50 protein-coding genes and 1 tRNA gene (2 of these 51 running past the window's edge) are annotated in these 57,671 nt (G+C 54.5%); 19 read left to right on the top strand and 32 right to left on the bottom strand.

What is annotated here, in order from left to right; translation table 11 throughout:
- A protein-coding gene (locus QOY30_RS07240) for a DUF4124 domain-containing protein (RefSeq protein ID WP_283743957.1) crosses the window boundary here: on the top strand, window positions 1–72 show its 3' portion. 381 nt of this gene lie to the left of the window's left edge; 72 of the gene's 453 nt are visible here — the last part of the coding sequence; the start codon falls outside the window, past its left edge; its stop codon occupies window positions 70–72.
- Here QOY30_RS07240 and smc read toward each other — a convergent pair.
- Window positions 69–3,599: a chromosome segregation protein SMC gene (gene smc, locus QOY30_RS07235; protein ID WP_283743956.1), complete on the bottom strand. Its 3,531-nt coding sequence runs from the start codon at window positions 3,597–3,599 to the stop codon at window positions 69–71. The two genes, QOY30_RS07240 and smc, sit on opposite strands and share 4 nt — an antisense overlap.
- 62 nt (window positions 3,600–3,661) lie before the next feature.
- Between smc and queF the strand changes: the two genes are divergently transcribed.
- A complete protein-coding gene (gene queF / locus QOY30_RS07230; protein ID WP_283743955.1) occupies window positions 3,662–4,081 on the top strand; it encodes a preQ(1) synthase in 420 nt (139 codons plus the stop codon).
- A 35-nt stretch (window positions 4,082–4,116) separates the two neighbouring features.
- Here queF and QOY30_RS07225 read toward each other — a convergent pair whose 3' ends face one another.
- From QOY30_RS07225 to QOY30_RS07210, 4 genes are read right to left on the bottom strand one after another with little or no spacing between them, the layout of a single operon-like run.
- Window positions 4,117–5,817 (bottom strand): diguanylate cyclase, encoded by a 1,701-nt coding sequence (locus QOY30_RS07225; protein WP_283743954.1) that lies wholly within the window; start codon window positions 5,815–5,817, stop codon window positions 4,117–4,119.
- A gap of 20 nt (window positions 5,818–5,837) precedes the next feature.
- On the bottom strand, window positions 5,838–7,070 hold the full coding sequence (locus QOY30_RS07220) for an HD domain-containing phosphohydrolase (protein WP_283743953.1): 1,233 nt from the start codon (window positions 7,068–7,070) through the stop codon (window positions 5,838–5,840).
- Complete coding sequence (locus QOY30_RS07215) at window positions 7,057–9,252, bottom strand: putative bifunctional diguanylate cyclase/phosphodiesterase (protein WP_283743952.1); 2,196 nt, start codon at window positions 9,250–9,252, stop codon at window positions 7,057–7,059. The genes QOY30_RS07220 and QOY30_RS07215 overlap by 14 nt, the downstream gene beginning before the upstream one ends.
- 1 nt (window position 9,253) lies before the next feature.
- Window positions 9,254–10,408, bottom strand: coding sequence for an FIST signal transduction protein (locus QOY30_RS07210; protein ID WP_283743951.1), 1,155 nt, complete (start codon window positions 10,406–10,408; stop codon window positions 9,254–9,256).
- 176 nt (window positions 10,409–10,584) lie between these two features.
- On the opposite strand from QOY30_RS07210, the gene QOY30_RS07205 reads away from it, so the two are divergent.
- From QOY30_RS07205 to QOY30_RS07195, 3 genes are all read left to right on the top strand, one after another.
- Window positions 10,585–11,619, top strand: coding sequence for an aldo/keto reductase (locus QOY30_RS07205; RefSeq protein ID WP_283743950.1), 1,035 nt, complete (start codon window positions 10,585–10,587; stop codon window positions 11,617–11,619).
- Between the two features lie 161 nt (window positions 11,620–11,780).
- Entirely contained in the window at window positions 11,781–12,173 is a 393-nt protein-coding gene (locus QOY30_RS07200) for a hypothetical protein (RefSeq protein ID WP_283743949.1), read from the top strand.
- Window positions 12,174–12,219: 46 nt separating this feature from the next.
- Window positions 12,220–15,660 (top strand): EAL domain-containing protein, encoded by a 3,441-nt coding sequence (locus QOY30_RS07195; RefSeq protein WP_283743948.1) that lies wholly within the window; start codon window positions 12,220–12,222, stop codon window positions 15,658–15,660.
- 14 nt (window positions 15,661–15,674) lie between these two features.
- Here the strand turns inward: QOY30_RS07195 and zapE are convergent, their stop codons facing one another.
- From zapE to QOY30_RS07175, 4 genes are all read right to left on the bottom strand, one after another.
- Window positions 15,675–16,817, bottom strand: a complete 1,143-nt coding sequence (zapE, locus tag QOY30_RS07190; protein ID WP_283743947.1) for a cell division protein ZapE — start codon at window positions 16,815–16,817, stop codon at window positions 15,675–15,677.
- Window positions 16,817–17,191, bottom strand: coding sequence for a VOC family protein (locus QOY30_RS07185; protein ID WP_283743946.1), 375 nt, complete (start codon window positions 17,189–17,191; stop codon window positions 16,817–16,819). Before QOY30_RS07185 ends, zapE begins: the two co-directional genes overlap by 1 nt.
- Window positions 17,191–18,396, bottom strand: a complete 1,206-nt coding sequence (purT, locus tag QOY30_RS07180) for a formate-dependent phosphoribosylglycinamide formyltransferase (protein WP_283743945.1) — start codon at window positions 18,394–18,396, stop codon at window positions 17,191–17,193. The genes QOY30_RS07185 and purT overlap by 1 nt, the downstream gene beginning before the upstream one ends.
- 137 nt (window positions 18,397–18,533) lie before the next feature.
- Window positions 18,534–19,901: an Ig-like domain-containing protein gene (locus tag QOY30_RS07175; RefSeq protein ID WP_283743944.1), complete on the bottom strand. Its 1,368-nt coding sequence runs from the start codon at window positions 19,899–19,901 to the stop codon at window positions 18,534–18,536.
- Between the two features lie 585 nt (window positions 19,902–20,486).
- On the opposite strand from QOY30_RS07175, the gene QOY30_RS07170 reads away from it, so the two are divergent.
- The gene (locus QOY30_RS07170) at window positions 20,487–21,536 is read left to right on the top strand and encodes a class I fructose-bisphosphate aldolase (protein ID WP_283743943.1); all 1,050 of its coding nucleotides are present in this window, start codon (window positions 20,487–20,489) and stop codon (window positions 21,534–21,536) included.
- A gap of 38 nt (window positions 21,537–21,574) precedes the next feature.
- Here the strand turns inward: QOY30_RS07170 and QOY30_RS07165 are convergent, their stop codons facing one another.
- From QOY30_RS07165 to QOY30_RS07145, 5 genes are all read right to left on the bottom strand, one after another.
- A complete protein-coding gene (locus QOY30_RS07165) occupies window positions 21,575–24,073 on the bottom strand; it encodes a tetratricopeptide repeat protein (protein WP_283743942.1) in 2,499 nt (832 codons plus the stop codon).
- Window positions 24,074–24,168: 95 nt separating this feature from the next.
- Complete coding sequence (locus QOY30_RS18115; protein WP_502958708.1) at window positions 24,169–26,976, bottom strand: multiheme c-type cytochrome; 2,808 nt, start codon at window positions 26,974–26,976, stop codon at window positions 24,169–24,171.
- Between the two features lie 231 nt (window positions 26,977–27,207).
- Complete coding sequence (locus tag QOY30_RS07155; protein WP_283743940.1) at window positions 27,208–28,983, bottom strand: cytochrome c3 family protein; 1,776 nt, start codon at window positions 28,981–28,983, stop codon at window positions 27,208–27,210.
- Window positions 28,984–28,998: 15 nt separating this feature from the next.
- Window positions 28,999–29,814 (bottom strand): hypothetical protein, encoded by an 816-nt coding sequence (locus QOY30_RS07150; RefSeq protein ID WP_283743939.1) that lies wholly within the window; start codon window positions 29,812–29,814, stop codon window positions 28,999–29,001.
- Between the two features lie 424 nt (window positions 29,815–30,238).
- The gene (locus tag QOY30_RS07145) at window positions 30,239–31,126 is read right to left on the bottom strand and encodes a DMT family transporter (protein WP_349496682.1); all 888 of its coding nucleotides are present in this window, start codon (window positions 31,124–31,126) and stop codon (window positions 30,239–30,241) included.
- 145 nt (window positions 31,127–31,271) lie between these two features.
- Here QOY30_RS07145 and dapC point away from each other — a divergent pair, with 145 nt between their 5' ends.
- The 9 genes from dapC (at window position 31,272) to hpnE (ending at window position 40,109) form a co-directional block, all read left to right on the top strand.
- Window positions 31,272–32,465, top strand: a complete 1,194-nt coding sequence (gene dapC / locus QOY30_RS07140) for a succinyldiaminopimelate transaminase (protein ID WP_283743938.1) — start codon at window positions 31,272–31,274, stop codon at window positions 32,463–32,465.
- Between the two features lie 8 nt (window positions 32,466–32,473).
- Window positions 32,474–33,295, top strand: coding sequence for a 2,3,4,5-tetrahydropyridine-2,6-dicarboxylate N-succinyltransferase (gene dapD / locus QOY30_RS07135; RefSeq protein ID WP_283743937.1), 822 nt, complete (start codon window positions 32,474–32,476; stop codon window positions 33,293–33,295).
- 79 nt (window positions 33,296–33,374) lie between these two features.
- Window positions 33,375–34,547 (top strand): PilT/PilU family type 4a pilus ATPase, encoded by a 1,173-nt coding sequence (locus QOY30_RS07130; RefSeq protein WP_283743936.1) that lies wholly within the window; start codon window positions 33,375–33,377, stop codon window positions 34,545–34,547.
- Window positions 34,544–34,891: a Spx/MgsR family RNA polymerase-binding regulatory protein gene (locus QOY30_RS07125; RefSeq protein ID WP_283743935.1), complete on the top strand. Its 348-nt coding sequence runs from the start codon at window positions 34,544–34,546 to the stop codon at window positions 34,889–34,891. The genes QOY30_RS07130 and QOY30_RS07125 overlap by 4 nt, the downstream gene beginning before the upstream one ends.
- Window positions 34,892–34,901: 10 nt before the next feature.
- Entirely contained in the window at window positions 34,902–36,035 is a 1,134-nt protein-coding gene (gene dapE / locus QOY30_RS07120; protein WP_283743934.1) for a succinyl-diaminopimelate desuccinylase, read from the top strand.
- Window positions 36,036–36,066: 31 nt separating this feature from the next.
- Window positions 36,067–36,972: a 50S ribosomal protein L3 N(5)-glutamine methyltransferase gene (prmB, locus tag QOY30_RS07115; RefSeq protein ID WP_283743933.1), complete on the top strand. Its 906-nt coding sequence runs from the start codon at window positions 36,067–36,069 to the stop codon at window positions 36,970–36,972.
- A complete protein-coding gene (gene hpnC, locus QOY30_RS07110; RefSeq protein WP_283743932.1) occupies window positions 36,972–37,787 on the top strand; it encodes a squalene synthase HpnC in 816 nt (271 codons plus the stop codon). Before prmB ends, hpnC begins: the two co-directional genes overlap by 1 nt.
- Before the next feature lie 133 nt (window positions 37,788–37,920).
- Window positions 37,921–38,757, top strand: a complete 837-nt coding sequence (gene hpnD / locus QOY30_RS07105; protein ID WP_283743931.1) for a presqualene diphosphate synthase HpnD — start codon at window positions 37,921–37,923, stop codon at window positions 38,755–38,757.
- A gap of 56 nt (window positions 38,758–38,813) precedes the next feature.
- Window positions 38,814–40,109, top strand: a complete 1,296-nt coding sequence (gene hpnE / locus QOY30_RS07100; protein WP_283743930.1) for a hydroxysqualene dehydroxylase HpnE — start codon at window positions 38,814–38,816, stop codon at window positions 40,107–40,109.
- 18 nt (window positions 40,110–40,127) lie between these two features.
- Here the strand turns inward: hpnE and QOY30_RS07095 are convergent, their stop codons facing one another.
- Window positions 40,128–40,895, bottom strand: coding sequence for a MipA/OmpV family protein (locus QOY30_RS07095; RefSeq protein WP_283743929.1), 768 nt, complete (start codon window positions 40,893–40,895; stop codon window positions 40,128–40,130).
- Window positions 40,873–41,718 carry a DUF3025 domain-containing protein gene (locus QOY30_RS07090; RefSeq protein ID WP_283743928.1) on the bottom strand — a complete coding sequence of 282 codons (846 nt, stop codon included), beginning with the start codon at window positions 41,716–41,718 and terminating at the stop codon, window positions 40,873–40,875. Before QOY30_RS07090 ends, QOY30_RS07095 begins: the two co-directional genes overlap by 23 nt.
- Window positions 41,719–41,830: 112 nt before the next feature.
- Between QOY30_RS07090 and QOY30_RS07085 the strand changes: the two genes are divergently transcribed.
- The 3 genes from QOY30_RS07085 to QOY30_RS07075 all read left to right on the top strand — a co-directional run bounded on the left by QOY30_RS07085 (window position 41,831) and on the right by QOY30_RS07075 (window position 43,532).
- Window positions 41,831–42,328, top strand: coding sequence for a cyclic nucleotide-binding domain-containing protein (locus QOY30_RS07085; protein WP_283743927.1), 498 nt, complete (start codon window positions 41,831–41,833; stop codon window positions 42,326–42,328).
- A gap of 71 nt (window positions 42,329–42,399) precedes the next feature.
- On the top strand, window positions 42,400–42,666 hold the full coding sequence (locus tag QOY30_RS07080; protein WP_283743926.1) for a DUF1161 domain-containing protein: 267 nt from the start codon (window positions 42,400–42,402) through the stop codon (window positions 42,664–42,666).
- A 98-nt stretch (window positions 42,667–42,764) separates the two neighbouring features.
- The gene (locus tag QOY30_RS07075; RefSeq protein WP_283743925.1) at window positions 42,765–43,532 is read left to right on the top strand and encodes a ParA family protein; all 768 of its coding nucleotides are present in this window, start codon (window positions 42,765–42,767) and stop codon (window positions 43,530–43,532) included.
- A gap of 14 nt (window positions 43,533–43,546) precedes the next feature.
- On the opposite strand, the gene QOY30_RS07070 is transcribed toward QOY30_RS07075, so the two are convergent.
- From QOY30_RS07070 to rnr, 3 genes are read right to left on the bottom strand one after another with little or no spacing between them, the layout of a single operon-like run.
- The gene (locus QOY30_RS07070) at window positions 43,547–43,759 is read right to left on the bottom strand and encodes a hypothetical protein (protein ID WP_283743924.1); all 213 of its coding nucleotides are present in this window, start codon (window positions 43,757–43,759) and stop codon (window positions 43,547–43,549) included.
- 18 nt (window positions 43,760–43,777) lie between these two features.
- On the bottom strand, window positions 43,778–44,521 hold the full coding sequence (rlmB, locus tag QOY30_RS07065; RefSeq protein ID WP_283743923.1) for a 23S rRNA (guanosine(2251)-2'-O)-methyltransferase RlmB: 744 nt from the start codon (window positions 44,519–44,521) through the stop codon (window positions 43,778–43,780).
- Window positions 44,514–46,814, bottom strand: coding sequence for a ribonuclease R (gene rnr / locus QOY30_RS07060; protein WP_283743922.1), 2,301 nt, complete (start codon window positions 46,812–46,814; stop codon window positions 44,514–44,516). The genes rlmB and rnr overlap by 8 nt, the downstream gene beginning before the upstream one ends.
- A gap of 45 nt (window positions 46,815–46,859) precedes the next feature.
- Here rnr and QOY30_RS07055 point away from each other — a divergent pair.
- Window positions 46,860–46,946 (top strand) — tRNA-Leu (locus QOY30_RS07055).
- 293 nt (window positions 46,947–47,239) lie between these two features.
- On the opposite strand, the gene QOY30_RS07050 is transcribed toward QOY30_RS07055, so the two are convergent.
- From QOY30_RS07050 to QOY30_RS06990, 13 genes are all read right to left on the bottom strand, one after another.
- Entirely contained in the window at window positions 47,240–47,536 is a 297-nt protein-coding gene (locus QOY30_RS07050) for a type II toxin-antitoxin system RelE/ParE family toxin (protein ID WP_283743921.1), read from the bottom strand.
- Between the two features lie 2 nt (window positions 47,537–47,538).
- A complete protein-coding gene (locus QOY30_RS07045; RefSeq protein ID WP_283743920.1) occupies window positions 47,539–47,823 on the bottom strand; it encodes a YlcI/YnfO family protein in 285 nt (94 codons plus the stop codon).
- A 145-nt stretch (window positions 47,824–47,968) separates the two neighbouring features.
- Window positions 47,969–48,205 carry a hypothetical protein gene (locus QOY30_RS07040; protein WP_283743919.1) on the bottom strand — a complete coding sequence of 79 codons (237 nt, stop codon included), beginning with the start codon at window positions 48,203–48,205 and terminating at the stop codon, window positions 47,969–47,971.
- Window positions 48,206–48,281: 76 nt separating this feature from the next.
- Window positions 48,282–48,815: a hypothetical protein gene (locus tag QOY30_RS07035; protein WP_283743918.1), complete on the bottom strand. Its 534-nt coding sequence runs from the start codon at window positions 48,813–48,815 to the stop codon at window positions 48,282–48,284.
- A 121-nt stretch (window positions 48,816–48,936) separates the two neighbouring features.
- The gene (locus QOY30_RS07030; RefSeq protein WP_283743917.1) at window positions 48,937–49,926 is read right to left on the bottom strand and encodes a glycosyltransferase family 2 protein; all 990 of its coding nucleotides are present in this window, start codon (window positions 49,924–49,926) and stop codon (window positions 48,937–48,939) included.
- Window positions 49,927–49,954: 28 nt separating this feature from the next.
- Window positions 49,955–50,767 (bottom strand): glycosyltransferase family 2 protein, encoded by an 813-nt coding sequence (locus QOY30_RS07025; RefSeq protein WP_283743916.1) that lies wholly within the window; start codon window positions 50,765–50,767, stop codon window positions 49,955–49,957.
- Between the two features lie 14 nt (window positions 50,768–50,781).
- Window positions 50,782–51,138 carry an SMR family transporter gene (locus QOY30_RS07020; protein ID WP_283743915.1) on the bottom strand — a complete coding sequence of 119 codons (357 nt, stop codon included), beginning with the start codon at window positions 51,136–51,138 and terminating at the stop codon, window positions 50,782–50,784.
- Window positions 51,135–51,971, bottom strand: coding sequence for a sugar phosphate isomerase/epimerase family protein (locus QOY30_RS07015; RefSeq protein ID WP_283743914.1), 837 nt, complete (start codon window positions 51,969–51,971; stop codon window positions 51,135–51,137). Before QOY30_RS07015 ends, QOY30_RS07020 begins: the two co-directional genes overlap by 4 nt.
- Window positions 51,968–52,762: an NAD-dependent epimerase/dehydratase family protein gene (locus QOY30_RS07010; RefSeq protein WP_283743913.1), complete on the bottom strand. Its 795-nt coding sequence runs from the start codon at window positions 52,760–52,762 to the stop codon at window positions 51,968–51,970. Before QOY30_RS07010 ends, QOY30_RS07015 begins: the two co-directional genes overlap by 4 nt.
- Window positions 52,759–54,429: a glycosyltransferase family protein gene (locus tag QOY30_RS07005; RefSeq protein ID WP_283743912.1), complete on the bottom strand. Its 1,671-nt coding sequence runs from the start codon at window positions 54,427–54,429 to the stop codon at window positions 52,759–52,761. Before QOY30_RS07005 ends, QOY30_RS07010 begins: the two co-directional genes overlap by 4 nt.
- Complete coding sequence (locus tag QOY30_RS07000) at window positions 54,419–55,549, bottom strand: FAD-dependent oxidoreductase (RefSeq protein WP_283743911.1); 1,131 nt, start codon at window positions 55,547–55,549, stop codon at window positions 54,419–54,421. The genes QOY30_RS07005 and QOY30_RS07000 overlap by 11 nt, the downstream gene beginning before the upstream one ends.
- Window positions 55,549–56,574 carry a glycosyltransferase gene (locus tag QOY30_RS06995; protein ID WP_283743910.1) on the bottom strand — a complete coding sequence of 342 codons (1,026 nt, stop codon included), beginning with the start codon at window positions 56,572–56,574 and terminating at the stop codon, window positions 55,549–55,551. Before QOY30_RS06995 ends, QOY30_RS07000 begins: the two co-directional genes overlap by 1 nt.
- Window positions 56,571–57,671, bottom strand: the 3' portion of a protein-coding gene (locus QOY30_RS06990; RefSeq protein WP_283743909.1) for a hypothetical protein. 879 nt of this gene lie beyond the right edge of the window; 1,101 of the gene's 1,980 nt are visible here — the last part of the coding sequence; the start codon falls outside the window, past its right edge; the stop codon is at window positions 56,571–56,573. The genes QOY30_RS06995 and QOY30_RS06990 overlap by 4 nt, the downstream gene beginning before the upstream one ends.

The raw sequence follows: 57,671 nt of genomic DNA, 5'->3' as shown, positions 1-57,671 counted from the left end.
TTTATGGATGACGCTGCACGAGCACAGCGCCTGGAAGAAGCGCGCAAGACAATCAGCTCCAGCTGCGACTAAGCTGCAACAGCGGCCTTGCCGCCGCTGTCTTCGCGCAACTTCAACGCTTCCTCAATATCCACCGACACCACCTTGGAAACACCGCGCTCCTGCATGGTCACCCCGATCAGCTGTTGCGCCATCTCCATGGTGATCTTGTTGTGGCTGATGTAAACGAACTGCGTCTTGTCCGACATCTTCTGGATCAGCTTGCACAGGCGTTCGGTGTTCGTGTCGTCCAGCGGAGCATCCACCTCGTCCAGCACACAGAACGGCGCAGGGTTAAGCTGAAACAGTGAAAACACCAGCGCGATCGCGGTCAGCGCCTTCTCGCCGCCGGACAGCAGATGGATGGAAGCATTCTTCTTGCCGGGCGGATGCGCCATCACCTGCACGCCACTGTCGAGGATCTCCTCTCCGGTCAGCACCAGTTTCGCATCGCCGCCGCCGAACAGGATAGGGAACAGCTCGGACAGATGCCGATTCACTTCTTCATACGTCGCCATCAGCAAATCGCGTGACTCTTTGTCGATGCGGCGGATCGCGTCTTCCAGCGTCTCGATTGCCTCGTTCAGATCTTTCGCCTGCGCATCCAGGTAAGTCTTGCGCTCCTGTGCCGACTGCAACTCTTCCAGCGCCGCCAGATTCACTGCGCCCAGCGCGGTGATCTCGTTGGCCACACGTGTCAATTCGTTCTGTAGCCCGCCCGCCTTGGCGCCCTCGATCAGCGGCAGCAACGGTTCTTCGTCTACACCCTGCAGTTGTTCCGCCCACTGTTCGAACTGGATACGCGCTTCCTGTTCCTTCAGCGTGATCTCGCCGACCTTCTCGCGTAGCGGATGCAGCTTCTGTTCGCAGGCCATGCGCTCCTGTTCCAAGCGGTTCAGGTTCAGCGTGGCATGTTCCAGCGTGTTGCGCGCTTCGGCCAGTGCCTGCTCATGCACCTGGCGTTGTTGCAAAGCACCCTGCAGCTGAACATCCGCTTCGCCTTCACTCAGATTGGCCTGCTCGTTGCGGCTGTGCGCCAACGCCTCTTCCAGTTGTGTCAGGGTTTCGCCGTGCTGTTTCAGATTCTGTTCCAGGTCGGTCAACTTTTCCGCGCAGGTCTTGGCAAAGAAACGCGCTTCCTGCAATTCATGCTGCGCCTTCTGCGCGCGGTCGCGCTGTTCGCGCAACAGATTGTCGTGGGTTCCGGCCTGCTGCCGCGCCTGATCGCTTTCCATCTGCTGCGACGACAGCTTCTCGCGCTGGATCGCCATCTGTTCGGCGATTTCCTCCATCTGGCGCTGCTCGTTGGCGATGCGATCCGCCAGCTCTTCCTGCTCCTGCGCAATCTGCATGTTGCGTTCCTGCGTGCGCTCGTTGGCCTGGGTCAGTTTCAGTATCTGCATCTGCACGTTGTGCTGGCGCTGCTGCAGGTCGTTGCTGGAATTGCGCAAGGGCGCGATGCGTCCCTCGACGGAGCGATAGGCCTCTTCTGCCAGCGCGGACTGTTGTTTTCCGTTCTCCAGCGCTTCGCTGCGCAGCTGCGCTTCCTGCTGCAGCTGTTCGATTTCGCGCTGGCGCGCCAGCACCCCATGCAATTGGCTATCCGGCGCATGGAACAGAACGCTGTGCGCGCCAACCAGATGGCCCTGCGACGTCACCAGCCAGGCACCGGCTGGCAGGTTGTTGCGCTGGCTCAGCGCCTCGTTCAGGTTCGACACGGCATATACGCCTGCCAGCCAATCCGCGACTACCGGCGCAGCTTGCGTATCCTGGCAGCGCACATAGTTTGCCAGCGGCGTCAGGTCCGCTTGCGCGGCATCATTGTTCGGGTGCAAGCCATCCGCCGCATACACGGCGAGCTTGGCCGGCGGCGCATCACCCCAGTTTGCCGCATCTTCCAGACGTGGCAGCGCCAGCGCATTGATGCGTTCGCGCAACACCGCCTCCAGCGCATCTTCCCAGCCTTGTTCGATACGGATGGATTGCCACAGGCGAGGTGAATTATCCAGTTGATGCCGCGTGAGCCATGCCTTCAGATTTTTGTCGTTGTCGAGCTGCGCTTGCAATTGCTGCAGCGCATTCAGACGCGCCTCGGCCTGTGCCAGCTGTCGCTCCAGTTCCTGTACCGCATCGCGCTGTTTGCGGCGCTCCCCATCGGCCAGCGGCAAACGCTCCTGCAATTCCGCCAGTTGTTGTTGCTGCATCTCGAATTCCGCCCGCATCTCGGCGAGTTGCTGCTGCGACTGCTCCAGCGCTTCGGTATCCACTTGCGGCAGATTGTCGCGCTCCAGCATCAAGCGCGAACGACGGCTATCCAGTTGCTGCACATTGCCCTGCACATGTCCGCGCTGGGTCTCGAATATCTGCAGCTGTTGCTGGATCAGCATTTGCTCGCGCTGCATCGAATTGAAGCGTTCCTGTGCCACGCGCGCCGCTTCTTCGACCTGCGGCAGGCTCTGCGCTTCGCTCTCGCTGCGGTTCTCGCACACTGCCACGCGCACCGCGGCGTCTTCCTGTTGTTGCTGCCAGTGTGTGCGCAGGGTGCGCAGCCCTTGCAACTGAGTCTGCTGCTGCGCAATCTGGCGCTCGCCGTTCTGTATCTGTTGCGAAAGCCGGTTGCGCTGCTCGACCAGGAAGGCGATCTGCTGCTCCAGTCGCGCCACTTCGGCATTGGTCGCATACAGCTCGCCCTGCTTGGCATGCAATGCATCGGACAGGCCGAAATGCTCGCTGCGCGAGCTTTCCAGCTTGCTCTCCACTTCGCGCAGCCTGGCGATTTCGGCTTCCAGATCGTTCCTGGTTTTTTCGACCTGTTGCGCGAAACGCACACGTCGCGCTTCGGCTTCCTGCTTGTTCACCAGCCACAGTAAGCGTTGCGTGGTTTCGCGCCGCGATTCCAACTCGCGGTAAGTCTTGGCCACCTCGGCCTGTTCGCCCAGATGCACCAGTTGCTTGTCGAGTTCCTGCAGAATGTCTGAAACGCGCAGCAGGTTGTCGCGCGTATCGCCCAGGCGCAATTCAGTCTCGCGGCGACGGTCGCGGTATTTGGAAACGCCGGCCGCTTCCTCAAGGAAAACACGCAACTCTTCCGGCTTGGCCTCGATGATGCGCGAGATCATGCCCTGCTCGATGATGGCATAGGCGCGTGCACCGACCCCGGTGCCAAGGAAGATGTCGGTGATGTCCTTGCGGCGCACAGACTGGTTGTTGATGTAGTAGCTGGAATCGCCGTCGCGCTGCAACACGCGTTTGATGGAGATCTCGGCGTAAGTCGCCCATTGTCCGCCGACTTTGCCCAGCGAGTTGTCGAATACCAGTTCGACGCTGGCGCGCGCCACGGGTTTGCGGTTGCCGGAACCATTGAAGATCACGTCCTGCATGGATTCGCCGCGCAAGGCCGAAGCGCGGGACTCGCCCAGCACCCAGCGCAACGCGTCGATCACGTTGGATTTGCCGCAGCCGTTGGGGCCGACGATGCCCACCAGCTGCCCCGGCAGCGAGATGTGGGTGGGATCAACGAAGGACTTGAAACCGGCTAACTTGATATGAGCAAGACGCAATTTGATTCAGGCATTGACGATATAATGCGCCGCATTCTAACTGAACCCAAGCACCTCACCAAATGACCACCCAACCCACTAAGGCATTAGAGACTTTTCCCAACCCGCAACCCGGGCGTGATTACCATATCCACATGGAGATCCCGGAATTCACCTGCCTGTGCCCCAAGACCGGCCAGCCTGATTTCGCCACCCTGATCCTGGATTACATTGCCGACGAAAAATGCGTGGAATTGAAGAGCCTGAAGCTCTATATCTGGTCGTTCCGCGACGAAGGGCATTTCCACGAGGATGTGACCAACCGCGTACTGGACGATCTGGTCGCCGCCACCCAGCCCCGCTTCATGCGCCTGACCGCCAAGTTCTATGTGCGCGGCGGAATCTTCACCAATGTCGTGGCCGAACATCGCAAGCCCGGCTGGCAGCCGGCACCACTGGTCGACCTGACCCAGTTTCAAGCGCAATCGAACATCCGGGGATAGCTATTCTCACTGCGGCCAGATCACTGCCGCAACAGTCAGGACTTCTGCCTGGAGGTACGCACACAGTCACGCCCGGCCTCTTTCGCCGCGTACAACGCCTTGTCTGCCTGTTGCAGCATCGCGTCCAGTGTCTGCGGACTGCTTGGATAATGCGCACCGATACTGACTGTGAATGTAAAAGTCCGGGTCCCTGTTTCGATATGCAAATTCCGGATTGCCTCGCGAATGCGTTCGGCAATGGTAACCATTTCATCCTCATCGCATTCCGGCAACAATACAATGAACTCTTCGCCGCCCCAGCGCCCGGCATAGTCATAACTGCGCTTCAAGGAGCGCAATATGTTGGCGGTAGCGCATATCGCGAGATCGCCTGCCGCATGGCCGTAGTTGTCGTTGACCAGCTTGAAATGATCCAGATCCAACAATAGCAGCCCCATTGACCCGCCTTGACGGGCCTGCCGCGCAACTTCCTTCTCCAGCTTGTCCGTCATGCCGCGTCTGTTCAGCAACCCCGTCAGGTAGTCGATCTCCGTCAGCCGAAGCAGATCCTGCGTGCGCTCATTGACCTTGCGCTCCAGTTCGACGTTGGAATTGCGTACAAATTCCACCATCTGCCAGAACGAACGCGACAGCACCGAAATCTCTCCCTTTCCGACAATCGGTGGCTCGATGTCAAAGTTGCCATGCTGGATATGCTCGGTGGCTTTGGTCAGCCTCGCGATCGGATTCAATACCCAGCGATACAGCAAGAACCCCAGTATCAGCATCGCCATGAGGAATATCGCCCCCAGCAACAGGGGCAGCCAGATGAAGCCGCGCAACACTTGCAGGCTTTTTTCATCCATCAGCGTTAGGTCATACCAGCCGACCTCGGGCAAATAGGCCATGCCGAGCAGGCGCTTCTCCCCGCGGTAATCCACCCACAAGGTGGATACGTCGCCCCCCTGATGTTTCTCAAGGTCGATCGCCATCTGACGCAGCCGTTCAATATCCGCCGGATTCTTGAACAACACATCTATCTTGATGCGCTCGCCGACCGTTTTGGCAATGCTCGCATAATCGATCAGCCTGGGATCGGCAGAAAGCTGGATGGCCAGACTCTTGTCCACGAAAAACGTATCCACCCCAGGCTGATTGATATCCACACTCTCTTTCAGGAACTCGGTCAGGTCTATGCCGGTGCCGATCACGCCCAATACTTCGCTGCCGTTCTTGAGCAGCACATTGATCCAGACTTTCACCACGCCCAGATGCACATCCGGATCAAGATTGACCTGATAATCGACTCCATTTTTCATGGTGGCATAGAACCAATAGTCACGCTTTTCGCGAGGGGAAAGCGTATAGCGGTACTGTCTATCCGAATATTGCCCCGCCGAGTCGTTGAAGTAATAGTTGCCGCTGCGGGCAAAAGCAGCGAAATAACTGTGGTCCCGAAAATCGAAACGATAGCGCTCCATCACCCTGGTCGCCCGGCGCCTGACTGCCGCATCGTCTTCGTGCAGCGCCATCTCTATCAACGCCGGTTCGGCCGCCATCTGGCGTGCCAGCCTGATCTCCCGGATCAGCGGCGAGAGAGTCCGATGCTTGTCGAACAACACCTGGCGCTCGGCGAATCGCTTCCCCCACAGGACGTTGATCTCGTTAACCATATCGCTGAACGCCAGCCATGAAACCAGACTGAAACTCAAGAATATGGCCGTCATCAGCAAATAGAATCTAACGCTTAGTTTCATACCCTCGCAACCTGAGTCAGTTATGCATGTGCCTGAGTCGCGACACGCCAGCACTCGTGCAGATTCGCCTCGACAGCGGCCACTATCTTGCGGTCCAGCTTGCCGCTATCTGCCTGTTGCTTGAGGATATCCAGAATGACCGTCTGCGCCAAGGCACTACGATAGGGACGATCCTGCGCAAGCGCCTGGAAGACGTCCGCAACCGCAACGATACGCGCTTCAAAAGAGAGATCGGCGCCTTTCGACTGAAATGGATAGCCCGTGCCGTCCATCCGTTCATGATGCTGCAAAGCCCATAAACTGATCCGTTCCAATCCCCTGATGTTCTTCAGGATGCTGTAAGTATCAAAACTGTGACGCCGCATGATGACGATCTCAGCCTCGTTCAGACTACCCGGCTTCTCCAGCAGATTATCCGGCACCCGCAACTTGCCGATATCGTGCAACAGGCCGACCAGTTCAAGCATTTCGCATGTTTCTTCCGGCAACCGGAACAGGCCGCCGATGTATCGCGCCAGGTTGGCGACACCATCGGAATGTTGTTTGGTAAACGGACTTTTTGCATCGACGATGCACGAAAAAACATGCACCAAACCGCGTAATTCATGGAACTCCATGCTCTGTTCCGGAAAATGCGACAACCAGGTTGCCAAATAACCGTTGACATGGTCGCTCTCCAAAGTGAACCAGAAGGCTTCGGAATTCGATATCTCCATAAAAGCATCGACCAGCTCCGGGCAAAACCAGTCGTCACGACGCACGAAAATCTTGTGCCTGATCTCATCCTTGCCCAGCAGGATGTCTTCCCCGTCAATCTGGTAGCCCAGCGCAAGCACATCTACCCGGTCAACCATATAGATGCAGTTTGCACGGAGCTTGACGTCCAGCGGCAGCTCCAGATCCTTGAGCACGTTCCAATGCGTATGGTGGTGCAACACCGTATCCGACAGGTATTTCAATAAAGGGCTGCCGGCCAGCAATTCGGCGCCGAGCCTGCAATGGTCCGCCTCGTCCTCCCATGCCAGCTGAGTCAGTTTGGCATGCACCCTCGTTCTGGATACCCCGCTGTCGTGCAAAATAGCCGCCTGAAAAAGCTCATCCAGGCGAGACCCCTTCCAGCCCAGTTGCTTGCCGCATTCGGTCGCCATGTAGGCAACGCGTTTGCCGTGATGGATATGCGTGACGCCTACCAGGTCAAGTGCGTCCGACAAGGAATAGACGGCCTCGTGCAGATTGACGTTATACGTGGACATTGATTTCTCTCAGCCGTGCTTCGAAATCCTGCAGCGGTACCGGCCGTCCATACAGGAAACCCTGAAAAGCATGGCATCCGCGCAAATCCAGAAACTCGCGTTGCGCTTCCGTTTCCACGCCCTCGGCTATCACATTCAAGCCCAGTACCTCGCTCATCGCGATGATGGTTTGCACGATGGCTGCATCATTGGTATCCGTAACGATATCGCGCACAAAGGACTGATCTATCTTGATCTGATCCAACGGAAGGCGCTTAAGATATTGCAGCGAAGAGTAGCCCGTGCCGAAATCGTCCATCGAGAAGCTCACACCCACCCTCTTCAGCTCGCGCATTTTGGCAATGGTCCCTTCCACGTCTTCCAGCACGATACTTTCAGTCAACTCGAGCTTCAACAGTGCCGGCTTCGCATTTGTTTCCGCCAGCGTATTTTCTACTTGCGCAACGAAATCCGGGCTGCGGAACTGTTTCGCACTGACATTCACCGCCATTGTCAAACGTTGTGTCCGCGCGTCGCCTTGCCAGGCCTTGAGTTGCGCGCACGCAGTCTGTAACACCCAAAGCCCGATCGGTATGATGAGCCCGCTCTCTTCAGCCATCGGAATGAATTGTGCCGGGGAGATCAGCCCCCGTTCGGGGTGCTGCCAGCGCAACAGCGCCTCTGCCCCCACGGGACGATTCCGGTTATCCATCTGTATCTGGTAGTAGAGACACAGCTGCCGAAGTTCGAGGGAATGCCTCAAGTCTTCTTCGAGTTCGGCACGTGCCTCGATAGCCGCCTGCATCACCGGATCGTAAAAACGAATGGCGTTGCGCCCGGCGGTCTTGGCCTGGTACATCGCGGTATCGGCGAATTTCATTACATCATCCAGATTTTGCCGATGGCCAAGAAACAACACTACCCCGATACTCGGCGTAGAGTAGTGGGTGTGCCTGCCCAACTGATAAGGTCGGCCCAGGACTTCGCGTATCTTTTCGGCAACCATATCCGCCTGCGCTGCCGCTTCGTCCTGAGCCGTATTCAACGCTTCCAGAACCACCACGAATTCGTCGCCGCCCAGCCTTGCCACCGTATCGCCATCGCGCACGCAAGCATTAAGCCGCTCAGCCACTTCGGACAGCAATTGGTCGCCGATGTCATGCCCCTTGGTATCGTTGAGCGTCTTGAAGTTATCCAGGTCGATGAACAATACCGCACCGTGTTGCCCGTTGCGCGCCCCGACGGAAAAAGCCTGCTGCAGGCGTTCGATCAGCAGACGGCGGTTTGGCAGCCTGGTCAGGGGATCGTAGAAAGCCAGTTGGTGAATCTGCGCTTCGGCTTCCTTGCGTGTGCTGATGTCGGTAAACATGCCGAAGTAATAGAGCAGTTCGCCGTTCTTGTCGCGCACCGAGTCGATGTTCAGCCAACCCGGATAAACCTCGCCGTTCTTGCGCCGATTCCAAATCTCACCTTCCCAATGCCCGTTGCTTTCAATGTCGGCCCACATTTCCCGGTAAAACTCGTGGTCATGTCGCCCGGAAGCCAACAGGTGCGGATTCTTGCCATATACCTCTTGCGATTCGTAGCCCGTGATGCGGGTGAATGCGGGGTTGATCTCGATAATGTGCCCGTCGGCATCGGTGATCATCACTCCGGAATAACTGCTTTCGAATACCTTTTCCAGCAAGTCGCGCTGGTTCACCAATCCGCTGGTATGGGCATCGTTGTTGCGGCACAGCACGATGGCCTTCGCCAGATGCGCCAGTACGGGTTGCAACATCGTAGTCAGGGGAAGTTTTGTTTCCGGCATCTCGCCCGCCAGCAGCACGATCACACCGCAATGGTCGATGGGTAATCTGAGAAAAGATTTGTATTGCGTCTGCGTGGCACGCAATGCAGACAATAACGCCGCCTGTTCGGTTTTGCGACCCGCCTCTTCGCAAATGAGCGCACACGGCAGAGCAATGGACTTGCCGATCACCCCGATCAGGTCGAAATCACCCACCACCGCATCAAGATGCACCTCGACCAGCCCCTCTTCCTTCTTGCACGGGGGAACATCCAGACAAATGAATCCCGCCGAGAAAGAAGTGTGATACAGCAGGCGCTGCAAAGTTCGCGTGAGCAGGGGTTTGACGCTGATCTCGCTGCCGATGGTGACTACAAGGTCATACAGTACCGGCAGGATGTCTTCGTTTTGCATACTACCAGCACGAAGCGACCAAAGTCGCATTGTGGAAAAGCGGATAGCCATTCACCGTCGAACCGCCGATCTCGCCGAGCGAAAGCGCGCCGGCGACCTGCGACGCGTGCGTCAGTCCGGCAAAGGCTTCCAGTTCGGTCGTAGCCATCGGTATCCCGAGATGCAAGCGCCGCCCCGCGCAATAGAACAACAGCAATTCGGCACCGTCGATGTCCCCGTTCAGGGCTTTCAGACCTTCTGCCACATTATGCAGTGTCTCGACCGTGCGCACGGTCGGGGCCTTGAGCAGGGTCAGGACGGAATTGGCGGGCACCTCCCCTACACAGAACAGCGAACCGTCCTCGGCCAGCATGACAGGAATGCGCACCAGGACATGATGATTGGCGCGCACGATGCCGAACGGAAAATGAACGCCATACTGGTAGAAATTCTCCGCCGTGACTTCTTCGCCATAATGTTCGTGCACCAGTTCCCGATACACCTCGAAGGCGGGACGCCAATCGATCTGGGAAATGCAGTTGCCGCTGGTCGAAGTCGCATAAGAGGTATGCGGGTTGGTTTGATAGCCGTGTTCCAGGATCGCCCCTTTGTGCCAGCTCAGCAATACCAGCAGCACACCGTTCTGCACGATGCGTTCACCGTCGAACAGGCAAGGCAACGGCTGGAAGGTTTCGCTGCCTGCATTTGCTCCGGCATAATGAACGCGGTTCGCCAGATGCAGATACAGATTGTCGAGCAACGTGCTGATATTCGGCACCATGGCATCGAACAGCATGAACAGCGTTATGTCCGGCGTGTGGTCGATTTGCGCCCGTATGTCGCCGGCGATCTTCTCCATGAGCAGTTCCGCTTCCGCCGCTTGCACAGGCAAGTTCCCGATCAACTCGAAATACGGCATCTCCTTGAAGCAGAGCAGCCACGCGCCGCTGGTTACAAAATGGCCTTCCTTGACCAGCGCCGGGAAGATCGCCCCCATCAGCGGGATCTTGCACTTGGCAAAAGCCGACTGCACTACTCCAACTTTGTCCATTTCCGCTTCCGGCAGCAACACACAAACTCCGAGTTTGGGGTGTATGGCCTGCAATTCAGCCAGCTTGCGCTCGATGGCACCCTCTTCCAACTCCGGCAGATAATGCATCATGCTTATCTTGTTCATATCACCCCTCTACTAACTCCATGCCAATAAATGTTTGCGGCACGCTCCGCCGATTCTTTACCCGGTTCAGCCTAACAGCCGAATGGTCGCGGAATACAAGACAGACATCATGATGACCGGATGCTAGCATGATGAAGCGATTAAAATAAAATCTCGTCAAACTTTACGGGGCAAACATGGAATACAGAAAATTGGGCAGCAGCGGCTTGAACGTCTCGGCGCTGTCTCTCGGCACGATGACCTTCGGCGAACAGAACAGCGAGGCGGAGGCCCATGCGCAACTCGATCTCGCCGTATCGCACGGGGTCAACTTTATCGATACTGCCGAGATGTACCCCGTTCCGCCGCGTGCCGAGACCTCGCATCGCACCGAGAGTTATGTCGGCACCTGGCTCAGACGGCAGCAACGCGACAAACTCATCGTCGCCACCAAGATTGCCGGTCCGGCGCGAGGCTTCAAATGGATACGCGAAACGCCGCGCATCAACCGCGAACACCTCACCGCCGCGATCGACGGCAGCTTGCGCCGCTTGCAGACCGACTACATTGATTTGTATCAACTCCACTGGCCGGATCGCTATGTCCCGATGTTTGGCGCAACCGGTTACGACGTGACACAGGAACGCGACAGCACCCCTATCGCCGAGCAATTGCATGTACTCGCGGAATTTGTCAAAGCGGGAAAAATCCGCCATATCGGCCTTTCCAACGAAACCCCGTGGGGAGTCTCCGAATTTGTGCGTTGCGCGGAGCAACTCGGTTTGCCGAAGATCGCCAGCATTCAGAACGCCTACCACCTGTTGAACCGCACTTTCGAGAGCGGTCTCGCCGAAACATGCCGTCATACCAACGTCAGCCTGCTCGGCTACAGCCCCCTGGCCTTCGGCTGGCTCACGGGCAAATACTTAGCCGACCCGAAAGCCAAGGGACGCATCACGCTTTTTCCCGGTTTCGGCCAACGCTATGACAAACCCAACGTGCCCCCAGCCGCAAAGGAATATGTACGCATCGCTCAGGAAGCCGGAATTGCCCCGGCAACGATGGCGCTCGCTTTTGCCAGAGCGCGCTGGTTCACCGGCAGCGTCATTCTCGGTGCCACTACGCAGCAGCAACTCAGCGAGAATCTGGCCAGTGCAGAAGTGACGCTAACGGCGGAAATCCTGGAAAAAATAGAAGAAGTGCATAGGCTGTACCCCAATCCGGCGCCGTAATACCGAACGTTGCATCCACAATAGAACGTTCCATTCACAATAATAAAACGGAAATCACGCCGGAAACATCTATTGCATGTTCCACTGCGCTTCAACCGGGCAAAAGCGGCCTAATTTGGTTTATCATGATGCCTGCTGATATCAATCACTTGGGGGAGTAAATGCTTAAAAAAATCATTGCTGTTGTGCTTATCGCGCTTGCGGCCGGAACATGGGGTTATCTGGATTACCTGAACAAACAGGAACTGAAAGCCTCTGAAGAAATGCGGGCAGCAATGGCACAGGCACGCGCCCAGGCGTTGGCGAGGGCAAAAGCGGCAGCTGAAGCAAGGGCAAAATTCGAAGCAATGATCATGGCCGACCTCACGACTTGCAAAGCAACTGCCGAACAAGCCAAAGAAGATTTCCTGACCAAAAACCAGAAGCCCGTAAAGCGCAAACCGGGCCTGTTCACCATCCCTCCAGCCGTCATGGACGAAGCCGCAAAGACACTGGAAACAAGCAATGCAGCATGCCAATCAACTTACGATGCCCGTTTGCATAGTGGTTCGTAATCTGCCGCGCTCGGACTCGGGCAAGTTGCCGTAGCAACTTATGACCATGATGCCGACACTGCGTGCGCTTCTCTGCCTGAGTTTCCTTTGCCTGACAGGAAATGCCGGTGCTTCGGAAGTACGTGTCGGCATCTATGAGAACGAACCCAAGATTTTCACCGATACCAAAGGAGCCGCATCCGGCATCCTGATCGATATCCTGAAAGATGTCGCGAACAAGGAAGACTGGCAACTGAGCTACGTCTCCTGCCAATGGGAAGACTGCCTGAAGAAGCTCAAAGAAGGCAGTATTGACCTCATGCCCGATGTCGCCTACTCGGATGAACGCGCCCTGCATTTCGATTTCCACAAAACCCCTGCCCTCTACAGCTGGTCGCAAATATACAGCCGCAGTGACGGAAACATAGCTTCCGTGCTCGATCTCAAGAACAAACGAATTGCTTTACTGGATGGCGGCATCCAGGAAAAAGCGATTTCGGATATGCTGGCCGGGTTCAATATCAAAGCGCAATTGATCCGAACCCAAACCGTGGGCGAGGCCTTTCGACTGGTACAGTCAGGTCAGGCGGACGCCGCAATCGCCAACCATGACTTTGGCGATTTTCATGAACATGATTATCATCTCGTCGAAACCCCGATCATTTTTCAACCTGCCCGTTTGTTCTTTGCAACAGCCCAGGGTCGCAGGCCAGACCTGCTGAACGGGATAGAAAAAAACCTGTCGGTCTGGGCCGCCGACCCGAACTCCATCTATTTCGAGACACTCAAGCGCTGGGATAGTCACATTCCAGCACCCGCCATCCCGCCTGCATTTTGGCAAGTCTTGTTCGCCGTCAGCGGGTTGCTGTTGCTGTCTTTGCCGGGCGCAGTGATTATGCGCAGACAGATCAAAATCAGGACACAACAGCTTTCAGCCTCCAATATCCAGTTGCAATCGACACTGGATGCCATACCCGACTTGCTCTTCGAAGTAGACCTGGATGGTAATTTTTTCAAATACCACTCCTCGCGCAATGATCTGCTGGCCGTGCCAGCCGAAGTTTTTTTGGGAAAAAGTGTCGCCGAAGTCATGCCTCATCAAGTGGCAGAAATCTGCATGTCTGCAATACGCGAAGCGCATGAAACCGGCAGGTCAAACGGCAAAGAGTACGAACTCTCCCTGCCCGGCGGGACACTCTGGTTCGAACTTTCCGTGTCCAAAATGCAGTCCCCTGTAGCGGAAGCGCCGCATTTCATCGCCCTGGCGCGTGACATCACGCAACGCAAGACCAACGAAACGCAAATACTGCGGCTCACCAAACTCTATGCCGCGTTGAGTCAGTGCAATCAAGCCATCGTCCGTTGCGCCGATATTGACGAGCTTTTCCCCATTATCTGTCGCGATGCAGTGAACTTCGGCGGAATGAAAATGGCGTGGATCGGCATGGTGAATGCGCAGAATAAACAGGTAAAAGCGGTCGCCTCCTTCGGTTCCGGCACGGAATATCTTGAAAGCCTTCAAATTTCCACGGATGCCGCCGATCCGTCCGGGCGCGGACCTACCGGCACTGCCCTGCGCGAAAACCGGCCCCTTTGGTGCCAGGACTTCGTTAATGACCCGTCCACAGCACCCTGGCATGAACGCAGTATCCAATTCGGCTGGGGAGCATCGGCATCGATTCCGCTCTTGTGCCGCGACGCAGTCGTTGGCGTGATGACCTTATATGCCGGCGAGGCCAATGCTTTCGACGAAGCAGCACGCAACTTGTTGCTCGAGATGGCGATGGACGTGAGCTTTGCGCTGGAGCGTTTTACCGGCGAAACCGAGCGCAAGCGTCTGGAAGAAGATTTGCTCAAACTGTCACTGGCTGTCGAGCAAAGTCCGAACAGCATCGTCATCACCGATCTGGATGCGAAAATCGAGTACGCCAACTCGAATTTCATCAAGGTGACCGGCTACAGTCTGGCCGAGTTGATCGGCAAGAACCCGCGCATCATGCAATCCGGTAATACCCCAAAATCGACTTATGAAGACATGTGGGCGCATCTGACCCGCGGCGAAACCTGGAAAGGTGAATTGAACAATCGCCGCAAAGACGGCACAGAATACATTGAGTCGGCCCTGATCTCGCCTGTGCGCCAGGCCGACGGGCGGCTGACGCACTATCTGGCGATCAAGGAAGACATCACTGAAAAAAGACGAACCGAGGAGCGTATCGAAAAACTGGTGCATTTCGACCAGCTCACCGGCCTGCCCAACCGTACCCAGCTCAATGAGCGTTTCAAATTCGCCCTGAGCCTGGCGCAGCGTAGCGGCGAACAATTGACGGTCATGTTTCTCGACCTGGATCATTTCAAGGATATCAACGATACGCTCGGGCATTCCGTCGGCGACCAGCTGCTGATGGAGGTGGCAACGCGACTCAAAACCACATTGCGCGAGGAAGACACTATATCGCGCCAGGGCGGAGATGAGTTCATCCTGATCTTGCCGGGCACGGATGAAAAAGGTGCGGCGCATGTCGCGGCCAAGTTGATGGAGGCAATCTCCAGAGCCTGCCAGATCGAACAGCACGAACTCGTCGCCACATGCTCGATCGGCATCGCCATCTATCCCCATGACGGGGTGGATTTCGAGACGCTCTCAAAAAATGCGGATACCGCCATGTACCGCGTCAAGCAGGATGGCCGGAATTCTTTCCGTTTCTTCACACTGGAGATGCAGGCACATTCGGCCCGCGCCCTGCAATTGGGCAATGCTTTGCGCCAAGCGCTCTCACGCGGCCAGTTGCAATTGCACTACCAACCGCAAATATTGATACAGGATGGTCACGTTGTCGGTGCGGAAGCCCTGCTGCGCTGGCAGCATCCGGAGCTGGGCGCCATCTCGCCCGCCGAGTTCATACCGATCGCGGAGGACAGCGGCCAGATCATCCAGATCGGGGAATGGGTCCTGCGCACCGCGATCCGGCAATTGAAAGACTGGATGGATCACGGGCATCCGCCGATGGTGATGGCAGTCAACCTGTCTGCCGCGCAGTTCCGCCAGCCCAACCTGCCGGAACTGGTCACCGGCATCCTCGACGAGGCTGGGTTGCCGCACAAATATCTGGAACTGGAACTGACCGAGGCAGTCGCCATGGATGATCCGCAGGCGGCTGTCGAAATGATGGATAAACTCCACGCGCTGGGCATCCGCATGTCGATCGACGATTTCGGCACGGGCTATTCTTCATTGAGTTACCTGAAACGCTTCAAGGTGTACAAGCTGAAAATAGACCAATCATTTGTGCACGACATCACCGACGATCCGGACGACAAGGCCATCGTCGCCGCCATCATCAATATGGCCAGCAGCCTGGGCATGCAGACCATCGCGGAAGGTGTGGAAACCGCGGGCCAGTTGGCTTTCCTGCGCCTGCAGGGCTGCGACGAAGTCCAGGGATATTATTTCAGCAAGCCGCTGCCCGCGGACCAGTTCACATCCTATATTCAAAAACAGGAATAGAAACCGGAGGAAGGCTAGCCGGGATGGGATTCACCCAATGTCACGCCGCGCGTGCGATGTGGCAATTCCAGATAATGCCGGGTTTGCATCTCGGTCAGGCGGCTGGCGATGCGCTGTGCTTCGCTGTCATGCCGGTCATCTCTGTAAAGTTCAGCCAGCCCTGCGTCGAACGAAGCCACCAGTTTGACATGATTGTCGTACAGGACATCGATCAGCCAGGTGAAACGCCTCGCCTCTGCTCCCAGCTCGGCGGACATTTTCGGAATACCGGACAGGAAGATCGTCGGATAACGATAGGCGATCTCGAGATAGTCGGACTGGTCGTGAATTCCGCCGCATAGTTCCTTGAAATCGAACCAGACCACTTCACGTGCCGCGCACCTGACGGGGATGTTGATTTCCCTCACACGAACAGTATGAGCTTCGCTGTGCACACCGGCCGTGAGGCGTTGGAACAAGGACTTCATATTCCCTTCGGTTGCCGCATCTGCAGAGAGCATAAAGAGCGGGTCGCGCTCCATCTGCAACATGCGGTAATCGGTATCGCTGTCGAGATGCAGGACTTTCAATTCGCTCTTAAGCAAGGCGATGGCAGGCAGGAAGTTCTGGCGCTGCAGGCCGTTCGGATAAAGGTCGTCCGGCGCATAGTTGGACGTGGTCAGCAACACCACGCCGCGCTCCAGCAATGCCCCCAGCAGGCGCCCGAGGATCATCGCATCCGCGATATCGTCCACATGAAACTCGTCCAGACACAGCAGGCGCGTGGAGCGTTCGATCTTGTCGGCCAGCGCCATCAGCGGATCGCTTTCATGCGCAAGCAGCTTCATCTCGTGATGCACTTCAACCATGAAGTTGTGGAAATGGATGCGGCGTTTGCGGCGGTACGGCAGGCAGTGATAAAAGCCGTCCATCAGGAAGGTCTTGCCGCGTCCCACACCGCCCCAGATATACAAACCCTTGGGCACGTTCGGACTGAGCAGGCTGCGCCCGAGGAATTGGTTGCGCTTGTTCTTGAACTCGACCAATTGCTGCCACAGCGCTTCCAGCTGGTCGATCGCGGCGATCTGCCGTTCATCGCAGACGAAGCCGGAGCGCTCGCACGCCGTCTGATACCAGGCTTTGGGGCTGGTGCCTGTTTCAATTACCGATTGACGCATCAGGCTGAGACCTCGTTGAATTCCAGCGCATTCTGGTCCGGGTCGCGGCAGAACAAGGCGCGGCGACCGGACTGGCTCTGCGTATAAGTTATACCGGCCGCATCCAGCCTGTTCTTCAATTGTGCGAAGTCTTGCACACCCAATGCGACGTGCCGGTCGCGTCCGCCATGCGCCGGGCGCTGCAATCCCGCCTCGGGGTTGGGCAACAGCATCAGGTGTATCTGCTGGTTCGGCGCGATGTCGTACCACACGCCGTCATAGCTCATCTGCGGACGGCTGGGAGAAACATGCAAACCAAGCACCCCCTCGTAAAACGCACGCGACCTGGCAAGATCGCTCGTCAGAAATGCGGCGTGCTGGATACCTGTGATCATTACGCTTTGACTGGGATCACTTTGCTCGCCGCCAGCTTGGCACGCGTCCTCGCCTCGTCGGTATCCTTGCCATTCGCCAGGGCCACGCCCATGCGGCGCTTCTTGAATGCTTCCGGCTTGCCGAACAGGCGTATATCCGATTCGGGCACGCGCAACGCGTCGGCGACTCCGTTGAAGGCGATGCCCTTCTCGTCCATCTGGCCGTAAATCACCGCACTCGCGCCCGGTGCCCGCAACGTAGTGTCGACCGGCAAGCCGAGGATGGCCCGGGCGTGCAGCTCGAATTCGTTGAAGCGCTGGGTACACATGGTCACCATGCCGGTGTCGTGCGGGCGCGGGCTGACTTCGCTGAACCAGACCTGGTCGCCTTTCACGAAAAGCTCGACACCGAAGATGCCCAAGCCGCCCAACTCGTCGGTGACCTTCCTGGCGATATCGCGCGAACGTTGCAACGCCAACGCGGACATCGCCATCGGCTGCCAGCTTTCGACGTAATCGCCGTGCACCTGCACATGCCCGATGGGCTCGCAGAAATGGGTCTCGGTTTCGCCGTTTTCGCCGATCGCACGCACGGTGAGCTGGGTGATTTCATAATCGAAGTCGATAAAACCCTCGACAATGACCCGGCCCTGGTTCACGCGCGAACCGCTGGCTGCGTAATCCCACGCGGCCTTCACTTCGTCGGGGTTATCCACTTTGGATTGTCCTTTGCCGGAAGACGACATCACAGGCTTGACGATGCACGGAAAGCCGATCACCGACGTTGCAGCGATCATTTCTTCCAGGCTGTCCGCGAACTTGTAAGGAGAAGTAGGCAACCACAGTGTCTCGGCAGCCAGGCGACGGATGCCTTCGCGGTTCATGGTGAGCTGTGCGGCACGGGCAGTCGGAATGACGCGCGCCATACCTTCCTTCTCGATCTGCACCAGCATGTCGGTGGCGATGGCTTCGATCTCCGGCACGATGACATCGGGTTTCTCTTTTTCGATCAGGGCGCGCAATGCCGCGCCGTCCGCCATGTTGATGACATGCGCCCGATGCGCCACCTGGTGTCCCGGCGCATTCTCGTAACGGTCCACGGCGATGACTTCCACGCCCAGGCGTTGCAGCGCAATGATGACTTCCTTGCCGAGCTCGCCGCTGCCGAGCAGCATGACTTTGGTGGCCGAGGGTGAAAGTGGCGTGCCTAGGGTGATCTTTTTCATGGGACATCAGTCGGTGAAGTTGGAATACCCGAAATTATACAGGTAGTCGGATGACGCCGATGATGCTCGTCGACGGGTTCACCCTGACGCCAGTCGCGCCCGCCCAGACCGCGCATCAGCTATCCCGCTGAAAGGCTTTAATTATGCAGCTCGACATCCGGGAGCACGACATAGTTGCCATTGACAGTCCCTTCCCCCCCAACCACAAGTACGCTGCCTGCATCAGGCCCTGTGCTAAGCAAGGTGGCACTGAACACGGCGCGCCCCTTTTGCAGATTGGCCGTTCCACTCCATGTCCCGGTACCTGGGTCGTACAACTCGGCGCTGGACAGAGTTGGATTGCTGGCATTCCTGCCTCCCATCACGAGGACTTTGCCCATATTTGGACCGCTGGTCATCAGCTTGGCGATGTGGCCAAAGCGCGGGACTGCAAGACTGCCGGTTGGAGTCCATGTCCCGGCAACCGGATCGTACAGTTCTGCGCTGGCGAGAATATTACCCATGGCATCTATACCACCCACCACTAGTACGTTTCCTCCGTTGGCCAGTAGTGTGGCACTGTGCAGATAACGCGGCGTTGTAAGAGGGCTGGTGGCAACGACCGAGGCACCGGTTGGCGCGAACAACTCGGCTTGAGCAAGCACACTGGCAGAAGCAGTATCAAATCCTCCGGTGACCAACACGGTGCCGTCAATCAACAGAGTGGCCGTGTGCGAGTACCGTGGCCAAATGTCGGGTACTGACGTTGCAAGAGTCCCCGGGGAGCTGGATGGATCGACCAGATCTGCCGTACTTGCCAGACTTCCGCCAACCACCAGCACCAATTCCTTGCCACCGTTAGCTGTCAAGTTGGCGGTATTGTTGAGCAGGGTAGCGGTATGGTAAGAGCGAGTCGTAGTGAGAGCATTGGGGTACGGAGTCCAACTTGCCGGCGTCACTCCTGAAGCTGGCGTGTACATTTCAGCACTGGTGAGGTCACCCGATGCCGTCCCTCCTCCGATCAGCATCACCTGGCCCGTGGATAACAGGGTGGCGGTATGGTCACGACGCCCAACGGTCATATTGCTGGCTGCAGTCCACGTTCCCGAGCTCGTCGTCGAACCCGGGGTGTACAACTCGGCACTGGCGAGAGCGACCGTGTTGTACCCGCCCGCCACCAATACCGTTCCATCGTGCAACAGCGTTGCTGTGTGATCGTAACGGGGCGTAATCAGCCCATTCGTCGAACTGGAGCCAGCAAGTGTGACTGTAAGAATGACTGGTGGTGAAGTTACTCCGCTATATGTTGCAGTGATGCTCGTGATAGACGTGACTGCCGCACCCGTTCCCAATGTAACCAAACCAGTTGCTCCTACACTGGCGATCGACGAGTTGGCGGACATCCAAGTGACGCTGGAAGTCAGGTCTGTGGTGGTCCCGTTCGAATATGTTCCTGTCGCCGCCAGCTGGAGAGTCGTGCCTATTCCAATATAGACAGGATCCGGACTGATGGCGATGCTGCTCAAGGTGACTGGCGGAGTTGACGTGCCTCCGCCCCCGCAGCCGGTCAGGATCAATACTAAGCAAATGACAAGGCTTAAACCCGATTTGCCGGCATGAAGATTACGATAATGAAAAATTTTGATGACCTCGTATCGGACTGATCAATTTACAGTTTAATACACACATCATTGGCTTCAATAAGCCGCCTGTCGGAATCCGGAATTTCCTGATAATCAGAGCCAATCCGGACGTTACTTGGAGGCAGGTCACTCTTCGAAAATCAAACCATGCAAAAGTTGCAGGAATGAGCTGGATATCGCGATATTTGACGTCTGCGTTGAAAATCCATTTAGGGTATTGATTGTATTTTCGATGTCAATTATTGAAGGATATGTAGTAATAATTGAATGTTAAGGAAATATTCCAGTCACGGTTCGACGTGCCCACCACGAACGGAATAACTCCGTGTTTGCCTTGGTATGAAGTTGCCTGCGCTGTGCAAATGTTGTTCCAATTCATGGGCTCAATTTCGAAAATCCCTGAATTCCAAAAGTCATTCACATCGGAGTAAGATGACCGCGCCATTCCAACCATCCCGGGAGCAAATCATGACGAACATCGTGCAATTGTTGGGCGAAGAAGCGGAATATCTGTTGAAGCATCTCTGTGCCGGGATACCGAAAGAATCGCTGCACCTGCCGGGGCCGGATTATGTGGATCGGGTCGTGGCCATGAAAGACCGCAAGACCGGCGTGCTGCGCAGTTTGCAGGCTCTGTATGGACAAGGGCGGCTGGCCAATACCGGCTACCTCTCCCTGTTGCCCGTGGACCAGGGCGTGGAACATTCCGGCGGCGCATCGTTCGCGCCGAATCCGATCTATTTCGACCCGGAAAATATTGTCAAACTCGCCATTGAGGGCGGTTGCAACGGAGTTGCTTCCACGCTGGGTGTACTGGGTTCAGTGGCACGCCGCTATGCACACAAGATTCCCTTCGTCGTAAAGATCAACCACAACGAGATGCTGACCTATCCCAACATTTATGACCAGACGATCTTCGCTAGCGTAGATCAGGCATTCGACATGGGCGCCGTGGCAGTCGGTGCGACGATATTCTTCGGCTCGGAACATTCGCGCCGGCAGATACAGGAAATCTCGGATGCCTTCGAGCATGCGCACGAACTTGGCATGGCGACCATACTGTGGGCCTATCTGCGCAATCCGGCATTCAAGACTGCGGACAAGGATTTCCATGTCGCCGCCGACCTCACCGGACAGGCCAACCACCTTGCCGTCACCATCAATGCCGACATCGTGAAGCAGAAGATGGCCGAGAACAATGGCGGCTACAACGCCATCAAGTTTGGCAAGACTCATCCCAAAGTCTACAGTGAATTAACCACCGACCACCCGATCGACTTGGTGCGCTACCAGGTGGCAAACTGCTATATGGGACGTGCAGGCTTGATCAACTCCGGCGGCGAGTCGGGAAAAAACGACCTGCAGCAGGCGGTACGCACGGCAGTCATCAACAAGCGTGCCGGCGGCATGGGACTGATCTCTGGTCGCAAGGCGTTCCAGAAGCCGATGCAGGACGGAGTAGCGCTGCTGAATGCGATCCAGGATGTGTATCTTGATAAAACGGTGACCGTGGCCTGAGGTGACTTGGCCCGGTCAGCACTGTTTCCAGGCTTCCGTCAAAAATCCAGGCGGAAGCCGAACGCAACGAATTCCCGCAATGCGGTCGAAGTGGACTGCAACACGGTGGAAGTCGTCTTGTTCCAGTCAAGACCCAATTGCGCGTCTGTAGACAGATTCCTTCTCAGCTTGTAAGCCACCCTTATTGTTGGCTGGACATCGTTCATTTTGCCGCCGGTATTGTCGGTTTGAAAATTCAGGACGAAAGTCGAATCCAGTGTCCATTTTTCTTGCAGATCGACATGGTTGCTGGCTTGAAATCCTTCGGCAGCAATCAGCGCGCCCTTGGAGTAACTCACGCTGAAGTTCGTCGTATCTTGCGGACGGATAACCCCGAGACCGGTCGCTCTTTCGGTTATCGTCCAGGTATTGCCCGTGGAAGGAATCGCAGGTACGAACCCTTCCACTCCGGTTGTACCGTCCGGCAGCAGCGTTCCGCTGGAATTCATGCCTGCTGTCTTTGCAATGCTGAAGTCAGTACCGATGAACCATTTTTCGCTCAAATGATTGGTCATGCCGACTTGCGCCATTTCCGAAACTGTCGTGCGCTGACCTGCCAATAAAATCAGATCGCTCATGGACCAACCGTTTTGCATCAGGGTTGCGATCGTCGAAGTGGTGCCATTGATCGCATTTCTCACATCCAGAACCGGACTTCTGCGGCGGTCAAGCAGGAAGTTGTAGTCCGTGCCGCCGACCCCTCCGCCATTCAAAGTTCCCTGCACGGTGAAAATATTCAACGCCTTGAACAGCACGTCGTAGTCCACCATGGACATGATGTTGAACTTCTGGTCAAAATATCTCAGGTTCCCGCCGACCGCCCTCCGGTCGGTGAATCCGTCGACCTGTTGTGTAATCCCGTAAACGGATCCCCCTAACTGGCTCTTGGTGCCGAAGTCCACGCTGGCGCCGTAAAAAGTGGGTTTGCGGTCAATGGTGAAGTCGGACAACTGGCCCGTCACTACATTCACTCTCCAATTCGACGCAAACCCGTAACCGGCCGAAACGCCATCAAACCTGCCCATCACCCCGCCACCCAGTCCCGACTGTCGGCCGACTCTGAATGAATAATCCACAATCCGGTCTTTCATCTCATAGTAGGCCGCACCCAGCATCCCAATGTTTTGCTGTCCCGGAAGAAAGTTCGCCGCGTAGAAATCTTGAAATACCAAACGATTGTCATATTCGTTGTTGTACGACCGCGCGGTCATGTTGAGATTGGTTATCAGGGATTTCTGGTCAATGAGTGAAAAGGTAGTCGGCGTCTGGACCAGGCCTGCACTCGCGACGGTATTTGTCTGGCTTGCGCCCTGATAGTAGTACATCGACAAACTGCCGAATTCCGAATACTGAAATTCGGTGTTTTGCACTCTGGCTGGGCCTGTAGGCTGTTTATCCAAGGCAGCGAAAATCGCCGGTTGCGATAGCTTCAGCTTGGCGAGGCGATCCTTCACCCATTTCGCGGATTTTCCTTCCGGGTAAAGTCTCAAGTAGGCATTGAATTCCAGTACAGCTTTGGATAGCTGCCCCAATCTCTCTTTTGCGATCCCGATCCACAACTGGGCATCTTCCGTATATTTATTCGGAGGCAGGTTGAGTACTTGATTGAATGATTCGATTGCTGCAAATGTTTGGCCAGTCAGAAGCGCATTGCCTCCATTTTCCATCAATGCGGCGGCCTGATTGTTCGCGATCGAGATCTTGTCGGCCAGCGACGCGTTTGCGGGCGTTGCTCCTTGCTGGACGACGAACTGGTCAATTTCAGGAAACGGCGGCAGCCCGTCTTTTCCTCCCAATGGGATATGAATGGGCTTTGACGAGGACTGCTTCAGCGCGACCTTGGGTGCAGTGATATTGCCAGTGGGGGCAACCGGTGCTGCTGGTGTTGCCGTTGTTGCAGCTGGTACTGGTGTCGGAGGGGCTGCTGACTTCTGATTGGCAGCGGCAACTGCTGGGGTTCCTGACGAGGGAGCTACCGGCGGTGATTTCGGAATTGCCGCGATAACAGCGGCCGGCGCCGCCGCAACTGGAATCGAAGTAATGCCGGACTGTCCTGCAGCCGGCTTGTTCTCGTTATTTCGCTGCGTCGCGACCGGTTTGATATGAATCACCAAAGTCTGATTGTCGCTTCCCATCCCGACGGTGAATTCTGCGGGGCGATAGAATGTGATATGAATCTTGGGTCCGGTGCCGCGATCTCGCGTGGTAACCATAATCTCCTGAACGAGGTCGGAGGGAGGCGTCCGGTGCGATTCATAATCCTGCCACTCATCGGCAGGAACGGTATTAAGGATATTGAAATATACTGTGGTGGAACTTGATTTGCCTTGGGGAAAGTGTCGCAGATACTGGATCGGGACAGTAAATTTGATCACCGTTTCCGTCCCTCCGCTTGCGTCCTGATGCACAGTGATGTCATCGATGATCTCGGCGGACGCATAAGAGGACACCATATCCAGCAGTATCACCGCAAGAAATGACAAAACCAAACGATGCAATTTAATTCCGAACATAATTTGTGTCGCTCGATTTAAAAACCACCATGCCGGCTTCGCTAAAGTCGGCTTGAACCATAAGTCTGCCAATCAACAAATCAATCCCATGATGAATATGCGGATCCTTTGCTACCCAGGGGCTTATGGCAACCTGAACTTGAACAATCCTTGGACGTGCTGGCTCCGTTATGGCTGATCAATTGCGCTTTAGACAAATAGGTAACGCCTTTCAGGTGGCATGTCACACAGTAATTCGGTGCGCCACCCTGCGCATTATTGTGATTCATTTTCTCGCCGGTTGCCCAATCAGCAGCCCCTGACGAGACAGTAATGGTCGTGGAATGGCAACTGGTGCAATCCGTGTTGGCTGAGGTGCTGATAATTGTCGTCGGTATGTGGTTGGATACTTTGGTTACGGCACCAAACAATCCCTGACCGGTATAGGAGCCATTGTGACAACTATCGCAACGGCCTGTGAGTCCCGGAGCGGAATGGTTCATACCGTACTTCGTCACTCCGCTCACGGAGATCGTAGACACGGCAGCGGTACTGAAGTTGATGGAACCTACTCCGTCATACACAGAGTGGCATTGGTCGCATCCAATCGATCCGGTCGGTATGTGGCCGGTATCGGAGGAAAGCCCGATCGCAGTCGCCCCGTTATGGCATGTTATGCAGGTGCCGGGTGTATTGTAGGGCGCGGTGTTATGTATGACGCCCGCCGGTATTCCGAAAAGTGTACAAGTCGGACACCCCTGCAGAACAGTCGTAGTGTGGCATGACATGCAATCCAGAGCCGTGACCGGATGACCGGCATTCTTACCCGTCGCTGTCGCGCCATTGTGGCAGGACGCACAGGTCGGCGTTGGCGGCTGCGCAGGTGGCCAGGATGCATAGGTTCCGGGCGAGTGGGTAAAGCCGGCCCCCAGGAACGAAGTGTAATTGGTGGTGTTCGTTGCGGTATGGCAGGTCACGCAATCGGCCGTCGTAGCCACATGGTTTGTGATCACACTGCTTTCGGACTGAGCATTTTGAGAGATGTAAGTCCCGGAATGGCAGTTCGAGCATAAACCTGTTGGCGGATTTCCCAAGGAAGTCTTATGGAACACCACATTAAGGAATGTCGGGTTGGCGGGAAATGCCGTGAGCAGATTGGTGATCGCATTTGTATGGCACACATCGCATGCATTCCCGGATGATTGCGGGATATGGATAGCGGGATTGATCGAGACCACACCGGCATATTGTCCCTGGTGGCAGGTTCCACAAGATCCAGCTGCAACTGTGCTGTGGTTGAGTGTCGCGTTCAGGAACGTTGCGCAATTTCCGCCATTTGCACAACCTGTGCTGGCCGGGGTGTGGCACGTAACGCAATCTGCTCCTGAAGTTGGTATGTGCCCTGCACTAACGGGTTGCGCCAGCAACGTTGTTCCGTTATGACAGCTATCGCAACGCTTGGTGTACGGTGACGGTGCGGTCGTACCGAACGAGGTATATCCCGTGGTAGAATTGATATGGTTAAAAATCACGCCGGAAAAATTCACACAAGTAGGACAACCATCAGAAGCCACGGTGTGACAGCCGCTGGAATTGCAGTCCGCCGATGTCAATATATGACCCGCAACTTTGCCGGTAGCGGTAGCACCGTTGTGACAAGACATACATGTAGGTGTTGCTATTGATCCGTCAGCAGGGAATGTCGTTGTATAAACCCCCGGTACATGTGAAAAACTGGCGCCCAAAAACGTAGTGTAAGTTGCCGTATTCGTTACGGTGTGGCATGCCACACAATCCGATGTTGTCACTACATGGCCCGCATTCTTTCCTTGTGCGCCTACAGCTACATAACTGCCGTTATGACAGGTGGAGCATGCAACGGTTGGAGGATTTCCCAATGAAGTCTGGTGGAATTTTGCATCAAGAAAGGTTGTGTAGTTCAGGGTTGAATTGGCCGGCGTTCCGCTTGGACCGGTGTGACAAGTCCCGCAATCTGCAGTGGTCGGTATATGTACCGTGCCTTTTGTTTGCGCGTTTTGCGACACGAAACCTCCGTTATGGCAGGTCGCGCACGTGCCTGCGGGGGGATTCCCTATAGTAGTTGTATGGAATGCCACCCCCAGAAATGTCGGAAGAGGCTGGGACGTTGGATCGGAATGGCAGCTAACGCAGGTATCCACATTGGATCCGGTTGGTGCCGGAATGTGAATTGATTTATTGATCGATACAACTCCTGCGTATTGTCCCTCATGGCAAGAAGAACATGTGGAACCCGGTGTATGGGCGAAAGTAGCGCCCAAGAACGTAGAAAAGCCGATATGGCATGTATTGCAATCCGGCGGGTTCGTCCCCAACGGAATGTGAGTCATCGGGTTGTAACTGACAACGTTGGGGAAGGTTCCTATCGGTCCCGGCTCACCCGCCGGACCGCCATGACACTGGAAACAGTTTCCCACATAACCATTCGCCACATGATCGACCTGGTAGCTCAGGAAAGTGCTGGTATTCTTGTGGCAGTACGAGCAGGGCGACTGGGTCGGGAAGTGATTTACCGGTTTGCTCACGACACCGAGTGACTGTCCATTGTGGCAAGTCTCGCATTGACCGGTAATTGTGACGTGACTGAAGCTCTTTATCAGGAAGCTGGCAGCACTGATATGGCAGGTGTCACACGAAAAAGTTGTGGGAATATGATTTATCGGTCTTGGCAGAGCAGCGACTCTCGTTCCGGTGTTGTGACAGCCGGCACAGTCTTTGGGCGTGTTCTTGAATATGCCGTCGACGTGGCACTGTTCGCATTTTAGTGTCGCGTGAACTTCCCTGAGAACAAACCCTGTTTTCGAGTGATCGAAGGAATTTTCTACCGTAACCGCCTGCACTGCAGTCGCAAAGAATGAAAGGCTGAACATCAAGACCACCAGCATTCCGGCAATCCCGTAACGTGTTGTTGGCGTATTCATAATCGATACCTCGCTGCAAAATTTCGATCCATATTGACGAAAAGTGAATAGTGTCAGCACTTTTTACCTATTCAGAATTGTATATATGTGTCCGCAATTCCATGCAGCCGCTCATCGGGTGTGAGACAAAAGTACAAACGGCACAACCAACTGATGAACGGCAATGGTCCGCTATTAACGTTAATAGTTTATCCAGCGTCGACTTCCAACCTTGATCGTTTTCCAGTTCAATCCAACATGGCAATGATCGCATTGCTTTCCGAAATCGCCATTGTGCTTGTCATCCTTATCATGACAACTGACGCAGGTTGCCGCCAGAACCACTTTGCTGCTTACCGGTGTATTGTGACAATCGATACACTTGAGTCCCTTGTGCTTTCCGTCAAGCTTGAAGTTGGTTTTATCGTGATCGAAATCCCAGTCTTTCCAGTCGCGAGTGTTGTGGCAAGTATCACATGCAGTGCCAAGGGTGCGTTTGTGCACGTCTTGTTTAGCATGGCAAGACGTGCAATCCGACTTGGCCTCCTTGAATACCACAGATAAATGACATTTTTTGCATTGGGTCAATATATGCTGGCCGGTAAGCTGGAAGCGCGAAACCCTGTGATCAAATTCGGCTTTTTCCCACGAATCTTCATGATGGCAGGATTCGCATTTCTTCCCCTCCTCGCCTTTATGCTTGTCGTCCTTGTCGTGGCATGAAGAACAGGATGTCTTCAGCTTGTCCTTGTACAAATCACCTTTGTGGCAACTGACGCATTTCGTATCGCGATGCTTGCCCAACAGCGGGTAATCGGTCTTCTTGTCGTGGTCGAAAATAATTTCCTTCCAGCTCTTTTCGTTATGGCAAATTTCGCACTTGGGTCCGAAATTCCCCTTGTGCTTGTCGTCTTTCTGGTGACAGGAGTAGCAATCCATCTTGAGCTTGTCCTTATACAAATCGCCCTTGTGGCAATCGTTGCACTTGACATCGCGATGTTTCCCAAGCAACGGGAATTTGGTCTTCCTGTCATGATCGAACGGGATTTCCTTCCAGCTGCGCTCAATATGGCAGGACTCGCATTTCGGCCCAAACTTGCCCTTGTGCTTGTCGTCTTTTTGATGGCATGAAACACAGTTGGTCTTCAGCTTTTCCTTATAAAGATCTCCCTTGTGACAGCTGACGCACTTTGTCTCACGATGTTTTCCAAGCAGCGGATATTTGGTTTTCTTGTCATGGTCGAACAGGATTTCTTTCCAGCTCTTTTCGTTATGGCAAGTTTCACACTTGGGTCCGAAATGCCCCTTGTGCTTGTCGTCTTTCTTATGGCACTCGTCGCATTGCAACGGAGTGTCCTTGAACTTGTTGTCTGGATGGCAGTCCTTGCATTTCACATCCACATGCTTGCCCAGCAAGGGGAAATGGGTTTTGCTGTGGTCGAAATGGGTCGTCTTCCAATCCTTTTCTTCGTGGCAGTTCTGGCATTCAGGTCCCAGAGAACCTTTGTGTTTGTCCGCCTTTTCGTGACAACCGATGCATTTGACGGGCGCTTGCCGGTATTTTTTTTGCGGGGAGTGGCAGTCCTTGCAGAGAACCTTGCTGCTTAAGTGCGCTCCTTTCAGCTCGAATCCGGTCGTCATGTGATCGAAATCGACGGTATTGAGTTTTGCAATGCGAGCGTCCCGTCCCTTGTGTTCCGTGTGGCACTCTTTGCATGGCTTTTCTTCCTTCATCAGGCCGTGGAAACCATGCTTGTCGGCGATGTCTTTCGCGATCTCCTTGTGACAGTCTTTGCACAATCCGGCCTGGGCTGATTTGTCATAGGGCTTATGGCAGTTGCTGCACTCGCTTTCGAGTTTGACATGCCCCTGTATTACCTGGCCCGGCATCAACAGATCATTGGCGGAATCGGCATGTGCCTGACCGGAAAAGGCAAGCGTTGCCAGCACGCACGCCTTCAAGATTGCCCATTTCATGCAATGACTGGCCATCTAATATTTATGAACCGAAATTACGTGCCAGATCGCGCTGAATACCAACATGTAAACCAGTGGCACATGGAATATGTGCCATAAGGAAAACAGCTTTTCGTAGGTAGAGAATTGCGCAACATCTCGCACGGTGACAAGATAAGTGCTGATGAATTTTTCGTTCTGGTAGAAAAGCTCGTCGAGACGTTTCATCTGCGCGCTGTTCCATTGCTTCGCATTGGCGTCAGCGTACATGGCATCTTCAAGTTCTCTTGTCAGGTTCCGTGAAAACCATTTGATCCTGAAACCCAACGATATGAAATTCCATCCGTTGAGTTTTCCCGCCTTCGAAGACGACAGGACCCGATCGCGAAAATCTTCGAGCTTTTTTTCAATTTCGGGAGCGAAACTGAGAACGGATTTCACGTCCCCGGATCCTTCCAGGTCGGCCTGCAACTGCTGAAACGACGACTGTCGCCCATAGAGTCCGTTATGGATCTTCGTATAGAAGAAACGCCCGAATATTCCGCTACCCGATACGAGCAGCATGCATACCATGGCGACGCCTGCGTTGATCGACGCGATACGAAAGGTAGAATGAAAAATGATGAGGGCAGGTCCGAGTATGCCGAAAACCATATGCCACCTGAACCATTTGGGCAGGATGCTCCAGTTTTTCATGAATCCCACCCGCTTGCGCAACGGATAGATCAGGAGCGTCAGCATCATGATCCCGCCCACCAGCCCGATGTTGTAACCGATATTGTCGCCGGGCTTGTACAGATGGTCATAGGAAACAAAAAAACCGGCAAACATCAACAAGGTGACCACTATCATATATAGTGTCCAGCCATAGTCTTTAGGTTGGTTCTTTTGTCTTTGTTGTTTGCGCCTGTCTAAGGGCTGAAGAGATGTGGCTAATGTTGTCATTGAAATTCTCTGACCAATCAATTGCGCCAATTTCGGAGCAGCGACCAGCTAATCAATTGCGCCAATTTCGAAACAGCGTCTAGCTTCAGTCATTGTCAAAATCACGTCAACATTATAAACATAAAAAAATATACATAAAGTATTTTGTCATGTATTTGTGCAATTCCTTAAACGACCTTCATTGCCCATTGCCTTGGAGATGTTTTTAATTGCATTCATACAATAGGTTAAACAACTTGTGGATTTCAGGTGCGCGCTGATTTATTGCTCATATCCAGTTTCTCGCACCGTGCATCGAATCGAAAATCGCTGCTACTAAACCAACCGCCGTCTAAACCAGACTATTGTCCGAACAAATCCTTCCGGAAAGCAGACTGGCTGAAATGATGAGTGCCGCGCCCAGCCACTCACGCAACTCCATCGCTTCATTCGCGAGGAAATAGGAGGAAATCGCTGCTATCACCAACTCGAACTGAAACAGTATCACGGCTTGATTTGCCGCAAGATGCGTCACGCCATATTGCACTGCAAAGCTGGTCGCGCTGAGTACCAGCCCCATCATCGCGAGCAACATCCAGGTCTGGGCGGAAATCGCTGATACCTGAGAGGCAACTTCTCCCTGCCACAGCAGGAAAGGCAAGGTCAGCCCGGTCGTACCCAACCACAGACTGAATGATTTCGCTTCAACTGAAAGATGCTCGGCACGGCGCGAAGTGACGTTGGAAAGCGCGAAGCCCATGCCGGCGGAAAGGCCCAGCCACTCGGAAATATTCTGCGGCACAGGCAGATCCAGACCGGGGTCCCACAACATGGTCATGGCTCCGCCCAGCGACAGCATGATCACGAAATAGCCGTAGCGATTGAGCCGCTCGCGCAGCAGCCAGAACGAGAACAGGATCGTCCACAAAGGCGCGAGGTAAAACAGCAGCAGCACGCGCATCACTTCGCCGTGCAACATTCCCAACACGTAACCCAGATTCGCCCATCCCGCGCTCAATACCAGCAGCAACGCCCACCAGCCGAAGGAAGAACGCTCGCGCCACACGCGCGGCAGCATGAATGCACCGAACAGCATCGCCAACAGATAGGTGAGAAATGTCGCCATTGCGCCCGATATGCCGGTTTCCTGCAGCACGCGGTAGGGAAACCAGATCAGGCCCCAAACCATCGCACCGCTCAGCACCCCGGCTATCGGCATCAGATTTTGTTTTGTGGACACTCGTTACGCCTTTATAATCCGGCAACCCTGATAATGCCCTGGGGCGATTCCCCGAAAATCGCCAACAGCAGCTCGCGTCCCTACCCGACTTCAGACCGGTTTGCCCTGAGTCGGTCAAAGGACCGAAATAATAAGCAAGGAAAACATGAATCCCGATTTACAGCGCCTCCAACCTTACCCGTTCCAGAAGCTGGCCAAATTGTTGGGCGAAGTGACGCCAAGCAACGCTTTCAAACCGATCAGTCTGCATATCGGCGAACCCAAACACGCTACGCCCCAGTTCATCAAGGATGCACTTGTTGCGGGAATGGACGGACTGGCGAATTATCCCACAACCATCGGCAGCGACGCGTTGCGCACCGCTATCGCCAACTGGCTGGCGCAGCGTTACAGCATTCCGGCACCGGATCCGAAGACGCAAATCCTGCCCGTGAACGGCAGTCGCGAAGCGCTGTTCTCGTTCGCCCAGGCAGTGATAGACCGCTCGAAGCCAGAACCAGCCGTGGTCTGTCCGAACCCGTTCTATCAAATATACGAAGGCGCTGCTTTCCTTGCGGGCGCCACGCCCCACTTCCTCAACACATTGCCGGAAGACAATTTCGCGATGAACCCCGCCCAGTTGCCGGAATCGGTTTGGCAACGCACGCAGCTCATTTATGTCTGCTCGCCGGGTAACCCGAACGGGCATGTGATGCCCCTGTCAGAATGGAAGCATCTGTTCGAGATGAGCGACCGCTATGGATTCGTCATCGCCGCGGACGAGTGCTATTCCGAGATCTACTTTGGCGAGAGCAAGCCGCTCGGTGCGCTGCAGGCCGCCCGGCAACTTGGGCGCGAAGACTATAAAAACCTGGTCGTATTCTCCAGCCTGTCCAAACGCTCGAATGTACCCGGCATGCGCTCCGGCTTCGTCGCGGGAGATGCCAAAGTGCTGGAAAAATTCGCGCTGTATCGCACCTATCACGGCTGCGCGATGAATCCGGCGATCCAGAGCGCAAGCATCGCCGCATGGAACGATGAAGCGCATGTTGTCGCCAACCGCCACCTTTACGCCGAAAAGTTTGCCAAGACCACCACCCTGCTTGCGCCCGTACTGCCCGTGTCCAAACCCGATGCCGGCTTCTACTTCTGGGTCAGGACGCCCATCTCGGATACCGCCTTCGCGCAACAGTTGCACCGCGACTATAATGTGTCCGTTCTACCCGGCAGCTTTCTGGCCCGTGAAGCGCAAGGAATCAATCCCGGAGGGAATTTCATCAGGCTGGCACTGGTCGCCGGCCTGGATGAAACACTGGAAGCTGCACGACGCATCGCCGAATTCACTCAAAAACTTAACTAGGAACCGCCATGCCCCAATTACAAGCCATCATCGAAGAAGCCTTTGAACGCCGTGCCGACATTACTCCGCGCAATGTCGACGCACAGTTGAAAGAGACCATCGACACCGTCATCGAATATCTCGACAAAGGCAAGCTGCGCGTGGCCGAAAAGATCGACGGACAGTGGGTCACCCATCAATGGGTCAAAAAGGCCGTTCTGCTGTCGTTCCGCATCGAAGACAACGCCTTCATCAAGGGCGGCTTCACCAATTATTTCGACAAGGTGCCCTCCAAGTTCGCCGACTACAACTCCAAGGAATTCCGCGAAGGCGGCTTCCGCGTGGTGCCGCCCGCCGCCGCCCGCCGCGGTGCTTATATCGCCAAAAACGTGGTGCTGATGCCTTCATACTGCAACATCGGCGCTTATGTGGATGAAGGCACCATGGTCGACACCTGGGCCACCGTCGGCTCCTGCGCACAGATCGGCAAGAACGTGCATCTGTCCGGCGGCGTCGGCATCGGCGGTGTACTGGAACCGGTGCAGGCCAATCCCACCATCATCGAAGACAACTGTTTCATCGGCGCCCGCTCGGAAATCGTCGAAGGTGTGATCGTGGAAGAAGGTGCCGTGATCTCCATGGGCGTATTCATCGGCCAAAGCACCAAGATCTACGACCGCGAAACCGGTCAAGTGCACTACGGTCGCGTTCCCGCAGGCTCCGTCGTTGTTAGCGGCAGTCTGCCTTCCGCCGACGGCAAGTACAGCTTGTACTGCGCAGTCATCGTGAAAAAAGTGGATGCAAAGACATTGGGCAAAGTCGGCATCAACGAATTGCTACGCGGAATCTAATTAGGATTCAGGAACTGGGATTTTGGATTTGGCCAAATCCCAATTCCCAAATCCACAATCCTGCTTCTGAGGTGAAGACATGATCATTACGCCACTGCTGCAACTGGCTGCCGAAAAGCAGGCCTCCGACCTGTTCCTGTCGGTCGGTGCGCCGATCAACATCAAGATCGACGGCGTGGTCATGCCGGTGAATGCCCAGAAGCTCGACGAAGAAACGGTCAAGCGCATCGTTTACGAGATGATGACCGAGCGGCAGATCGCCGAATACGAGCTGAACATGGAGATGAACTTCTCTTTCCGGGTGCCCAACATCGGCAACTTCCGCGTCAACGTATTCCGGCAGCGCAGCAGCGTCGCCATGGTCATCCGTTATGTGCGCGGCGATGTGCTCAACGTGGAAGAGTTGAACCTTCCGCTGGTGCTGAAAGAGCTCGTGATGGAAAAACGGGGACTGATATTGATGGTGGGGGCCACCGGTTCCGGGAAATCGACAACACTGGCCGCGATGATCCAGCATCGCAACGAGACGCAGAGCGGCCATATCCTGACCATCGAAGACCCGCTTGAGTACATGTTCCGCCACGGCAAGTCCATCGTGAACCAGCGCGAAGTGGGAACCGACACAATTGACTACGGCGCCGCACTGGTCAGTGCCATGCGCGAAGCACCGGACGTGCTGATGGTGGGTGAAATCCGCGACCGCGAAACGCTCAAGCATGCGCTGATCTTTGCGCAAACCGGCCATTTGTGCCTGTCCACCCTGCACGCCAACAATAGCTATCACGCGCTCAACCGCATGGTGAATTTCTTCCCTTACGATGCGCGCAACAGCATCCTGTCGGACCTGTCGCTTTGCCTGCGCGCCGTCATTTCCCAGCGCCTGATCCGCAACCCGCAGGGCAAGCTGATCCCGGCAGTGGAGGTGTTGCTGAACTCCGCCCTCGTCGCCGACCTGATCAAAAGCGACCAGATCGACCAGATCCGCGACGCGATCGAGCAAAGCGTCTCCCTGGGTTCGCAAACCTTCGAACAGGCCCTGTACAAACTTTACAAATCCGGACACATCAGCAAGGAAGATGCGTTGCGCAATGCCGATTCTGCCAGCAACCTGTCTTCGCTGATCGACTACTCGCAAACCAGCAAGATGAAGGCATACGACCCGGGCGCAAACTCCGCCGAAAAAACAGCCCCGTCCGCGGTCAAATTCGACGGTATCAAGCTCAATATCGAAGTGCCGGGTTCTGGCACATGAAGTTATACGGCATCCCCAACTGCGGCACAGTGAAAAAAGCGCGCGCCTGGCTGGACGAGCATGGCATCGCTTATGAGTTTATCGACTTCAAGAAAAGAATCATCACCGAGGCCATGCTCACTGACTGGCTGCGGCAAGTCGGCTGGAAGAAATTATTGAAGAAGACCGGCCCGACCTGGGGGCAATTGCCCGATGCGGTAAAAGCCTCGATCAAGGATGACGCATCAGCCCTGCCTCTGCTGCTTGATAAACCAAACGTCATCAAACGTCCGGTGCTGGAACACAATGGAAAAGTGCTGGCAACCGGATTCGACCAAACCAATTACGAAAACCTGGATCTTTGAAAAATACAAAATGAGCAACACTCTCGACCTGACCAAACAACTCATCGCCCGCCATTCCCTCACCCCCATGGATGACGGCTGCATCGACATCATCGGTGCACGCCTTGCCCCGCTTGAATTCAGCCTGGAAAAGATGCGCCATAGCGAAGTGGACAATCTGTATGCCCGGCGCGGCCAGACTGCGCCGGTAATCTGCTTCGCCGGTCATACCGACGTGGTGCCGACCGGCCCGGTGAACAAATGGGACAGCGATCCTTTCACGCCGACGGTACGCGATGGAATGCTCTATGGACGCGGCGCGGCGGACATGAAAGGTTCGCTTGCCGCCTTCGTCACGGCCATCGAGAAGTTTGTAGCCGAACACCCGCAGCATCGCGGCAGCATCGCCCTGCTGCTCACATCTGATGAAGAGGGCGTCGCTGTCGACGGTACAGTGCGCGTGGTGGAAGCCTTGCAGGAGCGTGACGAGAAGTTGGATTACTGCATCGTCGGCGAACCCACATCCGTCTCCAAAACCGGCGACACCATCAAGAACGGCCGGCGCGGTTCGCTGTCCGGCACGCTCACGGTCAAAGGGGTGCAAGGCCACATCGCCTATCCGCATCTGGTGAAGAACCCCATACATTTGGCGGCACCCGCCATTGCCGAACTGGCCGCCACCACCTGGGACAACGGCAACGAATATTTCCCGCCGACTTCCTGGCAGATCTCCAATATCCACGGCGGCACGGGTGCCACCAACGTGGTGCCGGGCACCGTCGAGATCCTGTTCAATTTCCGTTTCTCGACCGCCAGCACGGTGGATGGCCTGAAACAGAAAGTCCACGCCATCCTCGACATGCACAAGCTGGAATACGATCTGAACTGGGAACTGTCCGGCAAGCCCTACCTCACGCCACGCGGCAACCTGGTGGACGCGGTCAGCGCAGCCATCAAGAAAGTACAAGGTATCGAGACTGATCTTTCTACCAGCGGCGGCACTTCGGATGGCCGCTTCATCGCAGACATCTGCCCGCAAGTGATCGAGCTCGGGCCGCTGAATGCGACCATCCACAAGCTCAACGAATGCGTGGCGGTGGATGATCTGGACGCTTTGTCCGAGATCTACTATTTGACGTTGGTCAAACTGCTGGCAACACAATAACATTCACCGGCGTACAGGGAGAAAAGTAAAAATGGACATCAATCATTTCTCGGAGGCGAGCGCTTCGCTCAAGACAGTACGCGACTGCCTGCGCTTCGCCGTCAGCCGTTTCAACGAGGCCGAGCTGTTCTTCGGCCACGGCAGCGGCAACGCCTACGATGAAGCCGCATACCTCATCCTGCATACCCTGAATCTGCCGCTGGACCGGCTAGATCCGTTCCTGGACGCCAGGCTGACGCAATCCGAACTGTACGACGTGCTCGACATCGTCGAGAGACGAACCGAGCAACGTATCCCCGCGGCCTATCTGACCAATCAGGCATGGCTGGGCGACTTGTCCTTCTATGTGGACGAACGCGTCATCGTGCCGCGCTCGTTCATTGCCGAATTGCTGCGCGAACAGCTTGCGCCCTGGATCAGCGATGCAGACCGGATAGGCAATGTACTCGACATGTGCACCGGCAGCGGCTGTCTCGCCATCCTGGCGGCGCATGCCTTCCCCCATGCCCATATCGATGCGGTCGACCTGTCTGCCGACGCTCTGGATGTCGCCCAGTACAACGTGACTGACTATGACATGGAAGATCGCATTTCCCTGATCGAGTCCGACATGTTTGCCAAGCTCGGGGGCAAAAAATACGATCTCATCATCAGCAACCCGCCTTATGTCGATGCATCCTCGGTCGCCGCGCTGCCGCAGGAATACAAATACGAACCCAAGCTGGCTCTGGGCAGCGGCGCGGATGGCCTGAATGCCACCCGCAACATCCTCGAACACGCAGGCGAACACCTCAACGACAACGGCGTACTCGTCGTCGAGATCGGACACAACCGCGATGCGCTGGAATCCGCTTACCCCGGACTTCCTTTCATCTGGCTGGAAGTGAGCGCGGGCGACGAGTACGTGTTCATGCTGCACCGGAACGATCTGCGTTGATGTCGGTCGACCATTACGAAAACTTCCCCGTTGCATCCATCCTCATGCCCAGACGGCTGCGCAAGCCGGTGGCGGCGATTTACCATTTCGCACGTGCAGCGGATGACATCGCCGACGAAGGCGACCTGCCAGACAGCGAACGGCTGCGACAACTCGATGAGTATCGTGGCGAATTGACGCGCATCGCGGCGGGCGAAATACCGCTGTTGCCCCTGTTCATCAACCTTGCAGCCGAGATCAAGGCACATGAGCTGCCGATGCAGCCGTTTCGCGATCTGCTCGATGCGTTTTCGCAGGACGTGGTGAAGAAGCGCTACACCGATTACGACGAATTGCTGGACTACTGCCGCCGTTCCGCCAATCCGGTTGGCGATCTGTTATTGCATCTGTACGAAGATGCGACTCCCGTCAACATCGCCTACTCCGATGCCATCTGCACCGCGCTGCAGCTCATCAACTTCTGGCAGGATGTCGCGAAAGACTTCGCCATCGGGCGTATCTATTTGCCGCAAGATGACATGGCCCGCTTCGGCGTAAGCGAAGATCAGATCCAGCAAGGCATCGGCAACGAAGGCTGGCGTGCCCTGATGAAATTCGAAGTGGACCGGACGCGCGCCCTGATGCTGCAAGGCGCTCCTCTCGGCAGCATCCTGGGTGGCCGCATCGGGTTGGAAATGCGCATGATCATCGCCGGCGGACTGCGTATTCTCGACAAACTGGAAGCCGCCGATTACGACGTGTTCCATCGCCGCCCCGTATTGCGCCCTTTCGACTGGGTTATCATGCTGGCGAAAAGTGCGCCATTACGGTTCTGAAATTAAAATATGATTTCAATTCACAACAAACGAGAACAAGGCGGCAAGGATGAGGCGACGCAGACAGTACAAAGTAGTACGGCAAGGAGCAGAAGACGCAGCCAACGCAGTTATCGTTTGATTTTGAATTGAAATGACTCCAGACGAATATTGCCGAAACAAGGCCTCCTCCAGCGGCTCCAGCTTCTACAACAGCTTCCGCTTCCTGCCCAAGGACAAGCGTCGCGCCATTACCGCGCTCTACGCCTTTTGCCGCGAAGTGGATGACGTCGTGGACGAATGCACCGACACCAATGTGGCGCGCACCACGCTCAACTGGTGGCGCAATGAAGTCGCGGCCATTTATGGCGTGGGCAAGCCGCAGCACCCGGTGGCCCAGGCACTGGTTCCCGTTGTCAAGCAATTCAACCTGTCGCAGGAACACCTGCTGGAGATCATAGACGGCATGGAGATGGACCTCGAACAGTCGCGCTATGAGGATTTCAAGTCGCTGCAGTTGTATTGCTACCGCGTCGCTTCGGTGGTGGGCCTGCTGTCGGTGGAGATCTTTGGTTACACGGACCGACAGACGCTGAAATACGCCCACGACCTTGGCATCGCCCTGCAACTTACCAACATCATCCGCGACGTGGGCGAGGACGCGCGGCGCAACCGTATCTACCTGCCGATGGATGAAATGCAGCAATTCGGCGTCACCGCTGCGGATATCCTGAATTCGCGCGAGACCGAGAATTTCCAGAAGCTGATGGCGTTCCAGATCGAGAGGGCGCAACGTTACTACCGGCAAGCGATGGATCATTTGCCCGCAGTGGACCGCAAAGCGCAGCGCACCGGGCTCATTATGGCGACCGTGTATCAGGCCACACTGCAGGAGATCGTCACCAGCGGCTGCCATGTACTGAAAGAACGCGTGTCGCTGACGCCCAACTTCAAGTTCTGGCTGGCGTTCAAGGCATGGCTCAAGAACTGAGCGGATTACCCTCTCCCCAGCCCTCTCCCGCAAGCGGGCGAGGGAGCAATCGTGAAATGCAATCTATAAACATTGGAATCATCGGCGGCGGCTACGCGGGCATGGCGGCGGCTGTTGAACTCGCAGCACAAGGTATCCCGGTCACCGTGTTCGAAAGCGCCAGACAACTCGGTGGCCGCGCGCGCGGCGTGCTGCACAATGACACGCAGCTCGACAACGGCCAACACCTGTTGCTGGGCTGCTACCACGAGACTCTGCGCCTCATCGAATTGGTGGGCGGTCGTATTGAGCAGGATTTCCTGCGCCTGCCATTGCAGCTTGATCTGCATGGCGAGTTTTCGCTCAGGGCGCCCCGCTTGCCTTCCCCGCTGCACTTGCTGATCGCTCTGCTGAAAGCACAAGGACTCACCTGGGCCGAGCGCAAAAAGGCTGCGGGTTTCATGCTCACCCTGCGCCGCATGAATTTCCGATTAGCCGGCGACATGACGGTCACCGACCTGCTCGCCGCACACAAACAGGATGCCGACCTGACATTCAAACTGTGGGAACCCTTGTGCATCGCCGCGCTGAATACGCCTATTCACAAGGCTTCCGCACAAGTATTGTTGAACGTGCTGCGCGACGCTTTGAATCGAACCCGTGCCGACAGCGACATGCTGTTGCCGCGCATCGACTTCACCGCGCTGTTCCCGCAACGCGCGGCTGAATTCATCGAACGAAACGGGGGCAAGGTGTATCTCTCCTGCAGCGTGGATGCCATCGTCCCCAAAGACGAAGGCATCGAACTTGTCGCAGCGAATGAAACCCACTTTTTTTCCCATGTGATCTGTGCCGCACCGGCAACTGTCGCAGCAAAATTGCTGCGTCCGATGGCGGCTCTTGCCGGCGCTGTTGCTCAGATCGAAGCCCTGGATCATCAGCCTATCTATACCGTCTATCTGCAGTACCCCGCCCGCGTCACGCTGCCGCACCCGATGCTCGGCCTGCACCGGCGTTTCAGCCAATGGCTGTTCGACAAGGGACAGATCGCGGGCCAGCCGGGTCTGCTCGCCGCCGTCATCAGCGCGGAAGGCATTCATCAGGAATTGAGCCAGGAACAACTGGCACAGAAAGTCATCGCCGAGTTAAGCGAAGAATTCGGCATCACCGAACAACCGGAATGGTTCAAGGTGATCGCCGAGAAACGCGCCACATTCTGTTGTGCTCCCAACCTGCAACGGCCCGCACAACAGACCGCTCTGCCCCGCATATTGCTGGCCGGCGACTACACGGCGGGCGATTACCCCGCCACGCTGGAAGGTGCGGTAGTGAGCGGCGTACGCTGTGCCAACCTGTTAGTGGGACAACGCTGAAGCCCAACGACAAGCCACTTATTTGAAGCGGTAACTCAGGGAAAGGTAGCCTGTATCCAGGTAACGCTGATTGACGATAGGACTCTGTTCGATCCCATTGCCCAGCCACTTGCGGCGCACATACCCGTTCAAATGGTAGTCGTCGGTCAGTTTGATATCGGCTATCAATCCGATAAAGTCGTTGAACGATCCCGCGGGCTGATAAAGCGAATACTGGCTGGATGCCGCTTCCTGGGCAGAGACGCCGTAGTAGTAACGCACATAGTCGCTGGATTGATATTCTGCTCCCAGCAGGGGATAGAAGCTCACTTGCGGCAGGTCGAATTCAGCGGCATAGATAGCCTCGTACAATTCGCCCTGGGACTGGCGCACGTCGTGAAACGCATTCAGCATGAAGCCGCCCACCGGGGTCACCTGCAAGGTGCCGACCCCGAGAGGTATGGATGTTTCCCGCTTCCTGAGGCCCAGCAGGCCGGGGGTATTCGTGTCGAAACCATCCTGGCTGATCCGGCCTACCAGTTCCAGATAACCATCCCCCATCGATAGCGTTTTGATACCCAGCGTATCGACCCGCGCGAACATCCTGCCGTATTCGAAATCGCCGTAAGGCAGAACGGTGGTGAAATCGCTCACGCCGCGAACGATGCGGCCCGTGTAATAGGCGCCCGCGCCAACATCGCCAACGAGGCCTTGTGTAGCCTCATCGGCTGCCGCCTGCACAGTCACCAGCAGCAGGCTGACCAAACAGGCAGAAAATCGGGCTTTAGTTTTTTGCGTGGCGTCCATGTCTACCCGTCCTGAAATATCCAGTATTGTCGTAATACGTTGCATTTTCATTATCCCCAGCCCAGCCCGGCACACCGAGTACAGGCACGGGTGTCAGCTCCCGCGTGCTGCGGCAGTGTTCCCCAGAATTCAGGTAGCCGGCGAGCAAGGCATCCAGATGCGCCAGTTGCCTGTCATAAGGCCAGGCAAAGAACGCCTGTTCCACCGGCAGGAGCAAACCTTGCGCGGTCAAGCCGGTATACGGGCGGAGTGCCTTTTCGTACAAGCCGTGGCCAAACAGATAAAAGCCCATACCGGATCGCGCTTGCATGCGTCGCTGCCAGAATAATTCTTTCCACTGAAAATTGCGCAGGAGTCCGGCCAGTTCCGCATCGGCATAGGCAACGATGACACCCGATTCGTCCAGCAGGGTGCTGGTGTCGCGCACGGCCCCGCGCTGGCTGGGTGCCGACGAATCATCTGCCTCGGTCAGCGCCCGGAAATGGCGCGCGTTGATGGCAGCCTTGGCCTGCGGAAAAACGAGCCACACCAGCGCGTTGAGCAGATCATGCCAGTTGTTGGCTCGCGTAGGCACTTCCCCCTTCAGAAAACAGCGCGGTTCGTATTGCAGATCGAAGGGCAATTTGCCGTATTCCTGCGGCACAAACGTCAGCGGCAGGCCGCTTTGCACCGCGATGGCCGGGCGTTGTACCTCCAGCAGCGCGTTGCAGTCTTGCAGGGTTGGAAATTCATCCGGTTCGAGGCGGGTAATGATGGAGTGCAAGGGGGCAAAAGCAGGAGTGTGCAGCAATGCCTCTTTGTTCCATTCCGGGATCGGGTTCATAGTGGCTAGTTTAGCTCAATCGCGCTGCACAACAAATTCTTCAGCGCTTGTGGTAAGTTGCGCAATATTTGCCGGATCGTGTCAGGAATTTGACCCTTAAGGGGGAGGAAAAATGAACGAAATTGACGCCATTCAGGCCAGTCTGGCCACCTATTCCAAGCGCCTCGATGAGGTCTCTGCCGACCGTCTCAATGAACTGCGCAAATGCTCTTTCTTCGATCCGATTCCCAGCGAATGGCTGAAGCCGATCTCGGAACAGACCGAGATCAGGACATTCTCGGCGGGAGATTGCATCACCAGGGAGGGAGAGGATATGAACGCCCTCTACGTCGTGCTTTATGGCACAGCCACTGCTTATTACAACAAAAAGATCGTCGGGACGATACGCAGCGGCGAATGCGTCGGTGAAGGCATGTACTTCGCCAACGAGAACCTCTCACGCTCGGCGACCGTGGTTGCCGACGGGCAGGTGATCGCGGCTGAAATCAACAAGACCGGTATCGAACGTCTGCGGGGTGAAGCCGTCGTCTATATGGATAAAGCGCTGTTGCTTGCGCTATTCAAAAAACTGCAGGGAGCGAACCGCAAGATCGAAGAGCTGTTGCCCTGAAATACGTTTCGCTGCATCGGAAGCGTTTGGCAAGGCAGATATTTTTTCTCAATCCAGATAAGGAGCCGTATATGCGTAAATTATTACTAGCAGCATGTCTTTTGGGTATTTCCGTTTCCGTCTTCGCCTCTTGCGACGATCTCAAGTCGCAGATCGATGCCAAGCTGCAGGCCAAGGGCGTCACTGCGTATTCCCTTGAAATCGTTCCCGTCGCGCAGCCTGCTGCCGCTCCAGCTGCAGCATCCGGCGCTGCGGCTACTCCCGCCAAAGACACGACAGGAAAAGTGGTCGGTACTTGCGAGGGCGATACCAAGCAGATCATCTACAAACGCAATTGATACCGCTTGTCGGCCCAGCCCCCCGTTGGGCTGGGCTTTTCCTTTCAACAAGTTATACACCCATCCACAACACCGATTTCGGCTAGAATCCACGCAGTATGAGCATCATTGCAGTCTTCAATCAAAAGGGCGGTGTCGGCAAGACCACGACCGCCGTCAATCTCGCTGCCGCCTTGTCGCGTATCGGTCGCGCGACATACGGTATCGACCTGGATCCGCAAGCACAACTCAGCGCCATCGCCAACGTCACCGCAAAGTCCGGTGCCGACACGGTATTGAGCATGTTCCAAAGCAACCGCCCCTTGTGCCAGCTGGTGAAAGAGTCGTCCAGTTCGATCAAAGTCATTCCGGCACACACCGAGCTTTCCAAGGTGGATGCACTGTATGGCAAGGGTTTCAATGTGGTGAACAAGCTCAACAGCGCACTGCAGACCGAACGCTACGGCGGCAAGGACAATCCGGTGGTGATCGACTGCAATCCGATGGTCGGCGTGCTGTCGTTGAATGCGATCTTCGCTTGTACCGGTCTGATCGTTCCCATTTCAGCAGATCATCTTTCCACCAAAGGAGCGCTCCAGATCGAGAAGACCCTGAACGCGCTGGAACAGGTTCTCAAGCGGCGCGTCAACCGTCGCTACCTGCTCACACGCTTCGATGGCCGTCGGCGCATGGCCTGGGATGTGTTGAAACTGGTTGAGGAGCACTTCGGCGCCGATGTCTGCCGCACCCGCATCTCGGAGAACGTCAGCCTGGCAGAAAGTCCGGCAGTGAATAAAACTGTTTTCGAACATGCGCCCGAGAGCCGCGGAGCGCATGATTACAACGACCTGCTGAAAGAGTTACTGGCGGACGGGTTTATAGAGTAAAGCCAGCCGGGCGATCACTTGGATATCAATGACAGGATATCCTCGACCGACATCACTTGTTGGGGTTTTCCATCTCCGGCGCTCTTGGCGTCGCAATTCACAATTTCGCAATAGCGGTACATCTGGCGCAGCTTGCGTTCCGCTTCGGCCACATCGTTTCCAGCAATGATGACGCTTTCCACTTTTTGACCGTCGCGGGTCAGAATCGAAAAATCGAACTTCTGCATCTCCATCCCCCTATCACGTCATTGTTTGATCGCCCTTTGCCTTCTTGCTTCATACAAACACACCCCGGTGCTCACAGAGACATTCAGGCTTTCCACGCTACCAAACATCGGGATACGCACCAGCTGATCGCAGGTCTCTTTGGTCAGGCGGCGCAGGCCTTCGCCTTCCGCGCCAAGCACCAGGGCCACCGCACCCTGATGCTGCACATCATACAGATTTGTTTCCGCTTCGCCATCCATGCCGATCACCCAGATGTCGCGCTCCTGCAGTTCGCGCAGGGTACGCGCCAGATTGGTGACCGTGATGTAAGGCACTGTCTGCGCGGCGCCGCAGGCGACCTTTTCAACGGTGGCATTGATGCCCACTGCGCGGTCTTTGGGTGCGATCACCGCATGCACGCCGAAGGCATCCGCACTGCGCAGACAGGCTCCCAGATTGTGCGGATCCTGCACACCGTCCAGCACCAGCAGCAGCGCGGGTTCGGTCAGGGTATCCAGCACGTCGTCCAGATGCTGCACTTTCTGCGCCGCATCCACACGCGCCGCAACGCCCTGATGACGGGTGCTTCCAGCCATGCCGTCCAGACGCTTGCCATCCACCTGGATGACGCGGACACCGTTGCTCTCTGCCAGCTTGAGCAGGTCGCGCGCGCGCGGATCGCGGCGCTGGGTATCGACAAACACCTCCAGCACGCTATCGGCGTTCTGGCGGATGCGCGCGGTGACGGCATGAAAACCGTGAATGATGCGCGACTCAGCCATGACGTTTACCCGTTTTGCCGGAGGGTTTTTCGGGTTTCTCGGTTTTTTTGGGTTTCTTGGGCGTCGTTGCGCCCCATGCGCCGACATCGACACCTTCGTTACTTGTAGCCTCACCGGAAGCAGCGATTTCACCCTCCAGCACGAAATCGATCTTGGTGCTTTCCATATCCACGCGGACCACTTTCACCCGCACGCGATCGCCCAGGCGATAACGCTTGCCGGTGCGTTCGCCCAGCATCTGGTGCTTGGCCGGATCGAAGTGGTAATAGTCGGCGCCCAGTTCGGACACATGCACCAGCCCTTCGACGTACAGATCGTCCAGCGCGACGAACAGCCCGAAGCCGGTAACCGAGGAGATCGTGCCGTCGAACACGCTGCCCAAGTGGTCGCGCATGTAGAAACACTTGAGCCAGGCTTCAACGTCGCGTGTGGCGTCGTCGGCGCGGCGCTCGGTCATCGAGCAATGCACGCCCAGTTCCGCCCACTTGAGTTGCGGTTTGTATTGTTTGCCATCCAGCACGGCCTTGATGGCACGGTGCACCAGCAGGTCCGGATAACGGCGGATCGGCGAAGTGAAGTGCGCATAAGCCTCGTAACCGAGTCCGAAGTGACCCAGGTTTTCCGGCGCATACACAGCCTGGCGCAGGGAACGCAACATCACGGTTTGCAGCAAACCGGCATCGGGACGGCCTTTGATCTGCTTGAGCAGCTTGGAATAATCGGCTGCCTGCGGATCGTCGCCACCGCCCAGTTGCAGGCCGAACTCCTTGAAGAATTCGCGCACCGCTTCCAGTTTTTCCGGCGTGGGGCCTTCGTGTACACGGTACAGCACGGGGTGTGCATGGTCTTTCAGGAAAGCCGCCGCACACACGTTGGCCGCCAGCATGCATTCCTCGATCAGCTTGTGCGCATCGTTGCGTATCACCGGCACGATCTTCTCGATCTTGCCCTGTGCATTGAAGATCATTTGCGTCTCGACCGTCTCGAAATCGATGGCACCGCGCTTTTCGCGCGCCTGCAGCAAGGTCTGGAACAGCTTGTACAGGTTGTTGATATGCGGCAGAACCTCGGCATATTTTTGCCCGTTCTCGCCCTGCGGATTGGCCAGCATGTCGGCGACCTGGGTGTAGGTCAGGCGCGCGTGCGAGAACATCACCGACGGATAGAAGCGATGTTTCTCGATCTCGCCCTCAAGGCTGATCTGCATGTCGCACACCATGCACAGGCGCTCGACATTGGGATTGAGCGAGCACAGTCCGTTGGACAGCTCTTCCGGCAGCATGGGAATGACGCGGCGCGGGAAATACACCGAATTGCCGCGGTTGATCGCTTCCTTGTCCAGCGCATCGCCGGATTTCACATAGGCGCTCACGTCGGCGATGGCCACCACCAGACGGAAGCCCTTGCCGTTCGGTTCGCAATATACGGCGTCGTCGAAGTCGCGCGCGGTCTCGCCGTCGATCGTCACCAGCGGCAACTGGGCCACGCTTTCACGCCCGGCGTAATCGGCCGGTTTTACTTCGGGTGAGAACGCCTTGGCCTGTTTTTCTGCGTCATGCGGGAATTCATTGGGGAGGTCGTGCTTGCGCAGGGCGATCTCGATTTCCATACCGGGATCGGCATAGTTGCCCAGCACCTCGACGATGCGCCCTATCGGCTGGGCATGCTTGGAAGGCTGCTGCATGATCTCAAGCATCACCACCTGCCCGGCCTTGGCTCCGCCTGATTCGCCCGGTGCAACCAGGAAGTCCTGGCTGATACGGCGGTTTTCGGCGACCACGAACTGGATGCCGTGCTCTTCGTATAAACGCCCGACCACTCGCGTATTGGCCGGTTCCAGCACCTCGACGATGCTGGCCTCGCGGCGGCCGCGCTTGTCCTCGCCGCCGATGCGCGCCATCACGGTATCGCCGTGCAGCGCCTTGTGCATTTCCTTGGCACTCAACACCAGATCGGCACTGCCGTCTTCCGGGATCAGGAAGCCGAAGCCGTCCGGATGGCCCTGCACCTTGCCCTTGATCAGGTCGAGCTTGTCCACCACGCAAATGGCGCGCTTGCGGTTGCGCATGATCTGGCCGTCGCGTTCCATGGCACGCAGGCGACGCAGGAAAAGCTCTTCTTCATTGTGTTCGATCTGCAACAGGGTGCATAACTCGTCCTGCTCCAGCGGTACGCCCTTTTCCGCCAGCATCTGCAAGATGTATTCGCGGCTCGGGAGGGGTTGTTCGTATTGTTCGCGTTCGCGTTCCAGAAACGGGTCCAGTTCGCGGATGTTTTTTTTCTTTTTCGTCATTGACACAAAATCCTATAGCAATTAAAGTGCGCACCCTCAAGCAATGCCCAGATGGCGGAATTGGTAGACGCACTAGGTTCAGGTCCTAGCGGTTGCAAGACTGTGGAGGTTCGAGTCCTCTTCTGGGCACCAGTTATTAACAAGATGGTTCGCGCAAGCGAGCCATTTTTGTTTTGTGGCCGGAACAAGCAAAATGCCTAGTATCAGCTTAGGCAACTTGACCGCGCGGCATTCTACACCATCAGTCACACCCAATCTTCACTATGTCACCGAACCTGTCGGGATACGAGGCAAGTCGTGGTGGTGGTGGCGCTCCTGCGTTCTGATCACTGCCCCTCCCCCACTGCAATGCGTATGCGCGCTTAGTGGCGGAAGTTTCAATACGCACTACGTCAAAACAAACGTCATACCGGCTGCCTTCCCACTCAAAGTCCCGTATAGCCAGCCTCCTGCTGGCTACGCACGGCAAGGATAAAAACGGTATCAACTTCCACAATATAACGATACAAAGCCATATAGCCGTGCGAGCGATGCCCGATCACCAACTCTCGCTTGTCGTTAAATGCGGGGCGACCAATCATTGGGTTGTGCTCCAACACGTTAATTGCTTCGACAATCTCCCGGATGCGCAACGCCGGATTCTCGACCTGATATTGGACAAGGTGATCAAGGATGCGATCGAAATCATCCCCCACTTCCAGCGCTAATTCGATGCGCGACAATTTCAGCGCGCCAATTTGCGGGCAGCCGGACGTTTTGCTTCTTTACCGGCAAGATGCTCTTCCAGATAACTGCGCATTTCCTGCCACGGAATCGTCTGCCCGGTAGCAACGATACGGGCGTAGCGATCCTCGGCAACAGCATCGAAAGCGGCCCGCAAACCCTCCTGTTTAGTCTTTTCCGCAATGGCATCAAGAATGAAGGCGTGCGTGGTTGTGCCGGAACGCTTCGCTGCCTCTGCAACGCGAACTTTCAGGTCTTCCGGCAAACGTATGGTGGTCGTAGACATAGCCGTCTCCAAGAATTAAGGAACGCGCACACTGTAGCACATCAGTGCTACAGTGTGCCATCTTTTGCTCCAATCAAGCCATAAGCACTGTCATGTTTTTTGGGGAAGCTCAATACGCCAGGTTTAATGATCTTCGTTGTCGTGGCTACTTTTCGCTCTCCCCGCGATACTCCAACCATACAACTGCCGGCCAGAAGAAAAAGGCAAATACCCCCATTACGAGCAAATTTCGGATTGCGTTAATAATCAGGGCAAATCCTGATTCTGTGTCTCCCGCCTGCTTTATAAGAAGGCTTGAGGTTTTGGGTACGATTTTGAAATCCCAAAGCACGGCCAGGAGCATTGCCAAGCCGAGGATGAAATATATTTTGATCAAAAACATTTACTGATCGCCATCCAGCACGAAGGCCAAGATGACGCCCTTCACTGCTAGCGATTTTTCAACTGAACATCCATTGTTACTCACCAACACGAACAACCACCGGTGTCTTGCAATTGTCGACAACAAACTCAGTTCCGGAAGCGATGCCGAGCTTATAGTCGCCGACAGGAATATTGGCTAGCGAACCAGCAATCTCAAATCCCACAAGATCAAGCAGACGGTTGCCATTTGCGACATCGGGTCGCGGTGTGCGCTTTCCCTCAAGATAAAAAGTGCCAGTGCCATTGCTTAAAACTGCAAAAATCATGGGCGCAACTGGTTTACCTGTCGAGTCGGTCGTTGCCCAGCCAGTGATAGATAAAGGAAGTTTTTTGGAAACGGCAATCAGATCCGATACTACTTTAGGAATACTGGAATCAATAGGACATACTCCACCATCATAGAAATATGCTTTAGCAATCTTTGGTGGACGCGTCGGGTCTATCTCGCCTTCCTTTGTTTTAGGGGTTGAGGCTTCATTGGATTTGTAGCAGGCACCTACCAACATTGCGACTAAAATCACCACAAACAATGCAAACTGCTTTTTGGTCAAACTAAACCCGAGTTTCATTTACTTCTCCCTAATCTGCTTTCTATAGTTCTGCCATCAATCAGTAACGACCCTTTGGTTATTCATTTAGTTGGCATAGGGTACAGCGAATTCTTCTCTTATACATTGTCGCTTCGCTAACTTACTTTCTACCAAGCTTGGTTATATTCAACCGCGTATCTAACTGTTGCCAAACCTCAGCAATTGATGCAACCCGTGCTTTTTGTATGTGTCGACGTTTACGCCACATTTTCGGCAAGCCCATCAATGCATCGCGCTTCGCGCGCCAGATCACATCACCCCTACCTCGCCTTAATGTAAACCAGATGATGCTCGCCAGATTAAGCGCCACATGCAGCGGCAGCAACAGCCAGAACAAAAAGCCCGGCATGTTTTTTACGAAGGTCCATACCATATTTCGGTGGCCATGATACATGGCGAAATTGTTATCCTGCCCGCCAGCCGTGCCTGAACCTACATGATGCACCACCGAACGTGGCACATATAGACAACGGTAACCAGCCAATCTCAGTCGAAAACCGAGATCCACATCTTCGATGTAACAGAAATAATCTTCGTCAAATCCACAGACTTTCTGCATAGCGCTATACCGATATAGCGCTGCAGCCGCACAGGGTGAAAACACTTCACGCTCACTATCCTCAGCTGCTGACAAAGGTATGCCATGTCCCATATTCCAAGCTAAGCCACTCATGTGATAAGCATCACCGGCACTATCCAGCACAGTTGGATTGGCCGCATTGACCAACTGGCTCCCGAATGCATCGAATTCTGGGTTGCGCTTAGTTGCTGCCAGCAGTTCTTCCAGCCAACGTGGTTCGGCAAACGCATCCGGATTAAGCAATGCAATCCATTCAGACTCCGTTGACACTGCTTTGATTGCTAGATTATTTCCTAGCGCAAAGCCGGTGTTCTCATTCAACGCGATTAATTGCACTGACGGAAACCGCCGCGCGATTTCAAGGGAGCCATCTGAGCTTGCATTGTCGACAAGAATGATCTCGTTTGGTGAAACAGTCTGAGTCATGAGCGAGGTCAGGCATTGCTCTAGAAACTTTTCACCATTCCAATTGACGACAATGACTGAAACGTGGGCATTTTGATCAATCATGCTTTGCGTACTGTATGGCTCATTATTATCAACTAGGGTTGTAGTTGCCTAAACATGCTCGCAGAAGCACTTCTAACACAGAGAGATTCCCCTTGAAGCTACTGATCTTGGTGGGCACTTCACCCTTTGGATAGCGACGTATGGTCGGCAATTCAACACAACGATAACCAAGTTTTGGCGCGCGATAGGAGAGATATGCCAACAGTTCATAAGTCATAAAGGCATTACGAAACGGAGCAATTTTAGGGTCTAGCAGCATCTTGCGGCTGTAAGCACGAAAACCTTGTGTGGTGTCCGTCCAGTGAAAACCGGAAAACAGACTCAGCATCGGCGCATGAATAAAGCGGATTGCAAAATCCCGCGATTTCGGTGTGTTTTCGGCGACTCCCCCCGAAATAAAGCGCGAAGCTTGAACAAAATCCACGCCCTGCTTTAGCGCCTCGATGAATCTAGGTATCGCTTCCGGATCATCCTTGTCATTGCCATCAATGGTTACAATGCCCTCATAACCTTGGTCGAGTGCAAATGCATAGGCACAGCGCAGTTGAGCACTCAACTTGCCAGGGCCAGTCTTGAGTAGCAAGCCACGCACCCCAATCTCTTGAATCGATTCAAGGCCGAGCGACCCATCCGTGCTGCCGCCATCCACAATGATAATATCGGCGAAACCTTCAATCCTGAACGCGGACATTCTGACGAGCAGGCTTTTGATTCGTTCGCCTTCATTGATGACAGGGATCACAACACACCAAGGATGCTGACGGCCACGCCACAGCAGCGCTTCAAAAGCTGGAACCTGCCAACAGGCGCGAACTTGTGGAGTAATATCAGAATTATTCATTTTCAATTTTCTTTTTAACCTACACGAACCGTGATTAGCATGACACCGGCCACAACCAGCAAAATGCCCGTGATGGTTGTCCAGTGGAAAGGCTCGCGAAAAATCAGCCAAGAGCACAATGCCACGGCAGCTATCGCCCCCGAAGTAAGCACCGGATGTGCCACATTTAGTGGCAAACGGGCCAAGGCTGCGGCATACAGCAGGAACGCTGCGCCATAAAGCGCCAAACCCAGCCAGAACGGCCAGTTGCCAAGTGACGCCAGGGGATCGCTGAGCGAGGGAAACCTGCGCGGCGGCATCATCGCGATTTTAACCAACACACTCGCCGATGCATTACAAGCAATGCCAAGAAAAAGGATAAGCCATTTCATACACCGCCCTCATTGCGTTCATTACGGTAGTGCCGAATCGCCACTCCCAGCGCGCGCTCAATCGATACAAGATGCGACTCATTCTTGGTTGCCAGCATTTCGATGGAAACAATGTGATCTGGTAATAACGATTTCAAGCACTCAGCAACATTCGCATGGTCTGTACCACCATCACCCAATGGAACGAGATCTGGCTCACTAGCATGGATATGCCCTATCAGCATCACGCTGTTTTGCAAAACTGCTGCGGGTTCTTCACCGTTGATCGTCAGTGCCCCGGTATCCAGTTGCATGCGTATCGCCGCATGCGCAACTTGCCTGACGACATCTGCAGTTTCAGCACTCGTTGTCATGAAATTCGCGCCATAACAGGGAGGATTAGGTTCCAGGCAAATCACGACACCATAGGATTGAGCAATATCGCCCAGTCGTCTAAAGAACGGAATCGCAATCTCCATGACCTGATCATCGCTTAATCCATTCCTGTCTCGGTTCTTAGGCGAACCGAACACCAAGCGGGTAGCGCCTACGCCAGCGCCGATGCGACACACCGCAGTGAGGTGTTGCAGCATCGTATCCTGCACTTCAGACGAACCAAATACATTCAACCCGGCAGTGCCAAACAACAATGCCTGCATCCCGGTGATTTCGATGCCACGTTCAGTCCACCAGCGTTTTGCGCGCAAAATTTCCTCATCAGTCGCCTTGGCGGGCTCTGGGAAATACTTTCCTGGCGCGATATCAATCGCATCCACGCCATAGCGATTAAGCAGCTTGGCGATGTCTTCATCTTCAGATGTGTCCCACGCGATGTTGGAAATGGCCAGCCTCATGCGCTTGTTCCTTGCGATGCTTTAAGTGTCCGAGGTTCCGATTGTGCATAGGCACGAACCGCTTGAATGGTTTCACGTCGGCTGTATTGATACTGACCTGAAGTGCCGAAAATCTGCGCGTGTTGTGTTCGCAGATCGTAAACAGCCGAACTATTTGCCTGTGCTTGCTCAAACGGCTTGCCAAATCCTTGCGCCGAGACATCAGCAACGCTGATCGGAGCTGCTGTGAGATGAACTAATTTCAATCCTGCATCAAGTGCAATTTGAATGTCGTACCAAAGATTGACCATCGGATAGAACTGAAAGACGCCCCGGCTATCAATCGCGTGGAGATTATTGTCATTCAGGAAATCGAAAATGACGTTTTTTCGCAACCCCGGGCCCACCAAGCCAGGTAGGCGCACGATCAAATGGCGAGGGAAGTGGCTTTCTACAAACTTTTCCAGCAAGCGACGATTCAAACCATAAGCGTGAAGTCCAGCTTCTTCGATAGATGTGTCTTCATCGACACCAACCGGATTCTTGAATACGTCTACGGTGCTGATCAGAACAAATGTCTTGCAGGTCATCGACTTCAGGTGTGCGATCAATCCTTCAATCTTTTCACGATCTGCTTCAGGTTCGCGATTCGCGATCCACTTTTGCGCGGGTGCGCCAGCACAGAAAACCGTATTGAAAGATTTGCCATCTATTTCACCGATATTGGTGGAACGATATAAGGATTCGAAAGGAGCTTGCTTTAACAAAGTTGACCCGACGAAACCAGAAAATCCAATCAGCGCATTTCTCATTTTTGCCCTACATGCATAACGTTAACGGAAGAAATTGAATGCCTTGCATTCCACAGTTTCACCAATAACCATAGAAAACAAATCACCCCCCCACTAAAACCAATAACGGCCAAGCCCGGATACCCCAGTACAGCCATTCGATCCATTAATAGAGAAGTCTGATCAATACAAAAAGCTGAGCCTGAAAAGACATAGCTTTTGTCATCACCCTTGGTCGCGCAACCGGTGAATAATGCCAATTGTGACCAGAGTGCCATTATCTGATACAAAACAGCATATACCAGCAATACAATCAGTAGCACTCTAGCGTGACGATGCTGAAAGATTGAAGATATCCCCATCCCAATGGCAGGTGCGGCCCACGGCATTAGAATATGCAAATACCAGCCGGGTGTTGCTCCATTACCGTTTAGAGCCACACCTACAATCACATGCCAAATAAGCCCGAATGCAAAAAAACAAAATATCCAAACGGGCAACCATGCCGGACCAGTTAGACGGTGTAGTTTTAGCTGCCTAAAATAGGCAAAGACAACCCATATAGCCAGTGCTAGCAGGGGGAGGTGAAGAAGTGCGGGCAATCGTGCCAAAGACCATGTTCCGGCCCAAGAGTAAGATACCAGCGTAGCTGTAACGCCACGAATCAAAGCATAAAGAGAGAAATTTGCTTTTAAGCCTGCAATCAATCCTCCTTGATGAGCTAGTTGAATAGCTTCGCTACTACCAGTCAGCTCACCGAATATCATAAGCTTATATAGATACCAGCCACTGCCTATAAACATTGCCGGCAAGAAAATCTGAAATAGGCTCCAGATTCGCTCCGAGCGCATAACTTCATCACGCTTGCCTAGCAACAGCCTCGTCAATAGGAACATCGCCAAGGCCACTGTGATAGGCAAGAAAAAGGCTTTTGTTAACAACCCCATTCCTAACACAATACCAATCGCAACAGATATTTTTGTATTGCGTTCGTCTTTAAGCCACAAAGAAAAAAGGTAAGCGACAAGGCCAACGAAAAAAATGCACAGCGAATCATTGCCGATGCGCGTGAATTCCGAAAAAAACATCGGTAATATAATCGGATACAGCAAAAATCCAATCATAGCGGGATTGCGTTCTGGCGGCTCGTTCGACTGATTAACAGCTAATAAGCCCAAAGCCACACCGGACAATGCAAGAAAAAATGAAGCCAGTCGCAGCAAAAAGAATTGCGTGGAAAATGAAAATTCGTCTAAAGCCTTTATCAAGGGCACCAAGAGCAAGTAATAGAGGGGTGGATGCTGCGCCTGCCAGTTCAACTCATTACTTGGGCGATACATAATACTTGGCAAGTGCTGACGATAAGTTTGCTGATATTGCTCGACCAACTCGGGTTGCTTGAAAAATTTCGAATAAACCATGCCGTGATCAAATGGCGGCTTACCCGAGCCATATGGAACAGGCCCTTGGTAATCGATAACTTCCTGAGCTAAATAACTTGTGCCATAAAGTGGGATTGTTCCGGTATCTGATATTTGACGCAGACTTGAGTAATGTGCGGTTTCGTCAAATCCTTCAAAGAGAGGCAGAATGGACAGATAGCCAATACCAATACACAAGAGCGAAAGCAGATACACAAACACGAACATTCGCCCCTTTCCTTTTTCTTTTGCAGATTCAAATATCATTGAAAGTCTCTCCATCCAACTTTTCCAATGCATCGTATATGTTGTCTATCTTTCCTCCCAGGATCGAATAACATCCCGGCAACTCCGCGTGTTTCTCGAACAAAATCGGCCTGCCATCATCGCCTTCGTTCTTCACCAAAACAGTTTTGACTTCAAACAGCGAGTCGACATATTTGGCGTCCAGCACCGCAGGCAGATAACGACCTACATCCCTGACCATGCGGTCCACTCGAGTAGCACGCTCATAGTCATTCAGCTTCTGGTACGGATCGATACCGCGTTGGTCATTCCAGTGCATATGCGGCGTGTAACGCACATGAGATAGGGTGTGCAAACCGCGTGCGGGGAAAGGCATCATCGAGAAAAAAGGACCATCCATTACGGTGATACCCAAGGTTTTGAGTGCAGGTGGTGCCTGCATCAATGCCATCTCGGTGATCTCTTGTTTTAGATGAGTAGTCGTACCTGGGAAATCACCACCAAACTGATTAAGACCGCTATAAGTGCAATTAAATGCATAACGAGTTAAGACTTCAGCTTCGCTCCCACCTTTCTCTCGCACGGCAACCCTCAGTGACTTATCTCCTTTTGAGATTGCGGTAACGCGAGTATCAAAGCGCACCTCTACATCGCATGCTTTTAGTTCTGTCTCAGCCCAGCTTGCCAATTTATTGGAGTCAAAAGCGTACTCTTCAACCACGAACACCTCTTCAATCAGATGCGATTCAAATAACTGGCGCAACGATTGATCTGCCGGTTCGATCTTTGCGCCGATTTCTTTGCAGAAGCGAACGAACTGTTTTGGCGTCACCTTGGAATTGCGGCGCGCAATCGCATATAGCTTGGTGAAATCCTGCTTCACCGCCTCTGGCCAATCGTGCACAAATCGCGGCAAGTTGATGCGGCTGCGATAGGCAGTAGTGAAGCTGCGCGGATAGTGGTAGCCGTTGTGCACGCGAGCCTGGTTGTTGTAGGAAGCGCGGGTGAGTAGCGCCGATTCACGCTCCACCAGCACGATATGCTTCAGACCACGCTGCTTTGCCAGATAGATTGCAATTGCGGCGCCGTAGAAACCCCCACCAACAATAACGGCATCAACTGTTGAGTCTGCCATGGACATCAATCGACTCGTTCAGGATGGGCGCCAGATTTCTGCGAATGTGGCATTGCGACTTCGATATTCAACTTTTCACGGCGCGTCATGCGAGCGCTGGTGAACTCTTGCCCTACATGGTAGAGCGGACCTTCGTTTTGCAAACTGACCATATTCAGGATGTACTCGCCCAACACCAGCAGGACCAATGAGATCAGGAAAAACATGCCAGATTGCTGTAAAGACAAACTGATCCAACCAGGCGCAACATCTGTCTTCAGAAAACCGACTGCAACGACATAAATCGAATACACAAGATTAGCAACTGCGCCAAATAAGGAGAGCGATGTCACAAGGCGCATCGGCGCACGGGTAGTCGATACCAGTAGCCGCATACCCCGGTCGATGCTTTCACCCAACCGTTTGGTATGCTTGATTCTGGGCATCGCACTGTAGTTAAGATTAACGCGTGCGAATCCTCCTGTTGCCGGAAGATGGCGATAGGTCATCGAGGGCTGTGGATGTTGAAGAATGAAGTTGACGACACGCTTGCTCAACACTCGGTATTGCGGAGCTTCTGTGGCCAGATGGATACCGTTGAACCATTTGTAGAGCCTATTAAATACAGCGTAAGCGAATTGATAGGCAAAGCTTTGCGGAGCCCTTTGTTCATTGCTGGCAAACACCACATCGGCACCACTGACTGCCTTATCCAGCATTTCCGGCAGAAAGCCGATGTCATCCGTCAAGGGATCAATGACAGCAACGAAGTCGCCAAGAGCATTCTCCAATCCCACCCACGCAGCCGTATCTGCATCGACTTCTTTGGTTAGTGCATACACCTGCAAATTGGGTAATCCGTCTATACCAGTGAGTACTTTCAAACGAAGTAATGAATCATCATCCGAGGCGTTATCCACGAAAACTATCTCATGATCCGACACAAGCTCACTCAACATCCGGCTAACTTCGGCAAGCAACGGTTGGATTTGATCTTCCTGATTACGGGCAGTGATAACTAGGGAGAGAAATATAGGCAGCTGAGTACTCATTTTAGCCCCCCTTCCGACAACGCAGTTGCTCTGGCGTATGGTGCTGATAAATCAATAAACCAATCTTTAGGGTATGTAGGGATTCGATACATACTGCTCGATGGATTTTTCATATACTCTACCGTTACAGACTCTTTAAAAGTAGCATTCGTGACAAATACTGCACGTGGTTCATAGAATTCAAAAGCACTAAACCAACTGTCAATAATCGGAAGCGCGACCAACAAAACTAGCGCAATAACTGCCACTGAGAACTGCTGTGTCCAGCGCCGCACTATTCCATCAAGTGCCCAAATCATTAATAAAACACTTAATAAATATTGCCCCATGAAATAGCGCTCCGGGTATATCCCTCTATAGTCACCAATCCAAGCGGTAAGTCCCGGTCGCAATACGATAACCGCGATGGAATACATTATGAGAGTGGCAAAAATTGCAACACCGAACATACGTCCTGTTGCATCATTTTTCTCGCGCGAATAATACCCAGCAACAAAAACACCCACGAATATAACAATACCCAACAAAGCCATGCCATCTGACATGTGGTTATAAACGGTAGCGACCCAAGGGAACAGAATGGGGCGCGCCACCACCGCTTCAACAAGGTGACTAATTATTAAAGTATCTCTGCCCAAGTCGGATGGATTACCGCGCCAGATGTATCGACCAGCGATCAGAGCTATTATGAGAAGTAAAATCAAGGTACTGAATAAGCCTGAATTCCCAATTCCAGACATCGCAGCAATTACGCCCTTCGCTTTGCGCGCAGTCCATACCTTCCAAGCAACATATACGAACCACATTCCGATGCAAATTGGATTTGTAATAGACAGCAAGATCATTGAACTATCTGCAACTACTCTCTTCAACCCAACGGATTTTTCCCTGATAGCCAAAATGGCGACTAAAATAACAGGCAAGATAAATCCAATATTTGACGCCCTTCCTAATACTTCATTTGCACTATTTCCGAGAGTGAGTAAGACAATCGCAATATAAAGTAACAAACGCGAAAATTCTGATATGTATCCCTTCATGCCATACCATATGGTGACTGCAGCACCGGCAAAGAACATGTACGAAACAAAAGCAAC

The sequence above is a fragment of the Sideroxydans sp. CL21 genome (genome assembly GCF_902459525.1).
Lineage (GTDB): Bacteria > Pseudomonadota > Gammaproteobacteria > Burkholderiales > Gallionellaceae > Sideroxyarcus.
Note: the sequence above shows the minus strand (reverse complement) of the source record. Positions and strands in the feature narration are given on the sequence as shown.

Excerpts from the sequence above, each read along its gene's own strand:
- rnr (WP_283743922.1), bottom strand. The coding sequence starts at position 46,814 with ATGACGAAAAAGAAAAAAAACATCCGCGAACTGGACCCGTTTCTGGAA.
- dapD (WP_283743937.1), top strand. The coding sequence starts at position 32,474 with ATGCCCCAATTACAAGCCATCATCGAAGAAGCCTTTGAACGCCGTGCC.
- QOY30_RS07025 (WP_283743916.1), bottom strand. The coding sequence starts at position 50,767 with ATGAATAATTCTGATATTACTCCACAAGTTCGCGCCTGTTGGCAGGTT.
- QOY30_RS07205 (WP_283743950.1), top strand. The coding sequence starts at position 10,585 with ATGGAATACAGAAAATTGGGCAGCAGCGGCTTGAACGTCTCGGCGCTG.
- QOY30_RS07010 (WP_283743913.1), bottom strand. The coding sequence starts at position 52,762 with ATGAGAAATGCGCTGATTGGATTTTCTGGTTTCGTCGGGTCAACTTTG.
- QOY30_RS07185 (WP_283743946.1), bottom strand. The coding sequence starts at position 17,191 with ATGATCACAGGTATCCAGCACGCCGCATTTCTGACGAGCGATCTTGCC.
- QOY30_RS07210 (WP_283743951.1), bottom strand. The coding sequence starts at position 10,408 with ATGAACAAGATAAGCATGATGCATTATCTGCCGGAGTTGGAAGAGGGT.
- QOY30_RS07170 (WP_283743943.1), top strand. The coding sequence starts at position 20,487 with ATGACGAACATCGTGCAATTGTTGGGCGAAGAAGCGGAATATCTGTTG.
- QOY30_RS18115 (WP_502958708.1), bottom strand. The coding sequence starts at position 26,976 with ATGTTCAGCCTTTCATTCTTTGCGACTGCAGTGCAGGCGGTTACGGTA.
- QOY30_RS07150 (WP_283743939.1), bottom strand. The coding sequence starts at position 29,814 with ATGATAGTGGTCACCTTGTTGATGTTTGCCGGTTTTTTTGTTTCCTAT.
- hpnC (WP_283743932.1), top strand. The coding sequence starts at position 36,972 with ATGTCGGTCGACCATTACGAAAACTTCCCCGTTGCATCCATCCTCATG.
- prmB (WP_283743933.1), top strand. The coding sequence starts at position 36,067 with ATGGACATCAATCATTTCTCGGAGGCGAGCGCTTCGCTCAAGACAGTA.
- queF (WP_283743955.1), top strand. The coding sequence starts at position 3,662 with ATGACCACCCAACCCACTAAGGCATTAGAGACTTTTCCCAACCCGCAA.
- dapC (WP_283743938.1), top strand. The coding sequence starts at position 31,272 with ATGAATCCCGATTTACAGCGCCTCCAACCTTACCCGTTCCAGAAGCTG.
- QOY30_RS07035 (WP_283743918.1), bottom strand. The coding sequence starts at position 48,815 with ATGAAACTCGGGTTTAGTTTGACCAAAAAGCAGTTTGCATTGTTTGTG.
- zapE (WP_283743947.1), bottom strand. The coding sequence starts at position 16,817 with ATGCGTCAATCGGTAATTGAAACAGGCACCAGCCCCAAAGCCTGGTAT.
- purT (WP_283743945.1), bottom strand. The coding sequence starts at position 18,396 with ATGAAAAAGATCACCCTAGGCACGCCACTTTCACCCTCGGCCACCAAA.
- QOY30_RS07130 (WP_283743936.1), top strand. The coding sequence starts at position 33,375 with ATGATCATTACGCCACTGCTGCAACTGGCTGCCGAAAAGCAGGCCTCC.
- QOY30_RS07080 (WP_283743926.1), top strand. The coding sequence starts at position 42,400 with ATGCGTAAATTATTACTAGCAGCATGTCTTTTGGGTATTTCCGTTTCC.
- hpnD (WP_283743931.1), top strand. The coding sequence starts at position 37,921 with ATGACTCCAGACGAATATTGCCGAAACAAGGCCTCCTCCAGCGGCTCC.
- QOY30_RS07015 (WP_283743914.1), bottom strand. The coding sequence starts at position 51,971 with ATGAGGCTGGCCATTTCCAACATCGCGTGGGACACATCTGAAGATGAA.
- QOY30_RS07220 (WP_283743953.1), bottom strand. The coding sequence starts at position 7,070 with ATGTCCACGTATAACGTCAATCTGCACGAGGCCGTCTATTCCTTGTCG.
- QOY30_RS07000 (WP_283743911.1), bottom strand. The coding sequence starts at position 55,549 with ATGTCCATGGCAGACTCAACAGTTGATGCCGTTATTGTTGGTGGGGGT.
- QOY30_RS07085 (WP_283743927.1), top strand. The coding sequence starts at position 41,831 with ATGAACGAAATTGACGCCATTCAGGCCAGTCTGGCCACCTATTCCAAG.
- QOY30_RS07155 (WP_283743940.1), bottom strand. The coding sequence starts at position 28,983 with ATGAAATGGGCAATCTTGAAGGCGTGCGTGCTGGCAACGCTTGCCTTT.
- QOY30_RS07045 (WP_283743920.1), bottom strand. The coding sequence starts at position 47,823 with ATGTCTACGACCACCATACGTTTGCCGGAAGACCTGAAAGTTCGCGTT.
- rlmB (WP_283743923.1), bottom strand. The coding sequence starts at position 44,521 with ATGGCTGAGTCGCGCATCATTCACGGTTTTCATGCCGTCACCGCGCGC.
- dapE (WP_283743934.1), top strand. The coding sequence starts at position 34,902 with ATGAGCAACACTCTCGACCTGACCAAACAACTCATCGCCCGCCATTCC.
- QOY30_RS07075 (WP_283743925.1), top strand. The coding sequence starts at position 42,765 with ATGAGCATCATTGCAGTCTTCAATCAAAAGGGCGGTGTCGGCAAGACC.
- QOY30_RS07225 (WP_283743954.1), bottom strand. The coding sequence starts at position 5,817 with ATGAAACTAAGCGTTAGATTCTATTTGCTGATGACGGCCATATTCTTG.
- QOY30_RS07095 (WP_283743929.1), bottom strand. The coding sequence starts at position 40,895 with ATGGACGCCACGCAAAAAACTAAAGCCCGATTTTCTGCCTGTTTGGTC.
- QOY30_RS07090 (WP_283743928.1), bottom strand. The coding sequence starts at position 41,718 with ATGAACCCGATCCCGGAATGGAACAAAGAGGCATTGCTGCACACTCCT.
- QOY30_RS07215 (WP_283743952.1), bottom strand. The coding sequence starts at position 9,252 with ATGCAAAACGAAGACATCCTGCCGGTACTGTATGACCTTGTAGTCACC.
- QOY30_RS07030 (WP_283743917.1), bottom strand. The coding sequence starts at position 49,926 with ATGATTGATCAAAATGCCCACGTTTCAGTCATTGTCGTCAATTGGAAT.
- QOY30_RS07040 (WP_283743919.1), bottom strand. The coding sequence starts at position 48,205 with ATGTTTTTGATCAAAATATATTTCATCCTCGGCTTGGCAATGCTCCTG.
- QOY30_RS07020 (WP_283743915.1), bottom strand. The coding sequence starts at position 51,138 with ATGAAATGGCTTATCCTTTTTCTTGGCATTGCTTGTAATGCATCGGCG.
- QOY30_RS07005 (WP_283743912.1), bottom strand. The coding sequence starts at position 54,429 with ATGATATTTGAATCTGCAAAAGAAAAAGGAAAGGGGCGAATGTTCGTG.
- QOY30_RS07195 (WP_283743948.1), top strand. The coding sequence starts at position 12,220 with ATGATGCCGACACTGCGTGCGCTTCTCTGCCTGAGTTTCCTTTGCCTG.
- hpnE (WP_283743930.1), top strand. The coding sequence starts at position 38,814 with ATGCAATCTATAAACATTGGAATCATCGGCGGCGGCTACGCGGGCATG.
- QOY30_RS07200 (WP_283743949.1), top strand. The coding sequence starts at position 11,781 with ATGCTTAAAAAAATCATTGCTGTTGTGCTTATCGCGCTTGCGGCCGGA.
- QOY30_RS07070 (WP_283743924.1), bottom strand. The coding sequence starts at position 43,759 with ATGCAGAAGTTCGATTTTTCGATTCTGACCCGCGACGGTCAAAAAGTG.
- QOY30_RS06995 (WP_283743910.1), bottom strand. The coding sequence starts at position 56,574 with ATGAGTACTCAGCTGCCTATATTTCTCTCCCTAGTTATCACTGCCCGT.
- QOY30_RS07125 (WP_283743935.1), top strand. The coding sequence starts at position 34,544 with ATGAAGTTATACGGCATCCCCAACTGCGGCACAGTGAAAAAAGCGCGC.